We start from the raw sequence: 57,671 nt of genomic DNA, 5'->3' as shown, positions 1-57,671 counted from the left end.
AGTTTTAAGGTGGCAGCTACTTTTTTAATCGCTTTGATTTGTGCGGCGCCACCAATGCGAGATACAGAAATCCCTACATTAATAGCAGGCTTGATGCCAGCATTAAATAAATTCATTTCTAGGAAGATCTGCCCATCCGTAATGGAAATAACGTTGGTGGGAATGTAAGCAGATACATCGCCCATTTGGGTTTCTACAATAGGTAGTGCGGTAAGTGATCCGCCTCCTTTGACTTTTCCTATTAAGGAGGCTGGAATGTCATTCATAGAAGCGGCCATTGCATCACCAGTAATGATATGGGCTGCGCGTTCCAATAAACGGGCATGTAGGTAAAAAATATCACCAGGAAAGGCTTCTCGGCCTGGTGGTCTGCGCAACAATAGCGATAATTCCCTATAAGCAACTGCCTGCTTGGAAAGGTCGTCGTATATAACCAGCGCATCTCTTCCAGTATCTCTGAAAAATTCACCAATAGCTGCTCCTGCAAAGGGGGCAAAAGACTGCATAGGCGCGGAAGCAGAAGAGGGTGCGGCTACAATAGTGGTATAGGCCATCGCACCATGTTTGGTTAATGTTTCCACTACACCGGCTATAGCAGATGCTTTTTGACCAATGGCTACATAAATACAATAAATAGGCTTGCCTTGCTCAAATAACCTACGTTGATTGATAATGGTATCGAGTGCAATAGATGTTTTACCCGATTGCCTATCCCCAATAATAAGCTCCCTTTGCCCTTTGCCAATGGGAATCATTGCATCAATCGCTTTTAATCCTGTTTGGAGGGGTGTATCTACAGGTTGACGGTAAATGACACCAGGTCCATTGCGTTCTAGGGGCATCTCAAAAGTTTCTCCAACAATAGGGCCATTGCCATCTATAGGCATGCCCAGGGTGTCCACTACACGGCCTAGTAACCCTTCGCCTACTTGAATGGAAGCTACATGCTTGCTTCTCGTCACTACATCTCCCTCTTTAATGGAATTGGCGTCTCCTAAAATAACGGCCCCTACCATATGCTCTTCTAGGTTTAAGGCCAGTCCTTTGCATCCATTTGAAAAAGAAAGCAACTCGCCTGCTTGTACATGTAAGAGACCATAGATGCGTACTACACCATCACCAGACTGAATGACGATACCTGTTTCTGCTAGTTCAGTTTCCGTTTTAAAGTTGGATAATTGCGTTTTGAGTATTGCAGTAACCGCATCTGTATTTATTTGTGCCATTTGTTCAATTATAATTTCATCTGCTTTATAGCAGCCATATATTTTGCTTTTAACTTCTTTATCTATAAAACACCAGCTTAGTGTAAAGCATTTTGTAATGCCTGCAGCCCATGTTTTATACTTTTATCTAGCTTTAAATCACCAATTTGCAATATATAACCTCCAATAATGGAAGGGTCAATTTGTTGCTTTAACAAAACTTCTTTACAGGGGACCCATTGTTTTACCTCTTCTACCAATCTCTGAATCAGCGCTTCTGGTAATGCAACAGCAGTGGTTACAGTGGCAGATTGAAGTCCTATGTGACTGTGATAGGCGGTCGAAAAGGCAGTTAAAATTTCCTTTAAAAAACCGATTTGATGTTGATCTATAATTATTTCAAGAAACCTCCAGACCAGAGGATTAAGACCTTGGTTGCAAATCTTTTTAAGTAATGTTCGTTTCTCAGAATGGGGTATGGTAGGATTATTGAGTAAGCCATCTAATAAAGGATATGCCGTAAACTGATGGTGCAAAAACGAGAGGTCACTGTTGATTGGCTGAAGCCTACCACTTTGAATGGCTTGGGCCAGCAAAACGCTGGCATACCGTTCTGCTATCTTCTTTTTTTGTAACATAGATCAGCTTCTTTGTCTGCTAAGCAGATGGGCTTTCGTTTGCTATGAGTTGCGCTACTAGTTCCCATTGGGATGCATCTTGGCTTAATTCTTTAGCCAATAATTTTTCAGCAACTTGAACCACTAATGATCCCAAATGGGCCTTGACTGCTTCATGTGCACGGGCTTCTTCTCTAGTAATTTCGATTTTAGCTTGTGTGACCAACTGCTCCTTGACTGTTAAACCTTCTTGATGGGCTTGGTCAAGAATGGTGCGCTGAGTCGCCAATGCTTCACCAATGATACGCTCACGTTCTAGATGTGCCTCGCCTATTAATCTATTTCGGTCATCCTCCACTTGCTTGATTAATGCTTCTGCTTGCGCAATTTTATCTATAGCATTTGCTACCGCATGCTCTCTTGCTTGTACGATTCCTAAAATAGGCTTCCAAGCATACCTAGATAATACCAACAAAACCACTAAGAAGGTTATAGTTTGCCAAAAGATAATACCAAAATCGGGCGTTATTAAAGTCATGACAGCTATTCGTTGTGGAAAAAGGGATGATGCACGCTGATTAGCGCCATACTACTTCATAGCGATCAAAGCACAAATCACTACACCAAAAACTGCAACGCCCTCAACCAGTGCGCAAGCAATAATCATAGCAGTTTGAATCTTTGAGCTCATTTCTGGCTGTCTACTCATAGCTTCCATAGCGGCAGATCCAATTTTTCCAACGCCAATGCCTGCACCCAATGCAATGATGCCTGCACCAATGCCCGCACCAGCGTATGACAAACTTATATCTAATAAAGTCAACATAGAAATTTTTATTTAATCGTTAAAGACGTTAGGCAAATATACATAAAAACTAAGCAATATAAACATATTAATGGCCTCCTTCATCAACCGCTTGCCCAAAATAAATAGCAGAAAGCAGTGTAAAAACATATGCTTGCAAAAAAGCAACGAGCAGCTTGAGGAGAAACATAAAAGTACCAAGTGGTACACTGACTACTAAGCCTATACAGGTACTTTTCATACTAAAAACAATCCCTATAATGCTTAGTAAAATAATATGACCTGCTGTAATATTGGCAAATAACCGTACCATAAGGGAGAAAAACTTGGTTAGAATGCCCAACATTTCTACTGGAACCATAATAGGTAATAACCAGCTAGGGACCCCCTCTGGTTTAAATATATGGCGCCAATAGTGTTTATTGCCATTAAAAATAGTAATAAGAATGGTAAAAGCAGCCAGTACCAAAGTGATGGAAATATTTCCTGTTACATTGGCACCACCTGGTAGAAGCCCCAACAGGTTGTTCAGCCATATAAAGCAAAAGATGGTTAATAGGTAGGGAAGAAATCGGGCATAATGCTGCTTGCCTATATTGGGAATGGCTATTTCATTTTTAACAAAGGAGGTAATCAGATCTACAAGGGCAAGCCATCCTTTGGGTGGGGCAAGTGGGGCGCGTCGATACTTGTTGGTGATCCATAATAGTCCGCTTACAAGTAGTAGGATGCTCATTAACATGGCTGCTATATTCTTGGTAATGGATAGGTCTAAGACAGATCTGTTTTGATCTAAGCAGTAGATTTTTTGATCTACAAGGAGGTAGCCTCGGTAGGGAGTAGGTTGGTGGTGTTGGTCATACAAACGAGCAGAGGAAAAACACTCGATGCCTCTATCTGAAGAATAAAGGATAATGGGTAATGGAAGTCCAATATGTTGCTGGCCAATGGTAGCAAAATGCCAGCTATGGGCATCTGCCACATGTTCCATAATACACGATCCAGTTTCTTGTGGCGCAGAACGAGCGCTCAAAGGGGCGATACAACCCAATAGAAATACTATCCAAGAAGCCTTTATTGCCTGCATATACTGGCTGCGCATGGAATACAATAGTGGCAATAATCTAAAATGTAACATAAGCGGTTAGATGCAACTGTTTCAAATAAACATTAGACCTTTTGCGAAACTCGACTGCTAAATGGCAGCTTTGTCGCCTATGCTCCTCAAACATACCTTGAGTATGGTGTGGTGCTCGACTACGCTTCTTATAAAGATTGCCTGCCATAGGTAGGTTGCGTAAGAGGTCTGTTCACCCCACTAAGGTACGTAGTTGCAAGGAATTTTTCAAAAGGCTTATGCTTGTTCATGGTATGGTTATATGGTTATGTATATTTTCCTTTAATCAAAGAAAGACCAATGTAGGCCAATATCAGCTGCTTTTTTTAGGCCAGGGTAAAATGGTGTAGCAAAGTAGGCTGTTGGTTTGTTAAAGTATTCGTTGATATAGCTGTATTTCAGTGAAATCTTTAAATTACTGATGCGCATATTACAAAAAATGTCCACAATGGGTCTGCCCTGTACAGCGAATTTGTTTTGTCGGTAAAATTGCTGTGCAATGACATCATACCCATCTCCGTAGTAAAGCTCTTTAAAATGTATATTTAGCCCTATTTCTATATCCATCTTTTTATCGTAGGGTTGGTTTGCATAATAGTAACGGCCTGTATACATATAAGGGGGAATATAGCCTTTAAAAATTTTACCTTTTTTGTTGAGTTCTCTTACCATGGTCAGGCTATTGTCAAAATGGAAATAAGAAAAAAAGCAAAAATTTAAGTTTCCTTCTAAAGAACAAAGATAAATAGGTTTGGTTGCCTGCATGGGCTGAGCAATACAATGGTCATCTCTATCATTTAATGGTGCTTGGCTGTAGTAAATATAGTTGTTGAGCTTTTTAAAAGATAGTATAGGATGAATGGTTATATGGGGTGTGTGGTACCGTACTGCGCCATCTATTGTGCATGCAGATGGCGCTGTGAAAGCCTTGTCCCAGAGTCTGTGCCTACTATAGCCATGGGCTACTATATAAGGCGTTTTATACTTAATCGTATGTCCTGTAAGTTTAAAAAACTTGTATTGATAGATTATGTTGAGCCTATGATAGCCTCCTTGCTGCAATAGATAGGTGCCATCTATACAAAGCTTATTGTGCTGGCTAAAGTGCAAGCGTGTATGGCCACCTAGATAGTGTTCTTTTGTTGCTTTTTGACCTTTTAAAGAATGGCGGTAGGTTACCGTTTCAGGCTTAGAAAAATCGTAGTGTAAAGCAATATTGTCCAGTCTATAATGGAGTGCATAATATATATTGGGCTGTGCTATATCTCCTTTAACCCCTATTTCATTACCAAAAGATTGCATGACAACACTGGCATGCTCTTTGTCAGCTGTATCATTGAGAGGTTCAAACTGGCTGTGGAGCTCTTTAGACATAAAAGGTAGTAGTGATGTTGCATCCAGTTTGTCAATGGTGCATAGATTCTTTTTATGGCTATAATGCAGTTCATGGTATAGTTGTAGCGGTTTGCTAAACTCATAATGATGGTAGAGGTAAAAGTGGCGTCTCAGCTCTTTGTGCATTACTTTATGTACTTGGTCAATTTTGTTATGCATATATGGCTCTGCCAGTAGTGGAAAAGAAGATTTGTAACGTTTGCTGGGATTTTGCTCTTTATAGGCAAACTGATCCTTACGCGAACGTACGCCACCTGTCTCTCTGGTCAGGTATTGCATATTAGACCAGCTGGTAAATAGGTGGTAGGACTCATCTTCACTTTTGATATGGGTAAAAATGTCAAAATAGGGGAAGGCATTAACGATTTTATCATCCTTACTATGTGGCCATTCATTTTCTGTCATAGCACCATACCAATTCGTACCTATATGCCAGGTTTCAAGCAGTCGTTGGGTATAACAGCCATTAAATAAAAAGCTACCCAAGTTGGCCAGCACAATATTAAAGTATGCATATGCTTTCTCTGTATAGTAGTAACGTATATCTTGTGGTTGTTGAAAATAAAAATCATAGGCAGTAAGTCCATAGGTGGCACCTATATGTTGGGGTAATGTATAAAAGATGTGTTGCGCAGCGGTCCAGTGATTGCCCAGGTCCTGAAAGTTGTAGCCATGCTGTTCTGCCACTGTAAAACGGTCCATTTTGGTTACAGAGCGGTCTATTCGGTGATACCTTCTGTAATTGTGTTTTACTGCTCGTGGTGTTATAAAAAAGGTAGAGGTGGCTTCAACTTTTTCTTCTTGGGGTTTTTCAAAAACATCTTCTGCTTTTTCTTTGCCATAAGCGCCAAGTGGTAGGCCAAAAGCTAAAAAAAACAAACTGTGTCGCCACCAAATCGAAAAATCTACCATATAGGATGCAATACTTAAAAATGATCTATCTATTTAACCGTAAGCTTATTTATGCAATAAACAAAAAAAGAACGGCTTAGCCTTTTTTTTGCTTCTAAAAAAATCTGGGTGAGATTTTTAAAATAAAATTTGTTTTTTTGAGCGTTATTCCCAGCATCTGGCTGCTATGGCTTCTGCAATATCATCTGCCATTTTGATGGTTTTGATAACTGACGGGATAAGTATGGCCATAAAATTTTTATTTATTCCTCTCGCTTTTTGAGCCATTTTTACTTCCTTGAAGGTATCCATGATAAGTGGCATAAAACGTATGGTTAGTGCAAAAGCAAGGCTAACCTCAGCAGGCTTTACGCCAACATATGATAATGGCTTTAATAAAGCGACTAATCCTTCCATGATATCTGAATAAGATGTGGTCAATAGAAGCCATGAAGCAAATAGTACAATGTTACACAACCTTAGCATCGCCTTAATCCCATCTACCCAATCCCCTCCAATGGCATGCATAACAAAGATGATAATCAGTAGGTAAAAATGAGCCCTTATGGGCTTAAATAATTGATTATAAGCAATATGCATTAAGAAGCTTAAAGCAAAGGTTATAGATAAATTGGCTAGGTAAAAACGCCAGTCATATCCTATAAACGATAGACTAGTCACTAATATTAGCAGGATTAACTTCCATTCAGGGGCTATGCTACACCATTGTTTCCTATCTATTTTATAATTGGTCATCTATCAGCCTTTGATATGCTTTTATAGAGCGGGTAGGGATATCATCTGCAACCAAGCACCCCTGTTCAAAAACCAATACACGGTCAAAATGCATCAGTAGATCTAAATCATGCGTAACCATGATAATCGTTTGGTGCAGCCTTTCCATTAACTGAACTATTTTTTTCTTGTTTTTTAGGTCTAAAAATATTGTTGGTTCATCCAATACAATATAGGTAGGCTCCATAACCAGAACAGATAAAATGGCTAAAAGTTGTTTCTCACCTCCACTCAGCAGATGGGATTTTCTATATCTTAAGTGTGTTAAACCATAGGCAGCAAGTAGGTCATCGATCTTTTGATGGATCTCTGCTTTCTTATAACCAATGTTTTGAAGGCCAAAAGCAATGTCTTCTTCTACTATAGGGAAGATAATTTGATGATCGGGATTTTGAAAAACAAATCCTACTTTACGCCTAATGGCTTTACCATCTTTACAAGTAGATAGATGATCGATTTCTACTTTCCCTTCAGATGGAAGCTGCAATCCATTGATAAGCCTGGAAAATGTACTTTTACCGCTTCCATTTGAACCTATAACGCCAATCCTTTTTTCATGTAATGTTACATGAATATTTTTTAAAGCGTAGAGGTTGTCAAAAGAAACACTTGCATTGTCTATTCTAATCATTTCATTATATACAAGACTAACCCTTAGCGTTACATTTTTATCAAAGGATAGGATCTTTTAATGACCATTGAAGCAGTAGCTGCAATAGTAACCTTAATGATATCTCCTGGAATAAATATACAAGAAGATAAAAAAGCTTTATATAGGTCAAAGTTAAACATCATAGCAATCCATAGCAGACCACAAATATAGAGTACAATGATGCCACCCAATAGGATATAGATAAAGGCCCAAGCTAGGTTCAATCTATTCCAATTCCTTTCGAATAACCAGCCAATAATATAGGCAGCAGCTGGAAAGCCAAGTATGAAACCACCCGTTGGCCCCATGATAATGGCGATTCCACCACGACCACCTGCCATAATGGGAAGTCCAGTTGCCATGATGGCTATAAATAAAAAGATGGCTAAGGTAGCTCGTTTAGCGCCTAAAATGCTACCTGCTAGCATAGGTCCTAGAGATTGAGCGGTTAGCGGCACTGGATGGAAAGGTAAGTATATTGGAGGAATAAGGGCTAAGACTGCAGCTATTGCGGCAAATAGTGCAATGTATACGATATCCTTTGTGCCCATAAGCATTTCTATGTTTTTCGTCAGACGTTGCCTGACTGCCAAATATATAACAAATATAATAGATAAACTAGATGAGCATTAATCTGCCTAAGTTCATCTAAACTTTTTGGATTATTAGCCTAATATTCTTATTATAGCGTTTTCTGACTCTCCTAGGTAGAGGTGGTTTAATATAACAGATTGCCTTATTTTAATCCAAAGCATAGATAATGGATCTGCATCCCTTCTGCTATGAATCGTTTTTCATAAGTGGTTTGAATGCCAAAATGGTTGCTTATTAATGCAGAACCATACAAGTCTCTTGTATAATTATATGGTGCTATGCCTTGCCGTTGGAGTAAATCTAATGTATAGGCAAACAGTAAACTGCTATCTGTTTTTAAGTGCACATGTCCATCCTGTATAAGTATTGTCTTATATAGCTTTAAAAAACGCATGCTAGTGAGCCTACGTTTTATATCTCTAGTTTTAGGTCTAGGATCTGGAAAGGTAATCCAAATCTCAGCTACTTCGTTTTCTTCAAAAAACTCCAAAAGCTGTGTTGCCTGCGCGCGTAGAAAGGCAACATTTTGTAGCGCATAATCCTTGGCTTCTTGTGCACCTTTCCATAACCGATCTCCTTTGATATCAATCCCGATAAAATTTCTTTCTGGAAATAGTTTAGCCAATCCAATGGTATAAGCACCATGCCCACAACCAATTTCTAGTGTAATCGGATGGTTGTTTTGAAAATATACAAGGTTCCATTTCCCTTTGATGTTTTTATAGAGCGGTTTTTCTGGTTCTATCAGATGATCTAATGATTTATTTGCTTCAAAACGTTTGCGCTTCTGTCTCATAGCTTTAATGCAGCCTAAAAAATAATCTACAGGTGAATAGATTTAAAGAGTAGTTAAAATGGCATATCCTTCTTTTTCAACAGCAATGGTATGTTCAAAATGGGCAGAATCTTTTCCATCTTTAGTAACAATGGTCCAACCATCTTGTAAAGTTTTAATGGCTGAATGGCCAAGGTTTAAAATAGGTTCTATGGCTAGTACCATACCAGCTTTTAAAATAGGCCCCTGATTGGGCTTGCCATAGTTTTGAATCTGAGGCGGCTCGTGTAGCATAGTGCCTACACCATGCCCACCCAATTCTTTTACAATAGCAAGCTTATGTTGTGTCGCATACTGACCTATGGCATGAGAAATGGTAGAAAGGCGAATGCCTGCTTTAATGACACGTAGCCCTTCCCACAAAGCTTGCTCTGTATGTGTCAGTAAAAATTTTCTCTCCTGTGAGATGTTGCCTACAGGATAGGTCCAAGCACTGTCTCCAATGTAGCCTTTGTATTTTACACCTATATCAATAGTAACAATATCCCCTTCGTGCAACAGCTGATTGCTGGGTATCCCATGTACTACTCCATTGTTGATGGAAATACAAGTAGCATTTGGAAAGCCACGATAGCCCTTAAATACAGGATCCGCACCATTGCTTCGAATGATTTCTTCCACCATTGCGTCTAAGGCTAGACTACTCAAACCCGGCCGAATGGCATTTTTTAAAGCTTCGTGGCAAAGCGCTACAATATAACCCGCTTGCTGCAATAGCTGTAGTTCAGAATGGGTTCGTATGTTAATCATATACTTATAAGGTAAGGTAATATTTTCACAAATATAGGTTTTTATATAGAATCATCCACTGATTGTATGATTGTGTGTACCTTGTCTATTTTTTAACTTTTGTGAAATTTATACTGGACTGAAGAAATCGGACAAAAAGTTTTTATTTTATTTTCCGTATCATTTAGTTTTACAGTCATCCAATAAATTAATCAGATGGGAAGAAAAAAGATTAGCCATTTTAGTTCGGAAGAAAAGACTAAAATAGTATTAACCTGAGTTCTGGATTATATTTATTGTAAATCAGTCATATATATGTTAGTTATAGAAGGTTTTTTTTTCATCGCTGTAAATAAATTTAATGGGTAAAATATACGCTCAAGAATATAAAACCTAAAAATTATTTACACACTTTAAAAGACAGACTCGGGAAAACTTCCGCATATAATTGCCAGTTAAGATAGTCAGGCGAGTTGCTCACAAATACCTGCCTTGATTTTCGTAGGCTCTTCTAGGATATTTAATATTTCAATAGCGCAGTAAACTTTATCCCGTTTGTTATTACTCGTCTTTTTAATAATGCCGGCTGCTTCAAGTTTTTGAACACCTCTTTGTGCAGTGCTGTACGAAATCATAAGATCTTTAGCAATTTTATTGATCGTAAAATAAGGATTTACAGCCAAAAGTTGTACTATGTCTATAGGTACCTGGGAACTGCCTCTTGCGATATCAATTTTCCATTGATTTAATAATTCATTGATACGCTCAGTACGTGATAAAACATCTTCAGATTGAATAGCTACACCATTTAAAAAATAAATGAGCCATGCGTGCCAGCTACCTTTCACACTAACATTATAAAGCTGTTTATAATACTCATCGCGTGTTGCTTCAAAAAATGCAGATAAATATAATAAAGGCGAAGGGAGTATCTTTTGTTCAATCAACAGTAACGTAATCAGGAGCCTTCCTATACGCCCATTACCATCTAAAAATGGATGAATTGCTTCAAATTGATAATGGCAAAGCGCCATATGAATCAATGGTGGTAATGATCTGTCGTATAAAAAATTTTCAAATTCTCCCAGGCAATCCATTAAATGATCAGGGGGTGGCGGTACAAACTTTGCTGTATGCAGCGTACATCCTGGAATTCCAATCCAATTCTGACTCTGCCTAAATTCTCCCGGCGTGGCATGCGCCCCTCTAACACCTTGCATTAAGCGTTCATGTATTTCCTTAATCAGGCGCAGCGATAACGGAAACTCTGCTAATCGACTCAGCCCATAATCGAGTGCCTTAATATAATTCTGCACTTCTTGGAGCTCACCAGAGTTTTGTTTTACATGTGCACCAGCATCGGCAGCTAAGATTTCTCCTAAGGTTGCTTGGGTGCCTTCAATTTTACTAGATAGTACTGCTTCACGGGTGATGAATGGGCGCATTAAAAGATGAGGGTTAGGCAGCCTGTTGCCTTCTCGTGCTAATTTCCCAAGCAGAAAATCAGCACGAGACAAACTGTTAACTAGCCTATTATTCCATTCAAATTTTGGTGGCAACGCATAGGGCACAAAAGCATGATATCCTTTGATTGATTTTACAATTTTACCCGCAGGCGACTGTCGTATATCCATCTACATCACGCTTTTAATTATACCATCTTAATAATCACTATCATCACAATATCCAATTATCGATAATAACTGATTTGCTTGTCATCATTTATGAGCATAAGGCGTAGTAGTTAGTATTTAATCTGACAGGCAGTAAAAATTAGACTGTATAGATGTCAGTTAAGTTTAGTTTGTCAGGTATGCTTTTAAGATAGGCGATTTGATTATTTTTTTCAAAGACTAATTTTTTACTATCCTCCCAAGTTTGTATCGGAGTTTTACCGTAACAATATTTTCCAGAATGTGGTCGCTCATGATTATAGTAGTGTAACCAACTGTCTAAATCCTGTTGCAAGTCATCCAGATCTGTATAGATTTTTTTACGCATAGCTGTATCAAAGAATTCCTGTTTCATCGTTTTATTAAACCGTTCACAGAACCCATTGGTTTGCGGTGAATAGGCTTTAGTAACGGTATGTTCTATACCTTCTATACTTAAAAATAACTCAAAGGCATGATGCTCTATTTTACCTTTATACTCAGTACCACGATCTGTTAGAATACGTAAAATGGGTATGCTTTGTTCTTGATAAAAAGGCAATACTCTATCATTATAGTTGTTGTTATTTATAGCCAAGACAATTTAATAATTGTCAGATTAAATGCCAACTACTACAAACAGATACGCTGCCTTAGTGGCAGACTGGGTGTTTTACTTCCCTAAAGTCATTTATGCTGCTTTGTTTTATGAATTAGTTAGGCGTACTTGTTTACCACTTATTTATGATAATCTATGGGTATATGCTTTTGTATTAAATGTGGTAGGGATAGATAAACGCAAAGAACTAAGTCATCTTTCTTTACATTCGTGTGCAGAATAGATTAAAGAAAGTGATTTATATAAATCATTAGAAGCTGTGGAGAATATCGGATTCGAACCGATGACCCCTTGCTTGCAAAGCAAGTGCTCTAACCAGCTGAGCTAATCCCCCTTTTTAAAGCTAAAAAGACTCCATTCACCCCTTTAGCTTCAAAACAAATATAGTGGTGTTTATTGAATAAATCAAAATAAATTGTTTTATTTTGAGTATTTTGCAATAGATTATGGTTATATCTCTTATTGTCGCGATGTCATTAAATAGGGTCATTGGAAGGAACAATAAGCTTCCTTGGCATCTCCCAGCTGATTTACAAGAATTTAAAAAACATACACAAGGCCATCATCTGGTAATGGGTAGTCATACTTTTCGTTCTATTGGCCGTATTTTACCCAATCGGGTTAGTATAGTAGTCAGTAAAAAAATGGATCAGTCCGGTGTGGGCTATCATGTGGTAGGTAGCTTAGCATCAGCTATAAATTTAGCAAAAGCGCAAGGTGAATCAGAGTTATTTGTCATTGGAGGGGGGACAATTTACAGTCAAACCCTACCTATAGCCGATAGAATTTATCTAACAAAAATCCATGCTATTGTACCAGGGGATACCTATTTCCCTTTGCTAGGAAAAGAATGGGTGGAATGTGCTATACGGTCTTTTAAAGCAGATGAGAAAAATCCCTATGATTATGAATTTATTGTATTAGAAAAACAGTGTGCAAAATAGAAGCTTCCTTTTTGCATAAAAACTAAAGTAGCTGTATTATTATATGGGAAGCGACAACATCTTTTAAGTTTTTTCCTTAAATTGTATTCATTTATAAGCCTAATCTTGGTCAAGCAGACAGAAGTATCAGGAAGATGCATAGGGGTTCCCTTGCGTGCAGTATAGTCCCCATATTCAAATCACAAAAATAATTATGGAGTTCACCGTATCATCAGCTTTGCTGTCACAGCAGCTAACTGCCATTGGTGGGATTATCACCCGTAATCCCGTTGTGCCAATCTTAGAAAACTTTCTTTTTCACGTAGATCAGAATCATTTGGTTGTTACAGCATCAGACTTACAAACTTCTATTAGTGCTACTTTGGCGATTCAGTCAGATGCGCAAGTAAGTGTGGCCATACCTGCCCGTATGTTGTTGGATACGGTTAAGAATCTTCCAGAACAACCTATTAGATTGGAAATTAACCCCGATTCTTATACTGTTTCTATTAAATCTGATAGTGGGCAATATAAGTTGGCAGGGGAGAGCGCCAGTGATTTTCCCAGACTAGCTACTTTAGATGATGGTATTGCTTTAGAAGTAGAAGTAGAGGTATTGAAAAATATTTTACAAAAAACCATATTTGCCACTAGTAATGATGAGTTAAAACCTGCTATGTCTGGTGTATATATAGAACTAACCAATGCTATGGCTACTTTTGTGGCTACGGATGGCCATCGGTTGGTGCGCTATATTCGTGAAGATCTGGCAGCATCTACGCAAAGTCCAATTATTGTGCCTAAAAAAGCATTGATGCTTTTGAATGGTCTGTTGAGTGGTAAGGATAAGAAGGTTGGTTTTATTTTTGATCGACATAAAATCCAATTTAGCATCGATAACATCAGTGTGGTCAGTAGATTAGTGGATGAACGCTATCCAGACTACGAAAATGTGATTCCTAAAGAGCACAGCAGTAAGTTGACCATCAGTAGGCCTGCTTTGGTCAGTGCACTGAAGCGTGCTGCGATTTATGCTAATAAGGCGACCCATCAGGTAAAGTTACACCTTATGGACAATCAATTGACCATTTCAGCAGAAGACTTGGATTTTTCTAATGAAGCGCAAGAACAACTTATCTGTACCTATGAAGGATTGCCCCTAGAAATAGGATTTAATGCAAAACTTTTACTAGATATGCTTGCTAGTATCACAACAGAAGAAGTAGAATTCTTTTTTTGGGGGGCTAATAAAGCTGTTTTAATTTTTCCTAGAATACAAAATAAGCAGGAGCATTTTCTGTTGTTAATTATGCCTATTATTTTCTAGGCCAATTTACAGCTGTTTTGATTTAAATTCTATTCTATTTATAACTTGATTTTTGTACGCTTATGTCATACATTTTTTATACAGTCCAGTCAATCCTCTTTTGTTTATGGCTTTTTCCAAACTGCGTGCAAGCAAAGTCATGTAAGGATCAGCAGAAGCCAGTCATTACCTTATTTCATGGGTTAGGCAATAAAGCTGCCTCTTTTGATAGCCTGAAACAGGGGCTTGAAGAAGCTTTTCCTACTGCTTCTGTAGTGGCTTTGGCTAGTGTGGAAGGTAGGGAGAGTATTAAGCTTTCTATAGAACAACAAGCCGAAGCTTACTTTCAAGAGCTCTCTGGTAAGGTATCAGGCCTATCTGATAGACCTATGTTGCTGGTAGGGCATAGTTTGGGCGGCCTCGTTGCTTATGCTTTTTATAAGTTATATGGCCACCTTTTCAAGATAAAAGGGCTGGTTACGGCAGCTACGCCATGGAAAGGGGTGGCTGGTGCTCGGGTGGATGCTGAAATGCTCTCACAACATTTAACGGATCCTGTTTTGGAGGACCTCCGTATGCTGTCGCTTAGCCTTGGGTTTGATGAAACGCACTTTCAGAAGCAGATTGGGTTAAATGTGCAAGTCAATCAAGAGGTGTGTCGTAGCCCTGCTGGTAGAGACTTGATAGAGGGTAGCGGTTTTTTGGGAAAGGTTAAAGCATGGCTGCCTCATGAACAACTTCCTATACTAGCAATAGGAGGGGGAGGGAGTGATTTTAGAGACCTCCTACATAAGAAAAAGAAGCATCGTTTTAAGGCTTTAAATAGCATCTATACTTTTTTTGTAGTAGGTAAACCATATGGCCATCATGATATGCAAGTTTCGCTTGATAGCCAGCATGCGGTTAACCTTGTATCTGAAAGTAAGAAAAATTTTAGAAGGGAGTTTATTAAGGATGCCTTTCATAGTACCCATGTTTTGGGGCTGCCTGTGCCAAAGTCTAAAGCGATGCTTAGCCATCCTCGTGTCTTGTATAAAATTAAGAAGTTTGCTAAACGCATACGCATGTTCAAGTAAGACCATGGTGGTGTCATATAGAGCCATATAGCTATTGGAGTAGTGTCTGAGTGGTTGAAGGTATCCGTCTCGAAAACGGGTGTACCTTGAAAGAGGTACCGGGGGTTCGAATCCCTCCTACTCCGCTTGCATATCTGTTTAATCAATGGCGTGGGCTTAAGACATAAATATTATGTATCCATTCACGCCTCTGGCTGGCCGCCTAGTAAAACACTAACAGGTGAGCGATATTTGCTATCCCATCGAGCCAGACTTTTTATCGAAGGAGATAATGGGCCGATCCACAGGTGTGAATAGATAAGTATATTTGTTCAATGCATCCAATCCAACAGATGGATTCCAGTCAATTGAGTAATAATCTTGAGATGGTTTCCCTATAGCTGCTTCGCCTGGCAGTTTGTATATACGATAATCTATTGTGTTGGCATCATCAATTTTTCTGCATTCTACCATTCTATCTTTACCTTCTAATGCATTAAAGCACGGGGTCTCTATATATTCTAATAATTTTTGATATAAGTCAGGGTTGTGTTTGTTAAACAATTTCAGTACCATTATACTGTTGCTTTGCCCTACGTAATGTTTTTTTTGCGCTAAGCAAGACCTATAGGCATTGGCATCTGGATTAGACACATCATCATTACCATTATGATCAGACCAGTATGGCTGACCATAATCCAATAACAGTTCTGTGTTAGCTGGAATATCCTGCGTTGCAGAAAACAATATAAATGGTGTCACTCCATCACAACTACTCCATAAGGCTAATATATTGGGTTTATTGGCTTGATGGTCATTAGATTGAGCATCATAAGTCTGATTGGCATTAATCTTGGCTAAAATATTCCCTCTTCCGCATGCACTCAGATAGAGTGGGACAGATGTATCAAGGTCGATACCAAAACTATAACTATTTAGTTTATTTACCCCATAAATTCCTTTTGTAGCTAAATAAGCAAACTCAACTGCATGATCGATAGGATCTTCCTCACATAGCAATATACCGGTATAAATACCTAGTATAGTACCCTTGGTTATCTTTTTTTTAGCTACTACTTTATCTTGTCCATGCAAACTTTTCCTAGGGTCATCATTAGAGACTTTTTGTACTTCCAAAAGACTATCCTCTACATGGTTACCTTTAGCATAGCAATCTGTTAAAAACTTCTTGAATTGTCTATGTTCGCTTGGGTCATTAATAGATGGTTGTTTTCTCAAATCTCCTATAGCTTTTAGCAGCTTACTTGCCTTGCTACTTACCAAAATTTCATCATTTTTATTGATTACATCTGGGGTGGTATAGATAGCAGCAGAAACCTTTTTTATGGTGTCAAGATATTTGTCGTTGGTTAGTATATTGATTACATCGTTTAATGCATCAAATGCTTTCATGCCTGATCCTATTACCAGGGCAGATAAATGACCACACTGAATACCTTGTGCTTGTAATGTTTCAAGCTTAGATAAGCTCTCTTTATTGGTTAGCTTATTGATTAATTGTGCAAATGCTTCAGCGGATTTATGACCAGCGCCATTTACCATACTGGATAGATTGCTTACTTCAAACCCTAATTCTTTTAATTTTTTAAGATTGTCCAGTATATTCTCATCGCTTAGCTTATGAATTAACGCTTCAAATGCTTCAGGGGATTTGGTACCAGCCCTATGTACCATACTAGATAGATTGCTTGGTTTAAAGCCTAATGCTTTTAACTTTTTAAGATTGCTCAGTATATTCTCATCGTTTAGCTTATGAATTAACGCTTCAAACGCTTCAGCGGATTTATGACCAGCGCCACTTACCATACTGGATAGATTGCTTACTTCAAACCCTAATGCTTTTAACTTTTTAAGCTTTTCCCGATTTTCCGGACTGGTTAGCTCATTGATTAACGCTTCAAACGCTTCAGCGGATTTGTTACCAGCGCCATTTACCATACTGGATAGATTGCTTACTTCAAACCCTAATGCTTTTAACTTTTTAAGCTTTTCCCAATTTTCCGGATTGGTTAGCTTATTGATTAACTGCTCAAATGCTTCAGGGGATTTGGTACCAGCCCTATGTACCATACTGGATAGATTGCTTACTTCAAACCCTAATGCTTTTAACTTTTTAAGCTTTTCTAGCATATTCTGATCGGTTAGCTTATTCACTAACGCTTCAAATGCTTCAGCGGATTTATGACCAGCGCCATTTACCATACTGGATAGATTGTTTGGTTCAAAGCCTAATTCTTTTAACATTTCAAGCTTGTCCAGCATATTCTCATCGCTTAGCGTATTGATTAACGCTTCAAATGCTTCAGCGGATTTATGACCAGCGCCACCTAACATACTGGATATATTGCTTGGTTCAAAGCCTAATTCTTTTAACTTTTTAAGCTTTTTTCGATTTTTCGGATCGGTTAACTTATTGAGTAACGTTTCAAACGCTTCAGCGGATTTATGACCAGCGCCACTTACCATACTGGATAGATTGCTTGATTCAAAGCCTAATTCTTTTAACTTTTTAAGCTTTTTCCGATTTTTCGGATCGGTTAGCATATTGATTAACGCTTCAAATGTTTCATCGGATTTGTTACCCGCCCTACTTACTATACTAGATAGATTGCTTACTTCAAAGCCTAATGCTTTTAACTTTTTAAGCTTTTTCCGATTTTTCTGATTGGTTAGCGTATTGATTAACGCTTCAAATGCTTCAGCGGATTTATGACCAGATCCACCTAACATATTGGATATATTGCTCAGCTTAATACCATGTTGCAATATCTTCTGTAGTTCAGGTGTTAGTGCATACCCGGACGGCTCATATTTTACCAAAATTTTATTCAGGAAATCACCATAGCAGTCTAGATCCGTGCATTGTTTGCATATACTACTGGTGAACGTAGAGGGCACCTTCAATTTGCGCAAAGCAATAAGTTGGGCTACTATTTTTTTACATAATTGGCTATTTGGCGCATTATTTATTTCCAGTTTTAACCATTTAAAAAATTTTGTATTGGGAAAACTGTCTAACCACTCTTTTGTATCCTTGTCTGGAGTACTATGGAGGCTAGTATCATTGTTGATTGTATGTTTTAATCTGTTTTTTATTGTACTGTTTTGAGTAGATATATTGTTATTTTTATTCAAATTAGCTGGAGCAACCACCTCCGTACCAGTAGCGGTAACGTGACTATTGCGTATGCTTGATGATATTTGAACAGTTGCATTTTTTTTATTGAGGATTAGACTAGGCGATAGTGGATGCTCAGATGTTTTCCTTTTTTTATTTTGGCTTGATCCCTCTTCGTCCGGAGAAAAATCTTGTAGCGCTACTCTAGCTCGTTTGCCAGCAGGGAGATTTGATGCTGCCTTATTGCTTATTTGCTGATCCAATATATAACTTGTTCGGAATATGTTTAAAGTCTTTTTTGTTTGATTTCCAGTGCAAGAAAAAATAAAAACTAAGGCGGATTTATATAATATCCAAAATAGGACGATTAAGGTCATGGGTATGTAAAATGACGAAATGTGTTGTTGTAGTGTTAAAAAATTAATATATACAAGGTTTTTGAATTATACAATAGGATTCTTGCAGACTAAAATAGAAAATAGGGGGAGGAAGGGTGGTTTTACTATGCTTTCATTGACAAAAAACTTGATCTGACACAGAAAACATTTAAAGAAGCAATTAAATTAGCTAAAAAACAAGGTAAGGAGATAAGGCGGCCAGCCACAGGCGTGAGTAGATGCTTATAATCAGGTAAAAAATAAGATAAATTCCTTCCTTCACGGCTATGGTAAGTCCAGTTGTTAAAAAACGTGGGTCGTACGTTGTAGGTTGCTTCCGATATTTCGGAATAACTCTATATTTTAATAATGAATATAGTCAACACAACACATAAGCCTTTATACAACCTACACCATTACATATAATTTAGTATGTTTGTAGACGTAGCCTTATTGTTTTTAAACCTGAATGCAATTGATTATAGATAACGGATCAGATCTGTAGGTAAGCATTGCTTCTCGTAAAACATGGATATAAGAATTTTACAAGATGAAAAGCCCCGATTTAAGCAGCGTATATTCCCCTTCCCATGCTATTCAAAATAGGGCATATGTTGCATCATTAGATGAATATCTAAAAATATATAGTGGCGCTATCGAGGACCCAGTTCAGTTTTGGGAAAAAATATCCAAACAGTTTTTTTGGAAGCGGCAACCAACTGGCCCATTTCTCAACTATAATTTTGACCTACAAAAGGGGCCTATCTTCATAAAATGGATGGAGGGTGGCCTGACCAATATTTGTTACAACCTAGTGGATCGGCATGTTCAAGATGGATATGGGGATAAAATTGCTTACTACTGGGAGGGTAATGAGCCAAATGAACAAAAACAAATTACCTACCAGGCTTTGCTTAAAGATATCTGTAAATGTGCAAATGTTTTAAAATCTCTGGGCATACAAAAAGGCGATCGGGTAGCCATCTACATGCCAACCACTATAGAGGCTATAGTAGTGATGCTGAGCTGTGCACGTATTGGTGCCATTCATATGGTGGTTTTTGCAGGATTTTCAGCAGATGCACTAACAGAACGCATGATAGATGGCAAAGCAAAACTGTTGGTAACCGCTGATGGAACGTTCCGCGGCACAAAATTTGTCCCACTTAAATCAATTGCCACCCAGGCATTGCTACAGTGTAAAGCAACTGGCCATCCGATTAACCACTGTATTGTTTTCAATCGACTGCAAACCACGAAACAAACAGAACATATACCTGATATTCCTTGGGATGATGCCATAGATCACTCCTGGGATGCATTGATGGCATCTGCATCAGATCTATGTGAACCTGAGTGGGTTGATGCAGAAGATCCACTGTTTATATTGTATACAAGCGGTTCTACTGGCAAACCAAAAGGGATACTACATACAAGTGGAGGCTATCTTATCTATGCAGCAACGCTATTTAAATATGCATTTGACTACCACCTAGAAGATATATTTTTTTGCTCTGGGGATTTGGGTTGGATTACAGGCCATACCTTCAATGTATATGGCGCACTTGCCTGTAAAAGCAGCTCATTGATATTTGATGGCATTCCAACTTATCCAGATGGGGGCCGTTTCTGGGATTTGATTGATAGGTATCAAGTAACGACATTTTATACAGCACCCACCGCGATTCGAACCCTTATGCGATTAGGATCTTCCTATGTTACAAAGCATAGTAGGGCCTCGCTGCGTATACTCGGCTCGGTGGGTGAGCCTATTGATCCCTCAACCTGGAGCTGGTTTTATCAGGTAGTTGGAGCAAAGCGCTGTCCGATCATTGATACTTTTTGGCAAACAGAAACAGGTGCACCCATTATTTGCCCACTTCCTGGAGCTACACCATTGAAACCCGGATCTGCTACACTCCCCTTTTGGGGCATTGTCCCCACCATCGTTGATGATGATGGTGTTGAAATTATAGGTGAAGGGCAAGGCCATCTCGTTATCAAAAATCCTTGGCCAGGGATAGCACGGACCATTGATGGAGATCATCAGCGCTTTGAGTCGACCTATTTTAAACCATATAATGGCTACTACTATACAGGCGACGCTGCAAAACGTGATGCAGATGGTTATTTTTGGATCATAGGTAGAACAGATGACATGTTGAATAGCTCAGGCCACTTGATATCAACTGCTGAAATTGAGTCTGCATTGATGCAACACCCATCAGTGGCTGAAGCAGCTGCTGTCTCTGCACCACATGCGATAAAAGGTGAGTCGATCCATTGTTTTATTGTATTAAAGCATCAATCGGTTTATAACCAGATCATTGAAACCGAGATCAAATCACTTATTCGAAACAGGCTAGGTGCCTTTGCCGTTCCAGACCTAATATATCCACTACCCGCTCTACCTAAAGTAGGTTCTGGAAAAATAATGCGTCGACTACTCAAAAAAATAGTTCGACAAGAAATCCATTTGGGTGACACATCAACGCTAGTTGATGAAAATATTATTGAACAGCTTCGAGCCTTTACCCTAAATAAGGTTAAGATTTTTTAATTAGCGTATGGGGCAATCCCACCTATTTTGTACCTTTATAGAGTTTTTATCTAACTGCCGTCTATGCTGCTTGAAGGCCTTGTATAGACTATGTAGTAATACGATGATATCCATATGGAACAAAAAATATTTATCTCTACCGATCGTGGTGGAACAAAAAGTCTACCCAAACAGCCTAGTACGCATGGCCCTATGCGCAAACTATATATAGAAAGCTATGGTTGTCAAATGAATTTCTCTGACAGTGAAATCGTAGCTTCTATTATGGCGGGGCAAGGTTTTATTTTTACAGACCACTATCATGAGGCAGACCTCATTCTCATCAACACATGTGCCATTCGAGATAAAGCTGAACAGACCATTCGGAATAGGTTATTGGTTTTTAACCAACAAAAGCTAAAACAGCCCGATCTTATTGTAGGCATATTGGGTTGTATGGCAGAACGACTTAAAACACAATTGCTAGAGGAGGAAAAGGTTGTTGATTTGGTAGCAGGTCCGGATGCGTATAGAGACCTTCCAAGATTAATTAGTCAGGTAGATCAAGGATATAAAGCGGTCAATACCTTTTTATCCAAAGAAGAAACCTATGCTGATATTGCCCCCATTCGCTTGCATTCAAGTGGTGTAACCGCTTTTATCTCTATTATGAGGGGGTGTAATAATATGTGTTCCTTTTGTATTGTTCCTTTTACCAGAGGACGCGAACGAAGCAGAGATCCCTATTCCATTGTTCAAGAGGCCAAACAATTATTTGAAGCAGGATATAAAGAAGTTACCCTTTTAGGGCAAAATGTAGATTCATATCGCTGGCATCCATCTGAAGCAGCGACGGCTACATCACCAGATCATCTATCCAGCAAGAACGTGATTCACTTTGCCCAATTACTGGCCATGGTAGCTGAGATTGATCCGACGTTAAGGGTCCGTTTTTCCACTTCTCACCCTAAAGATATGACTGATGAGGTGTTGTATACGATGAAAGCCTATGATAACATCTGTAAGCATATCCACCTCCCTGTTCAAAGTGGCAATAGCCGTATTTTAAAGCTTATGAACCGCACCTATGATCGAGCGTGGTATGTGGAAAGAATTCATGCTATTAGAAATATTCTAGGGCCATCTTGTGCCATTTCTTCTGACATGATTGCAGGGTTTTGCTCCGAAACAGAAGCAGAACATGCCGATACGCTCTCTCTAATGGATTATGTACAATATGATTTTTCTTTTATGTTTTATTACTCTGAGCGGCCAGGTACCTTGGCTGCTAGAAAATATCCAGATGATGTGCCAGAAGCAGTAAAAAAGCGTAGGCTTAGTGAAATTATAGCCAAGCAACGTGAACATGCCTTGATGCACAATCAAAAAAGTATCAATCAGGTCTATCAGGTGCTTATTGAAAAATATTCTAAAAAATCAGAAGCATTTTTTCAAGGTAGAACCAGTCAAAATAAGATCGTTGTATTCCCAAAAGAGGGCCATAAAATAGGAGATTATGTAGATGTGCACATTACAAGTTGCAATGCAGCTACGCTATTTGGCAATACCTTAAGCATATGAAGCTATGAAAGAAGATCTTCAATATATCAAACAGCGGTTTAATATTATTGGAAATTCCCCATTATTGAATAGGGCTATTGAAATAGCTATGCAGGTAGCGTCTACCGATTTATCGGTTTTAATTATGGGTGAGAGTGGAACTGGAAAGGAATCTTTTTCAAAAATTATTCATACACTGAGTCCCTACCGCCATGGTAGCTTTATAGCTATAAATTGCGGGGCCATTCCAGAAGGTACCATAGACTCCGAACTTTTTGGCCATGAAAAAGGAGCCTTTACAGGTGCCCTAGAAAGCCGAAAAGGCTATTTTGAAGAAGCCAATGGTGGTACCATTTTTTTAGATGAAATAGGTGAAATGCCTTTGGGCACACAAACCAGACTTTTGCGTGTGTTAGAATATGGAGAATATGTAAGGGTAGGTTCCTCTAACGTACAAAAAACTAGCGTACGTGTAGTAGCAGCTACCCATGTAGACCTGCTCTATGCCATTCAACAAGGAAAATTTCGAGAAGATTTGTATTATAGACTCAATACTGTTCCGATTCATATACCCCCTCTGCGCGAACGGGGTGCAGATATTATACAATTATTTCATAAGTTTTCTAGTGATTTTGCCACTAAATACCGTGTTAAACCGTTAGAAATCAGCTCAGATGCAAAAGATATTTTGTGTGGCTATTCATTTCCAGGTAATATCCGTCAACTGAAAAATATTGTGGAGCAAATGTCATTACTCGAAGGGGTAGCGATGGCTACTCCAAAAGTAATAGAAAAATATTTACCGAAAGTGCAAAGCCATACGTTACCAGTACTTTATAAGAAATGGCAAGATAATGAGCTGATTGAGAAAGAATACATTTACCCTATCCTCTTTGACTTGAAAAGAGAGGTTACAGAATTAAAAGCATTAATGCTTAATTTTATGGAGTCTGGTTCCATGAAAAGCCCCATTATAAAAGAGCATACACGCCTTGGAGCCTACAGTGATCAAGTAAATACATCCAAAAAGATCCATTTTTTGGACACAGCACAATCCTTTAAAGAAGATGATTTAAATTGCATCAACACGCCCTATACAGCCGAAAACCTTTCTATGGAAGCCCAAGAACAAGCATTGATTCGTAGGTCTTTACAAAAAAACCATGGAAATCGTAAAAGTGCAGCTGATGATTTAGGGATCTCTGAAAGAACGCTTTATCGAAAAATTAAACAATATGAGATTGAAGAGTCCGGTTTCAAGCAATAGACCTCTTCCAAAACCTATTGGTGGCATGCAATTTTTAGGAGCATCAAGGTCATGCACCGCAACATACACAACTGTATGTGAGGAGGAGTATAGACACATCCCAAAGCTGCCAGCAGCAAACACGTTTCGAAAGAGGTCTGCTAATCGATACTTTCTTTTTTTGGTACTATGGCTGCATGGTTGTGGTATTTTTACCTTCTCAGGTGTTTCAGTCTCTCCCGATATGAAGGACTTTTCTATTCAGTTCTATACAGAAGTTTCAGATGGGCCGCCAGATATGCAGAACAAGCTTATGGACGAGCTTGCAACAAGAATAATGCGCTCAACCAGCTCTTTAGCCCAAGCAGAAAAAGATGGTGACATCCAGTATGAAGGTGTCATTAAGTCCTTTTCCTACCGTACAACCTTCAGTACAAAAGATGAAGACGACAATCCTAAAGAAGTACAACGTTTAACCATCACCATAGAAGTTTCTTATTCGAATCCTGCTGATGAGGAAGCTTCCTTTAAGAAAAAATTATTTTCGGCTAGCGCGGATATGTTGTCTACTGAAAATCAATTAGACAAAGAACCTGAGTTGATTAAAGAAATTTTTCGTCAACTAGTAGATGATGTGTATAACAAATCTATAGATAATTGGTAAGATTCAAATTATTTTTACCATGCAAGTTCAGAAACTATTAAAGCTATTGGAGCAGCCTGCAACGCTCTCACCAGCAGATGTGCCCGATTTAGAAGCACTTATACAAAGATATCCCTATTTCTACTTAGCCCATGCACTGCTTGCTAAAGCAACCTATATACAGGAAAAAGATGTGGAAAAATATACCGTTCAACGGGCTGCTACTTATGCCATTGACCGCAAACATTTGCGCGCATGGTTGGAAAACAAGCTTTCCCTACCACCCATTGCTAGAAACGCCAACATTCAATCTACGCAAAATACATCTACTACCGTTAATAATTATTTAGAAAATATTACTAAAAAGTCTCTTAAAAAGAGTACTAATGAAAACAGCATCAAGCAGTTTTCTATTATAGACACCATTTTAAATAAAAATTTACAGTTTGATCCCTGCATGGCAGCCATGCCCTTAACTGAGGAATCATCTGTAGATCTTTCTGAACAGGCCACTACTTTAGACAATCGTTTTGCAACGGAAACATTAGCTAAGTTAATGGTTCAACAAAAAAAATATAAACGTGCCATTGAAATTTATAACCACTTAATGTCCAAGCATCCTGAAAAAAAATCGTATATTGAGGGCATCATCTCTAGCTTAAATAGTGATCTTTAGTTATGTCTATATTCAACCTGCTTACTATACTTATTATTATCGTAGCCATTTTATTGATTGGCGCTATTTTACTACAAGAGCCCAAGGAACGGATCGCTCCTTCAGGTGGAGGCGCCGCTTCTGTGCAGCGTATTGGTATTAATCAAAAAGCAGATTTTTTAGAAAAAGCCACCTGGGTACTGGTAGGTTTATTGCTTTTTTTAACCCTTTTGTCCGCTCTCTTTCTTAAAGATGCACCACAATCGCATAGGAGTCCCAATTTGGCTAAAGCACAGCAAGACCAAGCATTAAACCCCATAGCCCCTTCAAATACTACGGATGATGCACCTAAAGAGGATCAGCACGCTCCATCTCATGCAACAAATAGTGTTGCTAAAAATCAACTTGCAAGATAAAATCAGGTGGTAATTTTTGCTACATATAAAAGATTATGTATATGAAAGTAATCAATATAAAAAAATGCATGCTGCCATTTTTAGGCTATTTCCTGGTTCTAGATGCATCACATGCCATTGGGCTAGCCACAGGTCCATCTTTGGGGATAGCAGGGTTCCATACTAGTTTTAACTCAAAACAGCAACTCCAAAAAACTTCTATTAACAATTTGGCACTGCAAATCGGAGGCTTTGCCAAGCTGGATGTTTGGCTTGTATATGCTAAGTTAGATGCCTTCTTTGTATTAGATTGGCGTAAATTGCCTCATAAACTAAACCGTGACCATTTTCAATACATTACCCTACCTTTGACGCTTGGCGTTCCGCTTTTTAGTCTGTTTCGTCCTCATGTTGGTCTTATCTTTCGCGTACCCTTGAGTGGACTAGATGATTCAAGTTTTACAGGGAACAAACTTATAGCAAGCTATAAAGAAAAAATCAATGGTTATATATTAGGTTTGGGTATAGATCTGGGAAATATTGTAATGGATATCTGTTGGGAGTTTGCGCGGTTATCTATAGATAGAAGTTCTATAAGTGCTGATCTAATGGATGGCAATAAAGCCTATAGACCCAAGCAACTTACGCTAAGGGTTGGTTATGATTTACTCGGTTAATAAGGAAGTATCGGTATCCATTCAGAGGGCCTATACCCATAAGGTCTAGTTGTTTTTATTTAGTATTTATTCACCACTGTGGCAGAAAATACGTTTTTTCTAGCTTTTCGTGAATATCCATTCATCACTGTGATTACGTTTTTCTGAAAAAGAAAATAGCTGACCAAGTACCCGTCCCGCGTCTCCTTCGATAAAAAATGGCGCTCTAGTAAAACACTAACAGCTGAGCGATATCTTTTTTAGCGGATTAGAAAATCGTCTGTTTGAAGCCCGCTTGCGGGCTGAGTTTACGATTTTCCCACTGAAAAACATATCGATTCATCTATTTACTATCGGGCCAGGCTTTTTATCGAAGGAGATAAGGGGCCCAGCCACAGGCGTGAATAGATACGAATTTTTAGATCGGCATATCGGGTGAATATAAAGTCTTTTTGATTTATATGGGGAGTCTTTTGGAGGTATATACTCAATAACGTAATCATTTTCTTTCTTTTCTAAACGTTTTTTTTCTAAAATACGATAACCGTTATCTTTGTCCTTAATAAGAGTCATTTCCTTATTTTTGTTTTTGTTTTTGTTGCTCTTGGGATGTTGTCCATTAAACCTTTGTTTAGGCCTTTTTGTATTTTCATGAAACATCATATGGTAGATGGTGATTTTGTTAGGATTATTGGTATTGGTGTTCATTATGATTTTCAGCCTTCCATTAGGGTGTAGCTCTCTTGGAAGGTATAACTTTTCTTGAGGGGATAATCCTTCTTGTTTGTCGGTATTTTTCAATACCAATACTAGGCTAGCATTAGCCTGTATGCCTCGGCCGTTTTTTAAGTTGGTGAAATACTTATCCTGATCTCCTGTTTTTACTACATATTTTAGAAAATCAATTACACCCTCCATATCATGGGTTGCTTGGAGGTGCCATAACGTATCATCTTGTAAGTCTTTGTAGGGCATTTCACCTTTGTCTTTAAATTTTCTTATTGTATCGCTATCCTTGATATTTCTTGGACGCCATCGTGTTAGTCTGCTCGTTGGTTTCAGGCAGTTTTGGTAATTATTTTGCAGGTAGGTATTGGTGACTCTATCTAGCCACTGTTCGTCCTTGATAGTAGTTAGAGCTGGTGGAGTGTCGTTTCGGTTAACTTTGCTAGAGACAACATCGGAATAGAGTCTCTTATTATTAGGGTAGGAGAAATAAGGCGTACTGCAGGAGGTAATTAAAGTAGCTAAAATAATTCCTATAAGCATATTAATTAAGAAGTTAAGAGATCCCTTTAGGGGATAGTTGGTTGATGATTATATTTATATTTTTTATTGAGTATGAACACTTTGCAGGTATTGTGTAAAATTTTGCATACCACCGCGTACAGCTTAATATCCATTTAAAAATAATTATTTTATTAAAATTTCTAAAATTTTGCAAGCGATTTATTAAATCGGATCAATATCTAATACTATTTTTATATTTCTATGTGGTCCTTTACCCAGTGTATGTTTACAAGCGCTCTTTAAGGCTGCTTTGGTGTTTTGTAAACTATTTGCATTTTTACTGGTTATTTTTAAAAATAGATCTAGTAAAAAATGATTTCTAACCTTATCAACCAATGGTTTTTGAGGGCCTAGTACCATGCTCCCAAACTGTTGTTCTAATATGGTTTTTAGTGCAATGGCTCCTGATTGCAGCGTGGAGGCGTTGGTACAACTTAGGCTTAGTTTAATCAGCCTAATATAGGGGGGGTATAGAAATCGCTTTCTTTCTGCTAATTCAGATTTATACATTCCTTCGTAGTCACCATTGGCTAGGTATGCAAACAAAGGATGATGGGTCTGACTGGTTTGAATAAACACACTGCCTTGTTGGTTGCGTCTACCTGCTCTTCCTGCTAACTGTGTAATCAGTTGAAAACATTTTTCGTTGGATCGAAAATCAGGAAAGTAAAGCAGCCCATCTATGTCTAGTATGCCTATTAGGCGTATATTGGCCAAATCCAACCCTTTCGCCATCATCTGCGTGCCTACTAAAATATCTATTGACCCTGAGGTGACTGCTTTTAAAATGGATTGGTAGCTGCTTTTCCCTTTTGTGCTATCTAAATCCATACGACCAATCTTTTGTTCCGGAAAAATAAGTTGTAAGCTCTCTTCTAGTTTTTCTGTACCAAACCCTATGCTATGTAGTTGGTGTGATCCACAATGGTTACATGACCCAAAAGGAGGCGTAGCATAGTCGCAATAATGACAGCGTAGTTGATGCACTTCTTGGTGGTAGGTAAGGCTTACTGCGCAAGTAAGACAGCGGGGAATCCATCCACAAGCGGCACATAAAAAATAGCGGGCATACCCTCTTCTGTTTTGAAAAATCATCGCTTGGCCACCTTCTATATTATTAGTTTGGAGCTTAGATAGCAGCGTAAGCGAGAAATTCTCGCGCATCGCTTTACGCTTTTTTTCTATATTTAAGTCAATAAAAAATAATTTAGGAGGGCTTGCGGAGCCAAATCTATGGCCTAGTGTTACTAGACCATACTTTCCAGATTGGGCATTATAATAGCTTTCTACCGAAGGTGTGCCCGAACCTAGTAAAACGTTTGCTTGATGCTGTTGGGCCAATAGAATGCTGCTCTCTCGTGCATGATAGGTAGGCATTGCATCCTGTTGTTTATAGGCAGGGTCGTGCTCTTCATCGACAATAATGAGTTGTAGCGCCTTAAAAGGTAGTAAAACGGCAGAGCGTGTGCCTATTACCAATAAAGGGGGGTGGTGTAACACACGTGACCATGTCTTTAAACGTTCTTTATGTGATTGTTTCGAATGGTGCACCACCAACCAGTCTCCTAAGAAAGGTCTGATGCGTTCTACTATATGTGTTACCAAACCTATTTCTGGCACTAAAAGCAATACTTGTTTTTGCTGGCGCAAGGTGGATGCAATCAAATGCATATACAACTCTGTTTTGCCGCTGCCTATTGCACCGTGTAGGAGTACAACTGCTTTTTTAGCAAACGCTGTTTGTATATCTATGAATGCTTTGTTTTGAAATGTGGTTAAGGTAGCTAATGGTGCTAAGGGTTCTGTAAAAGTTGATACGGGTAACTGGTTTAGATTGGCTTTTATTAAAATACCTTTCTTTAACAGCGTGTGAAAGGCAGACTTGGAATAAGCTACAAGCTCTTGTTTAGAAGCATATTGGATGAACTTACCTTTGTTGGATAATAAATAAGCTAGAAGGGCTTGTTGTTGGGCAGATCGTGGTGCTAGCTGAGTGATGGTAAGGCGCTTTAGATCGAGGGTAGGAGAGAGGGTAAAATAGGGATTGTCCTCATCGGTCGGATCGATGGCGACTGTGGCAGTTGCCCGGATCCAGTTTTTAGATAGTAAGGAGATAAGCGCCTTATTGGCTTCTTTTGGCACCATGAGTTGAATAATGGATTTATAAGATAAGGGTTGGTATTGTAGCGCATTGATAATAGCCCGCTCTCCAAATTCCATTTCTAAGGGCAATTTTGTTGTTGAAGCTTTCGAAAAAGGGCTAATGGCTTGTTCGTTGGTTGATGTTTCATTTTGGTTAGTAGGCCTATTGACTTGAAAGACTACATGGTTAGGGAGGTTGAGGAATTTGGGCCATGCCATGGATAAGGTTTCCCCTAGGGTGGATAGGTAATAATCCGCCATCCATTCTAGGAATGCCAATTGTTTGTGTGTAAATAGGGGTGTTGAGTAGATTACTCCTAATACATCCTTGGTGGGGTAGGTGGGGGCTGTGCAATGGCATTTCAAAACAACAGCCAACAATAGCTTACCGTTACGTAATGGTACGAGTACACTGCTGCCTATAGCTACCATACTTTGGTATAGTAGGGGAATATGGTAGGTTAAAGGCTTAATGGGAAGCGGTAGTATAACATCTGCAAATTTTTTCAAGTGGAATGCAAGTTTTTAAAAAGGAAATGATATGCTTTTTTCTTGAAAAAAGCAGCGTATCTATTCACGTCACTGGTTAATAATGAATTGTATTCCACTTTTTTCTTGATAAAAAAGTGGGTAAAAAATCAAGCCCTCGGCAAAAAGTTCCGGAACCCATCCCTTACAGATGGAAAAACAGAAGTCGACCGCTGCGCGGGCTTCAAAGGAAGCTGTTTTTCCCAATCATCTGCAAGGGGTGGGTTCTATTTCGAAACTTTTTACAGGGGCATTTTATCACTATGGCCATAGTGTTGGACAGATACAAAGCAGTATATTACATGATCCCCATTTTAATTTGTGTTAGTTTACGTTTGGTATCCAAAGGAAAATCTCCTTGAATCATCCAATTATAGTAAGAGGGTTCTAGTTTGAGCACTTCGGCTACTGTTTTTCCTTTGTGTTTGCCAAAGTTAAAGGTAGGGATATGTTGCTCGTTGTAAACAATTCTGCCTGCAAAATCAACCATATTGGTATTGGTTAAATCATGTAAGGTAGCTACATCATTTTTTATAATCCCTAATGTATTGCCTAAAGCATCTACTACAGACTGATTTTCATATCTTTTTACTTGCTCTACCAATATCTCTAGTGTGGCTTCTATATCTACCATGGCATTATGGGCCCCTTCTAGCTCCTTTTGACAATAGAATAGATAGGCTGCTTTTAATGTTCTTTTTTCCATTAGGTGAAACAGTTTTTGCACATCTACAATCTTGCGATTTTCTACTTTAAAGTCTAAATCTGCACGCAAAAAGCTTTCTGCTAATATGGGTATATCAAAACGAAGTAGATTAAAACCAGCTAGATCAGCGCCCTTTAGAAAAGCAATCAATTCTTTACCGATTTGTTTAAAAGTTGGTTTGCCTTTTAGATCCTCTGCATAAATACCATGAATTAAACTGGCTTCAATAGGAATGGTTTGTTCTGGATCGACTCTTTTATAAAAGGTTAAGCGCTTCCCATCTGGCATCAACTTAATCATTGCAATTTCTACGATGCGATCATGTACTACGTTGGTACCCGTAGTCTCTAAGTCTAAAAAAATAAGTGGGTTGGTTAATTTTAAGCTCATAGTATCTTTTGCCCTTCTGATGCTTGGATGTTTATCTATAGCGAAAAAATGGCTGCTATACTTAAATTTTTGTATTTTCAGCCATTTATACATAATACCTATCCTACTATCTACTGAGGTATGTAGCAATAGGTTTTCCAAATATAATAAAATATGTATTACGCTGTTAGTTATTCTATTGCCTATGGTCATTAGTACGCTTACCCATGTTACCTTTCGTAAATTGTTGCTTGCTTGGTATGCCTCACATCAGCGTTCTTTACCCTGGCGTTTTACTAAGGATCCATATAAGATATGGTTATCAGAAATTATTTTACAACAAACAAGAGTAGCTCAGGGGTTGCCTTATTATGAGCGGTTTATAGCTAAATATCCTTCCGTAACCGCTCTAGCCAGTGCTACAGAGCAGGAGGTGCTACGTTTGTGGCAGGGATTGGGGTACTATAGTAGAGCACGGAACCTACACCATTGTGCGCAAACCATTGTTGCGCAACATAATGGCTTTTTTCCCACTAGTTATCAAGCATTACGAATGCTTAAGGGCATTGGACCTTATACAGCTGCAGCCATTGCTGCGGTTGCTTTTAAAGAAGTAGTTGCTGCGGTAGATGGAAATGTTTACCGTGTATTGGCACGTATTTTTGGCCTAACCTATGATGTGGGTACATCGCAAGGAAGGAAACAAATGCATCAATTTGCTACTCTATTGGTAGATCATTTGCAACCTGATACCTATAGTCAAGCTATTATGGATTTTGGTGCGCTCCAATGTACACCAGCATCTCCTTGTTGTGCTACCTGTATTTTTAAAAACTATTGTATTGCTTTTTATACTGATAGGCAGAAAGTATTGCCTGTTAAAAGTAATAAGCTACATAAAAGGATCCGTTATTTTGACTATTTCATTTTGACATATGGGGATGTTATATATATGAAAAAACGTATAAAAAGTGATATTTGGAAAGGGATGTATGATTTCTATTTATTAGAAAATGAGCAGCGTTTGGTTGTAAATCAGATGAATGATCCTTTGTTTTGTCTGGCCCAAAAACATCACTTACCTGTTGTTACTTTTGAAAAAGAGGAGCGCCATTTGTTGACCCATCAGAAGTTGTTGGTAAAATTTCATAAAATAGAGGTTACGTCAGCTTTCTTGCAAGAAGCAAACCATCTATTCAATCAATTTTCTTTGGTATCATTTAATCGCGCAGAGATTGAAACTTTACCCAAACCTATATTGATTCAAAATTTTTTAAAAAAGTTGAACGATTGCACAGTATTTGAATAGCCCTTTAGGCCACAAGCAGATGGGTATACTAATGATGTTATTCATTTTTTCAATAACTTGCTGTTATGCAAAAGTTATTGGTAACGGGTGGAGCTGGTTTTATAGGCTCCCACTGTATTGAGTTGTTGTTGAAGAAGTATCCTGATTATTATATTGTTAACTTAGATAAGCTCACCTATGCTGCTCGTCTATCTTTTGCGCTTCAGGAGCGGCCCAATTATTATTTTGTAGAAGGAGATGTTGCCAACTTTGTATTGGTCGGGGAATTGTTTCAAACATTTAACTTTGATGGCGTCATTCATTTGGCTGCTGAATCGCACGTAGATAGGTCAATTGTTGATCCCCTGCTTTTTATCAAGACCAATGTAGAAGGAACGGGTGTGTTGTTGCATGCAGCTTATAACCATTGGTTTAAAGCACCAGGTCAGCCACGCCATGCGCACCATAGGTTTTTGTATGTTTCTACCGATGAGGTCTATGGTGCATTGGATGGGCGCAGTAAACCATTTACAGAAACCGCTCCCCTTGCACCAACTAATCCCTACAGTGCTAGCAAAGCCGCAGGAGAATGTCTAGTCAAGGGTTATGCCCATACTTATGGACTCCATACGGTTACTACCCGCTCAACCAATAATTATGGACGTTATCAATATCCAGAAAAGCTGATTCCTATGGTGGTAAAAAATGCATTACAGGAACAGTCTATTGCATTACATGGAGATGGAAGTAGTATTCGAGACTGGTTGCATGTGGAAGACCATTCTAGAGCTATTGATTGTGTTTTTCATAAAGGACAAAGTGGCCAATCTTATAATATTGGTGCCAATGAAGAACGGACCAATCTTGAAATCGCATTGATGATTTGCCAAATACTGGATCGTGTAAAGCCACTAAGTGGAAAATCTTATACTTCCTTGATTGGGTTCACTGCCCAAAGAGCTGGCCAAGATAGACGATATGCGCTTGACTGCACAAAAATTAAAGCAACACTGGGATGGGTACCATCTATTAGGCTGCAAGAGGGCATAGAGGCGCTTGTACGTAGTCAACTATTCAGCGATTAATTCAGCTATTGTTTTCACAAACTTGTAGTGCCTGTTCCACTGCATTTTCCAATGCTTCTACAATTTTAGCATTTAAATATTTTTTGGCCAGTTCAATATCTATCGTAAGGGTTTCTTGGGCCATATACCTTAGCTCATCTAGCTGGGTATAGCTTTTCGCATGCCGTAGGTCATAAAGCCGTTCAGCTAGTTTAATGCAAAGCACAAAAAGTTGCTCCCGGTTGATTACCTGTTTAAGCGCATTTCCAATATACAGCCCACATGGCTCCATGCTTTGACGGTCATGTACTGCTAAAATGCTCTCTATAAAAGAGTAGATACTCAGATCATAATTGGCCTTAATATAAGCAAGTGGTAAATCTGCATAATGGACTAAGTCATAAAGTAAAACAACGTAAATGGGCTCTGGATAAAATCGTATCCATTCTGCAACCAATTGTGCAATACCTATTGCGCGAATGTACAAGAGTTGCCCTGATGGGTGACGTCTAAAACCATAGCATCTTCTGGTCAATAGCAATATTTCATCTAATACAGCTTTACGTGCTTCGGATATTTCTAAAAGGTGATTATAAGATCTCACAAATACTTCCATCGATTGATCAATTTCTTTTTGGGTAATAGGAACATGTAAAGAGGGTATTTGGGCGATCATTGCATCTCGAATTTGCACTACATCACAAGGCAATACCATTAACATAGCCCTTTTTTGAGAAATAGGAAAGCGTAGGTAACCATAGTGGGCACGAACTGCTCGTTCTATGATATGCTTTTCAGCTTGTATCCGCTCTAAGTTTGTCTGACTGCTATGCCATTTAAGCGCCCTACCCTCTGTAATATCCTCATAATCATTTTTAATTTGTGGTAGTATCGTGGCAGGGGTAGTAGTGTTGCTGATTACCAGTGCTATAGCTGGAAAGCGCATTTCTGGGTGGACTTTTGGACTATGCTTTTGGGTATACTTTAAGTGAGTGGGATGTAATTGAATGTTTACAGAATCACCTTTTGAAATAGCTGGATTAGCGGTACGTAAAACAATAGGCACCAATGCTTGGATCATATGATTGATATCACATGTGATTTTTTTAGGAATAGCATTGTTTTTTATTTCTACCACCAGTTTTGGAGTTGATGAGGCCCTACCTTCTAGTGTGGTCTCTAGCTTGGAGATCAATTCAGCTATAGTAATCTCATTTGGTGCTAATGGTATATGGTCTATCGATCTGGCGCGCTGCTTTAAAAAAGTAGTAAAAGTGATAAAGTTGTTGATAATACTTTCAATGTCTTGCTGGTAAAGCGGTTTATTATCTAAATATGACATAAAGTCAGTAACGCCCTGCATCGTTTTTTCTACAGAAGGCCCACTGTCTGATGGGTTTTGACTTGCATTGTCCAAATGGGCGTTGGCATGCGTTTGTATAGGTTTATGGTTTTTGTTTTCTGTTAGGTTTACTTGATTTTTTAAGTAGCGATTGTACAGCGTATAGGCAGTTATTTTGCGTTTATTGTAAATAATAATGGCAAAAACGATTAAGCCAAATCCTAGTAGAGAGAGTAAAGAATCACTTGAAGCCAATAGCTGATCTACACCTATGTTGTAGATCGCATACAAAATTACTACTAGTGTAGTCACAACCAGTTTTATGCTAATATACAGTGGTAAAACAAATAAAGTGGCAGATAAATGCCCCACAGATAAAGTTAGGGCAAATTGAGGATCATGGAGATGAAACCAGTGCCAAAATATATTTACAGGAAGGCAAAGAATGGTGCATATGAGCCAAGACCGACCAATTTTCCAAGATGGGACATTTTTTTTTGCTGCAATTCCATAACCTATTAGCCAAATGCCTATAAAAAATTGGAATATATACCAGTAAATGGTCAGTCCTCCACTTATATAGTCCAATATTGTGGTAAGCAGAACGTAACATCCTGTACATCCAATTATCGCATCACTGGGCCGTAGTTTAGCCAATCTTTCTTGTATAGAAGTGGCTTGCAACGATTGTTTGATGCGACGTTTTGTACGCCTAATGGCGTGTTGAATGGCTTTGATTTCATAAGCAAATTGTTTGTGGTTTAGACTATGCTCTCCAGATGGAGCCGCACTTTGCTTAAGGTAATAAGCCACTATCAGGACCAATAGCAAAAAGGGTAATGCCATGAGGAAAGGTATATGGGATGACATCGTCAAACAAATTACGAGTTACTTAAACGCATTATAAAATATGATGCAACATAATAAAATTATAAGAATAAATTCAAGTATTTTAGTTGGATTGTTTCAAAAATTTAGTATCTGTATTGGATAATTTACTACTGGGGGAGGGATTTTCAATATTGAATGATTGGCAATTCTTCCAAGGTTCGTTTTTTCTGAGGAGGTTGGATGAGACAGCGTGCGTAAAATTAGCGTCAATTAGATATTGAGCAACCACATCGACTTGTAACAACTTGTTACTTAGTCACTATCTGATCTTTTCGACCAGGTCTGTGCCTATAGTCAAAATCGTGAGGCGCTAGCGCTTGGTAATATTCCTCTTCTGAAGATTGTTCCTTTCCTTTTCCAGCATCAAAGCCATAATGGTGCTTTATAAATTGTTCGAAAGTATAGTTGACTGCTTCTGGTAGGCTGCTTACCGCACTATTTTGAATACCATCAATTACGTAATCGACCCATTTAAGCTTTTTAGCTTTGTTACCATACTCCATCCAGTCCCCATACATAGACTTCTCGTAGAGCTTTTTATCAAATGCTGCAAGCGATATACCCATTTTTTTAGCTACCCTACTTCCTAAACGTTTCCAGATTTCATTAAGCTGCTCATAATGCTCTTTGGTTTCTCTGAGATTACCCCAAACGCAGGAAAAGGGCTGATGATGTAGGATTTTAGCATTTGGATAAGCATAAGATTTAGTGGCCAATGTGGTAATCATAGCTGCCATAGAAGCGGCGCATGTTTTTACAACCACGTAAACAGGTGCTTTGCTATGTTCTATTGCTTGTAAAATATTCCACCCTGCACTTATATACCCGCCTGGGGAATCACCAATGACCAAAAATATAGGGTATTCATTACTTTTATTATTAAAATAGTGAATTTGATCTACAATGTAATTTGCCTTCCAAGGTGTAATCGCCCCATTTAAGTCAATGCATCGATCCGAAAGGACTAAGGTATTGCTTTTCTTGATCAATGGGTCTTTTAGGTAAATAGGCTTTTTTTGAATATGCTTGTCTCGCGCTGCTTGGGCCTGTAAGGTTTCCATTTCTGCTTGTAATCGATGGGCAGCTTCTTGTAGTAGTTGTGTTTCTCCTTTTTCTAATTCTATTTTTTTCCCAATTTTAAGCAATTGACTGTCATACTGTTCCATTTGCATCATTAACTTAACTTTTGCTAGTTCTAGTTTGATGGCCAGTTTTTCCCTTTTCATGTTGAGCAAACGCATCTCTTTGTCATGCTCCCTGCGTACATTTTCATCCTCTATCTCCTTGTCTAGGCGTTGACGTTCTTTTTCAAGGCGAAGCTGCTCAATTTGAGCAATGATGGTGGAGAGTTGTTTTTCCAAACGTGCTCGATTGAGTGCATTTTCAGCTTCTAGATCACTTTGCAGCTTGTTTTTATTAGCAATGTTAGCTTTGTCGACATCAGGTACTACTTTTTGTATTGTAGGCGCTACAACAGCCGTTTGCTTATTTTTTTCCTGTTTTGCCAATCCTACATGAGCAGCCGTTAGTAACGTAAAACAAGGAAAGCCTACTCTTATTGCCCTGCGTATATGGTACAAACCTAACATCTTGATGATTTATTATGCTTTAAGGGGTTGCTTAAAAGTTGTCCGGCTAGGGGTCGAACCTAGAGTCTTCTGGACCAAAACCAGACGTGTTGCCATTACACTACCGGACAGTAATTAACTGTATGTAATTACAAATCTAATAATTTAATTGGAAAAAAGTAAGTAACCTCCTGTTTTTTATGGCTCAACTTTTATTTTATTATATTGGAGTAGATGGGATTTTATTCAAAAAAGTTGAGTTGGAGCATATAATATCCTATACTTGGGGCTTGGTGTTGTAACTTGGAGTGGCTTATTGACCATTTAAGCTTCTGTTTGTTCTTCTGATCATTTTTTAGTTACTGATTATGTTTTAACTTAAAGTGTTATAATGTCGTTTAGTATGCTACCTTTTGCAATAATATTAATATTGTTGCTGCTAAAGTCTTCCTCTACAAAAGAAAGATTGGCTAAGCTTAAGTCAAGCGATGCTATTATGGGATTTGTAGGGTGTTACGTTATATCCACTACTATATTAGATTATGCAAGCGAAGGTTTTGTCTATTGGTACTTACTGCAATTTATTACGGCTATTTCGCTCATAGGTTATGCAATAGATTCTAAGAAGGCAACTCCATCTTGGAAGATTGGTCGACGTTGGTTGATAAGTGTGGTTTTTTGTCTGCCTATCCATCTACTTTGGAATTGGTCAGGTGTAGTGCATCTTCCATCTGCTTTTACATTGGCTTTATCTGTAGCCCATTTATCTGTAACCTTATCCGTATTACCCTTATACATAAGCATAAAGTTGGTAGCCTTGACATTATTAGCAATTTCTTACGCAATCTATAACATCGATACAGCAGAACTGTTGGCATCAGCTGGCTTGTTAATCTCTCTGCTGGGATTAGGCCTAATGATTTTTTTTATTATTGTTTATAACAAGCGTAAACTAGCTGGTTATAAATATTATGGCCATTATTTAAGCAATAAAATACAAGAACAACAAACAAAAGAGCAGGAGCAAAGGCAAGCAGGGGCTGGACTATACTCGGATCTGGGAACGATTCGCAATAATCCGCAGGAAGCACATGCTTTTATAGATCAAATCATGAAAGAGGTTACAAAATTTATCTCCTATGTAGATACTAGACCGCTTTATAAGGAAGATTTAGATCTTATTACTAAAAATTTTGTGATTTGGGACATTTTTCTAAAGCAACGGGCTAGGTCTAGGAACCATATTATTTTAATACCAACTGAAGTGCACCTTGATGAGCTGATTCGAAAGGTAGAAGCTGCATTAGACTTGGAAAATAAGGGGCGTTCTGTTCCCAAGTTGTTTATAGAGCCTAAGGGCGATCAGTTTCCCGAGAAGATTATATGTGATGTGAATCAGATGATTGCCTTGCTGACTCCTATTATTTTAAGTATGGCCAGCCTAGATGGTTCAAAAGATGGCTTTGTACGTATTCGATTACATATTACCTCTCTAAGGTATAGTGCACGGGCCTCTGCTAAAGGAAGCACTACTACAGATGTCTGTTTTCCTGCTATAGCACTGCTGATTAGCCATGCTGCTATGTCTGAATCGTTATTACCTACGGTTAAGTCTGTTTATCAAGATGTTACAGTAGGTAGTGCGTTGAATTGGCACAATATGTCGCAGCAAGCATCAGAGTGGACAAATGTAGAAAAACGAAATATAGAACGAATTGTCCGTATCCACTATGGTTATGTACAATTCCCAACCTCTCATAAGAGGCCTATGCTTATTGTGGTGCCTTGTAATGTAGCGGCTGTACGGGATGAAATGATTTCCAGGATACTACCCTCAGATCCTGCTATTGCCTATAGGGAGTTTAAGGAGTCTATGGTAACATTAACGCAGGCCTATCACAATCTTTGTACAACGGCTGATATGCGCACGATTGTATTGGATGAGCTTTTCTTGCTGATCAGGCGTTGTTATGGTTTTAGGCGGCATGCATCAGGACAATTGTTTTATATCCGTGCGTTAGGTATTGCCCAGCTGGTAGCAGAATGGGTACCTTACCAACCAAGGCCAGTTTATTTCAGTGTGTTGTATGGTTTGGTGCGTTATGCAGGTTTACCGCTTGCTTATGTGAAAGCCAATTATAGCGTGGATGTTTATTCTTTTGTAGAAAGCATTGTCGCAGTGAATAAACGTGAAGAGATGGAGCCATGTGGGCTTTATGTTGGTAATCGCCTTAAACGCATCATCAACCGAGAACAGCTTTTTATACTTTGCATTAAATTTGCTGAAAGGCTTTATGATTTACGTCATGCCAAAGATTATATCTACCTGGAAGAGGTGAAATATATGGCCCAAGAAACCCTTACGATAGATGTTGAACTTGGGAAAAAATATTTGAATGCTAAAATCGTAGAAGAATTGGTGCAGGCAGCAAACCAGGCACTACAGGTTTGTGAGGGGATCTGTTAAGCTATTTAGTGTAGTAGTTGATATTTAATCTGACAATTGTTAAATTGTCTTGGCTATAAATAACAACAACTATTATGAATAAGGCACTTAAATGGTTGCATTTCTATATTGACAAAGATAAAAAACGCACTAGACATTTGGACTGCTTTTCTTACCCGCAACGATCTCCTCAACAAAGATAACTTACCTCAACCCTTGGATAACGACAGCCTAAAAAAGGCATTGCATGTTTTAGAGACGATGAACTTTACCGATGAAGAAAGAATGGCTTATGAAGATCACTTGAAATGGCTAAGAATAGAAGCCAATACAATAGAGAAAGCTGAAAAGAAAGCGCGACTAGCAGGAAAGCTAGAGGGCAAGCTAGAGGGTGAAAAAATAGGAAGACAAGAGGGTATCCGTATAGGGGAAGAGAAAGGGAAGCTAGAGATAGCTAAGGCTATGCTTCTCAAGGGCTACCCTTTGGAAGATATTATGTGTAGTAGTTGATATTTAATCTGACAGGCAGTAAAAATTAGACTGTATAGATGTCAGTTAAGTTTAGTTTGTCAGGTATGCTCTTAAGATACGCGATTTGATTATTTTTTTCAAAGGCTAGAGGCCGTTGTGATAGGTTGAAGGTATAATTTTGATTAATCTTCCAGGGTTATTTCCTTGCCATATTTGATGTTATAGTGGTATAAAACTATTTATTTACTGATTTTTTAGTCATTTTCAATCTATTTTGGACACACCATTCCCCTAGATACCTCTTAATATGATGTTTGGGGACCTATATAAGTTATAGGCTATTGCCTCCATAACATGTTGCGTATGGGTTTTAGCAAGGCCTATATATCTGGCTCCTGAGCTACGGAACCAACTTTTAATACTTCCAAATACCCGTTCTACTTTATAGCGCGTTTTAGATACTAATTTATTAAACCGTTTAGCAGTGGGTGATAAAGGATTGTTTCTAGCCCCTTTTTTCTGAATAGCTGATTTTAACTTCTTTTTCTTTAGTAAATTTTCGTTGGGCGACCCGCTATAGCCTTTATCTGCATAGAGTCTGCTGCCTGATTTTAGCCTTACTTTATCCAATAATACCTGTAAATGCCCACTATCATGACTAGATGCTTTTGTGGTACCTACGGCTAGCACCAACCCCTCTTTGCTTTCCACAAGAACATGCCGCTTATAGCCATAGTAGAGATGATGGCCTTTTTTTATCCAACTTGCTTCTGGATCTACTCCTTTTTGATAACTTTCAGCTGTGGTTATGGTTCCATCTTCATGCAGATCGTAGCTTTTTTTACCTTTAGGGCGTCTAGGGGTAGGGGTAATAGAAGCATCTACAGCTGCTGAACCGTTTTGAACCAATACACCATGATCAGATAGCTGATTATTAATGATATGCAATAACTTTTCTAAAGCATTCTTCTCTGTAAGGGTAGTTCTAAATCTACTTAGTACACTATGATCTGGAACAGAACTATCCATCGAAATACCACAAAATCTGCTAAAAGTGATACGATCATTCACTTCTTCTTCGACTGCATAGTCGCTCAAGCCATACCACGTCTGTAGCAATAGCATTTTGAATAGAAGCAGAGGACTATAGGCCGGTTTGCCTGATAAACGTAAACCTTTAGGATAATGTAATCGGAGTGCTTTTTCTACTACTGACCAATTAACTAGCTTGTTGATTTGATCAAAGAAAGTGTGTTTGCACTTACGCTTATTGGCGGAAATATCTGAAAAACTTAATTGCTTAGTTTGCTTGAGCGACATACACAATATTATTAAAAGTTTTAAGCATCAATACCTAAAAAAATCAATAGAATTTAACCTTTTTTTACCTTCTTCTAAAAAATAAAAAGATACTTTTTATGGCAAATCGTAAAGGTCTATTGCAACGGCCTCGGCTAGTTTTTTACTATCTTCCCAAGTTTGTATAGGCGTTTTACCGTAACAGTACTTTCCAGAATGTGGTCGCTCATGATTATAATAATGTAACCAGCTATCTAAATCTTGTTTCAAGACATCCAGGTCTGTATAGATCTTCTTACGCATAGCTGTATCAAAGAATTCCTGTTTCATCGTTTTATTAAACCGCTCACAGAACCCGTTGGTTTGCGGTGAATAGGCTTTAGTAACAGTATGTTCTATGCCTTCTATGCTTAAAAACAACTCAAAGGCATGATGCTCTATTTTACCTTTATACTCAGTACCACGATCTGTTAGAATGCGCAAGAGGGGTATGCTTTGTTCTTGATACCAAGGCAATACTCTATCATTTAACATATCAGCAGCTGTCAAGGCTGTCTTATCAGTATAGAGTTTTGCATGAGCTACCCGAGAATAACTATCTATAAATACTTGCGTATAAACCTTACCTATCCCTTTAAAGTTACCAACGTAATAAGTATCTTGACAGCCTAAATAACCAGGGTGTTCTGTATCTATTTCTCCACATGCTTCTTGTTCATGCTTACGTTTTTCTAATGCGGATAGCTGAGATTCCGTTAAAACAAGGCCATCTTGAGCCATTTTAGCTTCTAAGGCTTTAAGACGTTTTTTTATATTATTTAAGTCATTACGTAACCAGATAGACCTGACACCGCCAGGAGAGACCAGGATACCTTGTTGCTTTAGTTCATTAGATACTCTAAGCTGGCCATAGGCTGGATAATCTATCGCCATATCTACTACTGCTTTTTCTATACTAGGATCTACTCTATTAGCCATAATCGGCTTCCTACGGCTTATCTCTTGTAAAGCCTCTTGACCGCCTGTTTCATACAAGGCTTTGAAGCGATAATAGCTATCTCTACTATAACCCATAGTTTTACACGCCGATGAAATGTTCCCCAACGTTTTTGCTAGCTCCAATAAGCCTACTTTCGGCTTGATGATTTTTTGATGTAAATTCATAATAGTAGTCGGTATTTATATCAACACAAATTAATAAATGTCAGATTAAATATCAACTACTACAAGTATTTCAGGTATATAAAACCTATAACGGTGTATCCATCTTGTCTGTTGAACAGATAGAGACCAATCTAATGGACTACCCTTATGAAGTAGTAGCCTTTTACACGACTACTTTGCGGTTCTTGGGGTTAGAAGGCAAAAAGCTTAGTGGACTAGATCATAAAGAACTACCCGGAGGGGTCTATTTTAAACTAAAAACAACGCACAGAAGCAAAGAAAACCCTTACGGCTTGCTGATTACTGATTTTACTTTTGTTGACCCTAAAAATAAAGATGCCTATGTCCAAAATAATGCGTAGCCTAATGATCTGTTGTTTTTTTTATTGTACAGTTCAAGCAGCAGAAAAAATAACCCATTATAGCCCTTTAGAGCAGATACAAGTTGCGCATCGATTTTCATCGATGTACAGCCCCTACCTCTATAGTGGTTACTTTTAAAAAGGGGCATAAGGTCTTTAACGGTCTATTGCGATCTACCCATAAACCACAAGAAGTCTATGATTTTACAACCAAAGGAGGAGAGGAGGCTAGCTTAAAACCTACATTAGACCATCAGGTAGTACAAAAAATACAACACATTCGATCAATGGATCAGGTCTATTTTAATGTAGGGAAGCATACTAGGTATTATGACCTTATCCTTACCAATCTATTTCATGATGAGGAGCATACCTACCTAAAAATATACTTGGAAAATAAAACAGGTCTAACCTTTGAACTCTTTGAAACAAACTTCCAGCACTACAACAGTAAAAAAAGTAGAAAACTCGTCTTTCCTATATATGGCTTAGAAGATCGAGTGATACCCGCTTATAGCAGTAAAATGTTTGTATACGTCTTACCACGCTATACCACATCTATTAATGGAAAACTCTTAGTAGGTTTTATTGAACAATCTGGTAGTCGCTTGGTAAACTTATCTATACCTGCGCGTCTTTCTTACCTGGTCTCTTTTGTGAAGGCGTAAACCCCATTATTGAAAACAGCAGTCATAAAGTATTGGATATGATCACCGATCAAGCCGACTCGGGCTTAGCCAGTGAGATAAGTAAAATGGCCACCCAGTTTATGAAAGACATAACCAAAACTAAGTCCTTTAAACTGCATAAAGGTAGAGAGGTATATGTCTGTGCAGGAAAAACAATCAAAAAATAGATGAGTTATAAAAGATATTTATGGCTACTGTTTCTATCAACCGCTACTGTAGCTTATGCAGGAGATAAGTGGGATAAGGCTGGAGAAACCCTCAAAGATGTGGTTAACAGTGCGTTAGATTATATACCATTTGGTAGTACGGTCAAAAAACTATTTGGTAAGCAAGACAAACAGGTAGATCTTCTAAAAACGATTGCCCAAACAGAAAAAAGTACTTTTGATAAAATCAGAGATAGTGCCAGGACAGCTATGGAAACCAAACGAGCCATAGAAAAAGCGAATAGGACGGTCAGAGATGCCATTAACCTAGGTAAAAAACTCAAAAATATGAGCTTTAAAAAAATGATCTTAGGCCAAACAGAAGATGTACTCGGTATCAGCTTAAACCCATCTAGGTATATACCGGAAACCAAATATACCAGTAAGCTTAAAAAAAACATGAAATATAGTTCTGCAAGGGAAAAACAAACCATTCATTCAGTGAATAGATTTCTGAAAAATACGGGTAAATTAGTGGGTATCAAAGCAGCAAATGGAAAATATACTGATTTGCGAAAACTCAATAAGGACATTGAAAAGTCGATTCAATATGATCGTACGGTCGGGGAATACAGTCATACCAAACAGTTACTCCTAGCCGACGCTTACCAAAGAGAAGCCGATGAATTGCTAGCTAGTAATAAAGAGATTCAACAGCTATTAGATGATGATGCAGCGGGGCTTAAGGTCAATGAGCGGCTAGCAGCTTACAACTTGTTACAAAACAATATCATTGTATCTACAAAACTTAAAGAAAAAGCTGTTAAATTACGACACAAGGCCTCTACTTTAACTAAAACCAGCCAGCTCTCTATCGCAGCTGAGCAAGACAGGCTTGCTTGGAAAAGTATCATAGCATACGAAATCAACGAAAGGGAAAGAAAAAGATCTTTAAAAAAATAAAATCATGCGTAAAATAAATGCACTGCCTATTGGCTATTCAGATGTTAAATCAGTCATTGAAACAGGCTATTATGTAGATAAAACAAGATATGCACAAGAATTGATTGAAAAAAGAAATCCTATCTTTATAGCTAGACCTAGGCGATTTGGAAAGTCTCTATTTATCGATACACTGGCTACCATATGCAATGACGAGCAAGAAGTTTTTAAAGATTACCATATAGGTAAACCGGAAAATGGATATGACTGGAAGAAATATCCGGTGATTAATTTGGACTTTTCAGGGGTATCGAATAACACACCCGAAGAGCTAAGCGCATCTATTAAAATGGTATTAAAAGAAATAGCCTTTTCGTATAAAGTAAAAATAGAAGATGTTACTGTTAAAGATGCACTGCGTAGTCTAGTGTTACAACTGATACATCTAGAAGATACTATAGACAACAAGGAAAATATACAATCTGTTTATGAACCTAGAATAGTAGTCCTTATAGATGAATACGATGCACCTATTGTTCATCTAACAAAAGGCTCAGATCTAGAGAAAGCTAACATCAAGGTCATGAAAGATTTCTTTATGACTTTGAAATCCCTCAACAAACATTTTCAATTTACTTTTATCACTGGGGTAAGCAAATTTAGTTTATCTGATGTGTTTTCAGGCGCTAATCATTTGAAAGATATTACCATTGATGCATCTGCTGATGCCATGTTTGGTTATACGCAACAAGAAATCCTAACTATATTCTCAAAAAAATTAGAAGATATTGCTGAGCAATGGAGCAAAAAAGAAAATAAAAAAATAACTGAATCAGAAGTAATGCAGCGTATTGCGGCTTATTACAATGGATATAGATTCCATCAGAATGGCCTAAGTGTGTATAATCCATGGTCTACACTACGATTTTTAGACTCTGGCGAACTAGCCAACTACTGGTACGAGTCAGGTAGTCCAAGCTTACTCATTAACCAAATGCTAGCAGATCCTGATAGGTTTGATATTAACATGGGCAACCTCCAAATAGAGGCCGTCAGAGAAGACTTAATGTATACAGAAAGTAGAAATGAGATTAGTTTAAAGTCTCTAATGTTTCAAACCGGCTATCTCACCATTGACCATTATGATGAACCTAGTGGTCTATATAGATTAAAATTTCCCAATAAAGAAATAGAAGCGTCTTTTCAGAAAAGTATACAGTCTAGTCTGGAAAAAAGCGTAAAAGATTACTTTATACACGAGCGCGATACCATCAGACAAGCATTATCTGATAAAAAAGTTGAAACCTTTATAGATCACATCAATACGGTATTTTCAACCCTTCCTTATTACTTAGATACGAAACAAGAAAAGCAGTACCACAGCAATTTACATATGCTACTGCAAGGGTTGGGATTTCTAGGAGGTAGGAGAATGCAAATGTATAGTGAATCTGCTTCCAGTCAAGGCAGATCAGATATCGTTTTAGAATTAGAAACAGCCATTTACATTATAGAAATAAAGTACAAATCCAGCGGCAAAATAGCCTTAGACCAAATCAAAGCAAACGGGTATTATAAGCCTTACTTACTTAGACAAAAAGCCATTATACTACTAGGCATTAACTTCAATGAGGAAACCAGAATGATAGACGACTGGGCGTATGAAATACAAGTAAAAGATCTAAAAAAATAAGCTCATCCACTGTATAGAATTTTATTAAAACAACGCAACACTACTTCGGAGCATACAACTATTTTTTCCCTTACAGTTTATATTAAAAACGTCGGTACTTTTTTAAAAGTATAGCACACTATACTTTACTACGTAAAGTGTATCTACGCATATTTCATATGCTACAATTGCGTTAAGATCAAATCAACAAGCACAGGGGAAAGAAATTTCCCATGATTAATATGCAGCAATATACGATACAACCCATACAGTATGCCGTACTACACATCACTAAATATAAAGAAACAGGCAGATCATACATGATTGTTTAACACCACTGCCTCTAACGGCCACTTTTTTCTATTTAACATAATATAACTTATATAACAAATCGGGAATTTAGAATAGATATGTGAAATACAAAAAATACTCATTTGTAGTAGTTGATATTTAATCTGACAGGCAGTAAAAATTAGACTGTATAGATGTCAGTTAAGTTTAGTTTGTCAGGTATGCTCTTAAGATACGCGATTTGATTATTTTTTTCAAAGGCTAGTTTTTTACTATCTTCCCAAGTTTGTATAGGCGTTTTACCGTAACAGTACTTTCCAGAATGTGGTCGCTCATGATTATAATAATGTAACCAGCTATCTAAATCTTGTTTCAAGACATCCAGGTCTGTATAGATCTTCTTACGCATAGCTGTATCAAAGAATTCCTGTTTCATCGTTTTATTAAACCGCTCACAGAACCCGTTGGTTTGCGGTGAATAGGCTTTAGTAACAGTATGTTCTATGCCTTCTATGCTTAAAAACAACTCAAAGGCATGATGCTCTATTTTACCTTTATACTCAGTACCACGATCTGTTAGAATGCGCAAGAGGGGTATGCTTTGTTCTTGATACCAAGGCAATACTCTATCATTTAACATATCAGCAGCTGTCAAGGCTGTCTTATCAGTATAGAGTTTTGCATGAGCTACCCGAGAATAACTATCTATAAATACTTGCGTATAAACCTTACCTATCCCTTTAAAGTTACCAACGTAATAAGTATCTTGACAGCCTAAATAACCAGGGTGTTCTGTATCTATTTCTCCACATGCTTCTTGTTCATGCTTACGTTTTTCTAATGCGGATAGCTGAGATTCCGTTAAAACAAGGCCATCTTGAGCCATTTTAGCTTCTAAGGCTTTAAGACGTTTTTTTATATTATTTAAGTCATTACGTAACCAGATAGACCTGACACCGCCAGGAGAGACCAGGATACCTTGTTGCTTTAGTTCATTAGATACTCTAAGCTGGCCATAGGCTGGATAATCTATCGCCATATCTACTACTGCTTTTTCTATACTAGGATCTACTCTATTAGCCATAATCGGCTTCCTACGGCTTATCTCTTGTAAAGCCTCTTGACCGCCTGTTTCATACAAGGCTTTGAAGCGATAATAGCTATCTCTACTATAACCCATAGTTTTACACGCCGATGAAATGTTCCCCAACGTTTTTGCTAGCTCCAATAAGCCTACTTTCGGCTTGATGATTTTTTGATGTAAATTCATAATAGTAGTCGGTATTTATATCAACACAAATTAATAAATGTCAGATTAAATATCAACTACTACAACTCATTACCATCGTGTTTATAAATCTGATAAAGAACTGTCGAAGGCAGAGTTTATTTAACAATAGAGGATGGTTTTTGCTAAACTTTTTTTGATTGGCTATAATTATCTTTATACTGGACTGGGCTCTGTCCAGTTAAGTGTGTAAATAATTTTTTAGTGTTTTTAGATTCTGTTTTCGAATTTAATTAAAAAATGAGCCATAGCCTCACTCCAATTTTGAACCGAGCTGGTCCATTTTCTAGTCATGTAGTTAATAGTTAAATATAATGTTTTAAACACAGCTATATCGTTAGGAAAGACCCTTTTATTTTTGGTAACTCTACGAAATTGGCTATTTACAGATTCGACGGCATTGGTTGTGTAAATGACCCTACGTATGGCACTAGGATATTGTAAAAACACGATCAGATTATTCCAATTAGCATACCAAGACTTGGCTATTTGTGGGTATTGTTTGTCCCACTTAGTAGCAAAAGTTTCTAATGCCATCAGGGCTTCTTCTTCCGTAACTGCCGTATAAATTGGCTTTAAATCAGCAGCTAATGTCTTTCTATGTTTATAAGAAACATATTGTAAACTATTCCTAATGGCATGAACAATACAGAGTTGGTGATCTGTTTTAGGGTATACAGCAGCGATTGCCTCAGACATACCTGGCAGGTTATCTGTACATGCAATGAGCATATCGTTCATACCCCGATTTTTGAGTTCTGTTAAATTGCCTAACCAAAATTTAGCTCCTTCATTTTCACTCATCCACAGACCTAAAACATCCTTTATGCCAGATCTATCTATACCTAAAGCAACATAGACTGCCTTGTTGATGATACGTTTATCTTGTCTAACTTTAACTACAAAACAATCAAAAAAAACAATAGGATAGACTGATTCTAATGGGCGATTTTGCCATATCTTAACATCTTCAATAACAGAATCTGTGATGTTACTTATGAGGCTTTCACTAACTTCTGCACCATATAATTCCTGTATTTGAATCTGAATATCTGATAGGCTCATACCTTTAGCATACAGAGATAAGATCTTGTCATCTAGACCAGGAATTCTTGTTTGACGTTTAGGTAATAAAACAGGTTCAAAAGTAGAGGATCTATCTCTTGGAACTTCAACCGATATAACCCCATTATCAGTGACAACTTGCTTGCTGGATAATCCATTACGTGCATTCTCTGAATCACTACGAGCATGCTTGTTATAGCCTAAATGGCTATCCATTTCTGACTCTAATGCTTTTTCTACAAGACGCTTACTTAATTGTTTGAGTAAACCGTCTTGATCAAATAGGGTCGAGAGGTCTACGCCTGAGTCTACAAGTACATCTATAGCCTTGCTTATGCCGTCTTTGGGTGTCTCTTTTCTTTTCATCGGTGTAAATAAATTTAATGGGTAAAATATACGCTCAAGAATATACAACCTAAAAATTATTTACACACTTTAAAAGACAGACTCCTGGACTGGTTTTTTAGGACACCTTTTTCTTCATTTTATTTTCTATTTTTTCCCATTTGCTAGCCTACCATTTTTAAATGGTTAAGATATACGTTCATAGGTTTTTGATAGTTAATGCTAGAATATACTGGACTGGTTGCTTAGGACAACTTTTCCTTCATTTTATTTTCTATTTTTTCCCATTGCTTCAGTCCAGTATATTTAAAATTTTTATACTTAAGTAAAGGTGATTCAATAGTAGAGACTGTAGCCCCCTATCCTTGCTTATTTAAAAAATTGATTTATTAAACTTAAGTGTCATGAAAATTAATATGCGATTTGTCTGTCTATCTGGCCTTACCAGTTTGTTATCCTTTATATCATGCAATCGTTTCAATTTGGGTCAACGCAATATGGATGGTAATGCTCATGGAAAAAACACAGGTTGTTCTTCTGATGATACCTCCAATCAACCTATTGCTAAGTTCATAAATGATTTTACGGAAAATATAGGGAAACATTTTAAGGAGCTGATTCGACTTAATAAGGAACAAGCCAGTAATGATAATCATTTGGTCCGTCAACTATACCATCTGTTTTCTAGTAATTATTTAAACTATATTTTTAAACAGGATAAAACTATCCAATCTTCGGGTCGGGACGATAATCAGGAGACATATAATTCATTACGCGATAAGCTCTGTGATAAAGTTAACCCTAACTTGGAGGCTAAACATGTTGTACCTAAGCAATATTGGGAAGCTACTTACCAGCATCCTTATGATGCTGAGCCACCTAATAATCATAATGAGTTAATAAAGGAATTGGGTAAGGTGGTGCTTAACAGCATTAAGGAGCAGATTATAGATCAAAGCCCCTATGTTATGAAGAAAAGTAAAAAAGCTATAGAGAAATTTATAGCTTTAAGGTTCAAATACAATAAAAAATATCTAAAAAAAAACAATATAAGGGCTGGTGAAACTTCTATAGGTGAATGCCTGCAAGGTTTTTATAGATTAAAATCTAAATATTATGATTCTATTCAAATAAAAGGTGATGAGTTGCTTACTTGTATGGAACAAGAAATTAGATCGCTTATAGAAAAAGGCCCGGCTCAAAAAAAATGTAATAGAGGTCTTACGTTTATTCAAAATAAGCTTGCATCCTTGAGAAAAAAGGATCCTATACAAAAAAAAAATGATCTAGCTGTTCAATCTGTTGAAAAAGATATTAATCCAATAAAAAAGAATATCAATAAGTTGATTCATACTATGTACATTTACAATGGCTGTAGACTACTTTTTTACTTTGACTTATGTTACAAGGGCATCACGCTTCCTAAAACAGATATCAAAGTATCTAGGCTAAAAGGCAAATTAAGAAGTTACATCAGCATGATGCTCCCGCACAACAGCAAGATCATTAGGTCAACAAGCAACTTAAAGGATATAAAAGCTTATGCAGATATGGCAATACATAGAATTGATCTGTATACAGCATTGATTAATATAGGTATAGAAAAGGATACTGTGCTTCGAGAATATACCAGACTACTGGAAGACTTCAAAAATAATTTGAAGTTTTAGCTATAATCCAATCTTAGCAGTGGTAATGGATTGAGTGGAAAACTCAGTTTCCCACTCAATCCACATATTTTATATTAATGGAGCATTGCATTCAGTGTTATTTCTACTTAAGCTCTATACTTACTGGCTCGCTCCATATAATCTGATCTTTGTATTGCGCCCAATAACCAATCACCAAAGTATATTTACCTTTCTTCTCACTATTGTATGCATCATACAAAATTTCCTTTAGATCATTTTGATTATCTTCTCTAAAGATCACAGTTTGGTTAGACTTATCATGGTCTACCCCTTTGCTATCATCAATAAATTTTTGAATCTTATCACTAAAGTTAGCTATTGTTGGTGCAGCTCCTCCTTCCAAGTTTTTAGTTATTAAAAAGCCACGTTGTGGAATGTTATTTGTATCAAAGTCACTAGGTTCTAGATTAACCTTAGGCAGTGTATAGGTAGCCCCACTTGATCCGAATATAACTAAGGTTTTATACTTCACAGTAATATTCGCCCCTGTATTATCTAACGTTATCTTTAACTTATCAACTTTGGACTCTTCCTTTGGTTGAGCCGTTTTACCTACTTCAGTTGTTTCTATATCAACTTGCTGTTTTTGTGTATAGAACTTAAGCTTATAATCGTCTGTAGAAAATAAGCAGGCAAAATATTGATAATCTGTTCCTTTGCTAAAGAAATCGATACAAGATTGATCTAACGGCTTATTCACATCTGCAATAAGGCAAATGGTTCTATCATCTGTTATACTGACATTGCTATTGGATTCAAGCGATTTTTTACGCAGATCTACAAGTGTAGAACTTCTCCAAACAGCATCGTCTTTAACAACGACTAAAGCAGGTTGTTGACCAGCAGGAATTTCTGCTGCTTGACCATTAACGGAATATTCAACTGCACCACCAGATAGTTTAACATTTTGAACCTGACCCGATAGTTGCTCACGGACAAGCTTTAGAGCTGATACTTTTAAACTATGTTTACTGCCCGTAAATGTAATTGAAGGAGGGGAAGTGTCTTCAACTTGACTCAAATAATAATGTCCATTTCGAGTCCAATAACAATGTAGATTAAATTTTCCACCTTGAATAGGCGCTTCGTTTTGTGGAAAATCCATTATTATAGGAGGATCCAGATCTCTCAATTTATCGACTGGAATCATAATCATATCACCACTAAACGATGTAATGCCAGTAGGCCACTTATTTTCAGAGGCTATTACTTGCTGAACCAAACCATAAGGGTTAACCCCATCTTTGACTAAGATAAACCCTACTTGCGCACCAGCTTTGAAGGACTCACCTATTGCACCTTTTAAGGCCCAACCTTGATCATCGTTTAATTGCTTTTCAGTAGGATCTAGAGCTTTCAGACCAATACCTCGATATACTGGTAGCGATGAATCCCTTCCTGTAAGATCCATTGGGATAGTAGCAACTACCTCATTTATGCCAGCTGCACCGCTTGGTGCATATACCATACATAACTGATATTTTTTTGAAGTTAGTTTTTTATATGCCGCTTCTTCTAGTCGAATAATGTGGTTTACTGTACCAGCGGTAATTTTACCTATCTTATCCCAATAAACAAAAACGCCCTCCCCTTGAGGTATTAACTTTTTATTCTGATCTTTGACCTTTATGGCATTTTTCATTATGGGCGAATCATCCTTCAACGCACCACTGCTTGGAAGCAATACAAAACCCACTTGGCCTGTTAATTGATGATTTTTACTAGATATGCGGCCCTTAACTTGAAGTAGAAAAGATGATTGCTTACCCTCTTCATAACTGAGACTTCCTAATGCTTTATAAGCATCAAGCGATCCCTGTAGCTCCTTACGGCTATTACTATCTTTATGATTATCTGGAATGACCGAAACAGAAGCCTGATTACCATTGTCACAACTCGAGACTATGAGCAACCCGGCAAATGGCAAAAGCGGCAAGGTTATTTTTTTATACAACATGACAAAAATGAATTAATTTAATGAGTTAATATCTACAATAAAGATAATATTTTTATAAAAATAGCCTACTGGCCTACACCAGGCTATACAATGTGATATTACAAAACGATTTTAATAATTACAAGTATAAGACGCATTTTTAATGCTTAATAAAAGTATATATTGTATATAAAATCACTACATGGGGTTTGATCCTACCCGGGCATCCAAAATACAATCATTGCTTCTTGCATCCAAGGTAGTTTAATATTGGTCATAGACCAAGGGGGGAGTACATTGTCTGTATCGTCGTCCTGATACATAATCGTTAGATGCCAAAATTTGCTTTCGGTAGCATCATTGGCTTCCTGTCTAGTTAAAATACCTAGCCGGTTCAAAAAATAACTTTGCAATATATCTTGAGTGGTACAATTTTGGTATAGAGCTATTTCTTTGAGTTTTGTTAAGCTTTTCCAACGTTTGATTACTTTTTCCATAAACAGTTGGTTATTTAGGGCTATAGCTTCTATGGCACTGCTAGATATGGATGCATCTGCTGCTGTTTGTTCTGTGGGTGGCTGTTTAGGCTGTTTTGCTGACGCTCGTCCTGTTGTTTCTAGCGCTTCTTGATCATATGTATCGCAATCTGCATCTATGGGTGTATAGGGTAGCAATACTTCATCGTAGGATAATCCGCACAGTAGTTTGGGCAGGGTAAGTTGCCATTCTGGGCTTTTTAGTTTGCCCGTAACTAAGTATTGTAAGAGATAAACGGCATTATGGGCTGCTTGGTCACAGAAGAATTGGTTGCCAACCATAAGGTGGTGTCCCTTAAAAAAATCATACAAAAAGGGCCATAAAAAAACCAACCCACTATTTTTGGTATAGACTCGCACTTCTTTCTCTAGTGGACTAACTTTTGGGAGTGGGGCTTGTTGCTTGGTTGCCAATGGCGATGCTAATGGATGATTGACTGAAACCTGCTGAGGCATAGTAGGTTGATTGATGTGCTGTACCAGGGGCTTAAGCAAAGTGATTATCTTGTCTCTGTCCTGGTTAGTGGCTTTTGTAGCTACAATTGAAGACAGGATTTTATACATCGCTTCTTTGGGATAGCGGGTGGTCACTAGGGTGCTATGTATAAATTTTGTTGCTTCAAATGGCTGTTGGGTAATAAAATAATCTATCGTAGCAATGTATAGTTCTTTGTTCCAGGTTGAAGAGGGATCTGGTTGTATAGCTATATGTGCCAATGGATCGGTCAGTAGGTCTAGATAATGCATAACAAACTGAGATTGTTCTTTTGCCAAGCAGGCTATAATTTTTCTGGCAACTTCTTGGCTAAAGTAGTGTACCAGCCGTCTGGCTACCAATTGAGGATTGTCTTGTTCTTCTAGAAGCTTTGATACAGCAGATGGTTGATCCGCCATAAACTGCACCAATTCGTTGCCTAATGTAGCCATGGATAGATGATACTCCTGGGTAAAAAGTGATAGATTACTATTGAGCAGTAGATAAAGCTTGGCTAACGTAGCCGCTTTGTAGCCACGTTGTATGGCTTGCCGCTGGATCTCTTGTCGGTATTTGTCTTGTAACTTATGTAATGAGGTGGATATCTCTTTTGGTTTGGTCTCCACAAGTTGGAAGGTTTCAAGTAGTGTGGTGGGTGTGATTTCTACCATATTACTCAATTCGGTGATGAATTGTGCAAGCCAATGATCTTGATCCATAGATGTCTGCGGTAAGGTTTTGAGTACACTATTCCAAAATAGCTGTTTGGCGGTATTGAATTGACTCAATGAGCCTTGTGTGGCACACCACAATTGATAGCTTCCCTGTATACAGCTTGCTAATGATTTTCCAGCCTCACTGTGGTGCTGAACCAATAACATAAGCTGCGTATGGGTAAAATTTGTAATGAGACGTTGACGTACATGTATTTTATCTTGTGCTAATGCAAAAGTGGGAAGATGGGTAATAACATCCTCCAACAAGGCTTTACTGTCTAGATAATCCCCCAACTTACCAGTATGTAAAAAGAGGTGCCATCTTTGTGCCACCCGTTCTTGTTTGCTTTGTATCACATTGGCAAGTTGCTTGTAGCATGCAAAACTTATGGTTTCCTGTAGAGGGGGGGGAATGGTTGGCAAGTGTTGTGCAACGAGTTGGTCGATCGCTGATTGGGATAGATCAAGGGATTGGCGTACCATATGTTTAATAGCTGGCAATAGGCTACTATAGTAAAGTGGTAAAAGTCCTTTGTCCAAAGTAAATGTTTCGTGTGTGGATAGAAAAATAAGATCCGTTTCGTCTATTTCATCTAGGTTCAATGGGGCTAACTTTTCCTTAATCAAAGAAAAGGCCTCTGCTAAGTGATGATCGCTTGATTGTTTGGCTGCATCTATCAATTGCTCACATAAAATGGTGGGATTAGATGCAGTTGCTCTGCTAAGATGGAGTACAATGCATTCTATATATTGCTGTTCGGATGGTCTATGGATAATGGCTGCTGTAATAAAAATTTCTTTGAGCAAACGGATATTGTCCTGCTGTTGGGTGCCTTGGAATACGCCTGATTGTATAATGACCTGTTCTAATCCATCTAGTATCTGCTGGGGAAAAGTAGTAAAGGCCTGTAATAGTTTGGATAAGGCTGCCTCTGTGGCATGTTGCATTAACTTTTTTAGAATAGTCGGCTCTTGGCATAAGGGTACCAACTGATCTCGTATTGCTTGGCATGTTGCCTTTCCCAAACATTTGGCTATGAAATAAGCTGGTACCAACTGACCTGTTGGCAATTCATTATAAGCAAGAAAATCCACTACATCAGATAATGGGTTTTCTGAATCTCCACCTAATTGGGTGATCTCATGGTTAGTTTGTAATGGTGCCATACTAGAAAAGCAGGCTGCTAGCTGTTGATATTCTTCTGTTGCACCTAATATGTCAGCAGCAAATGGCGCATATGGGGTAAGGTAGTCTATAACACGATCTATATATTTTTTTTCCGTGCTAAGTGGGTCTGCAATGGCGGCTTGCACCAATATATTTTTGACTGCATCCACACTTATTTGGCATGGAGTAGGCTCCAACAATCTAATAATCAGCTTTTCTAGTCTATTGAGGAGCTCTGTTGAAAGCAGTATGGGTTGGGCAGGACTATGCTGTATGGTGGGCTGATGGATTGGCATCTTGCTAGCTGCTACATCAGGCAGGTATGTGCTAGGTGGACGATGGCGTAATGTTTTTTTTGCAAATCGAGACGTCAATGGTACTAGGGTGGATTTTATGACTGGGTGATAGGGTTGCGTGGCAAGGAGTGTGGCGAGTTGTTCCTTACTAATGATGTTATTGGCAATATACTTTCTAAACAATGATTTCATCTCTTTCAGATAATCTGTTTTAGAATGCCTAAAAGCACAGTAGGCTAACGTATTGGTTTTAATCACGCAAGCAGGCACGTTGGTAGCAGTAGTAACTGTTGCGATTTGGGCAAAATCAGAAAATATAGCTATAATAGAGGGATCTATAGAGGCTAAGAATGGAGCAAAGAGCGCATCAGGTAAATGTTTAGCCAATTTTGTTCTGTTTTTTTCTTCTTGCAGCCAGCTTTTTACCAGAGGGCGTATACCAGCTTGGTCCATTGCTACTCCAATCCGATGCATAACTGCTGATAATTGATGGTCCTCTACCCTACCATTGCCTATTTTGTCCAATTCTTTTAATACATTTTCCTGATTTTTAAGATCCTGATACCATAACTTTGGTGGCGTTATAACTAGGTCACGCAACTGAAGGAGCAATGCTTTAGTGGTTGTGTGACATGAGGCCTTTCCCTCATTTTGCGCATAGTGAGCGTGTAATTTTTCTAGAACTGTGTCGTAATGAGTAGAGGTTTGTAGGGCGACTTGCTTGAGGAGTATACTCAATAAACCCATCTGGTCTATTTTAGTCTTTTGTTGGGTGATGATGCCTAATAAGGCCATTGCAAGCAACTGTTGTTTCGGTGGGTAGGATAAATTGGTCAAAACCTTGGTTTGATGTAGTAATAATCCTGTTTCAGCTAAGATGGGTCTAAAGTATGTTATAGGCTGTTTTAATAAGCAAGAAAGGGTATGTTCTAGGGTAGTATGAGAAAAAAGCGTCATACAACGTTGAACGGCTTTTTCTTTCTTGTTCAGATTATACCAGAGTTGTTCTATAAGCAGAGGGGTATGATGGAGTAATGCTAGATATATTTTTTCAATCTGATTTTCAGAATTTTCTGACATCCACC

44 protein-coding genes, 3 tRNA genes and 2 pseudogenes (2 of these 49 cut by a window edge) are annotated in these 57,671 nt (G+C 38.0%); 22 read left to right on the top strand and 27 right to left on the bottom strand.

The features are described 5' to 3' along the window. The 13 genes and pseudogenes from atpA to AAHM81_RS00430 form a co-directional block, all read right to left on the bottom strand. Positions 1 to 1,226, bottom strand: partial view of a F0F1 ATP synthase subunit alpha gene (atpA, locus tag AAHM81_RS00490; RefSeq protein ID WP_342265418.1) — the 5' portion only. It extends 361 nt beyond the left edge of the window; only the first 1,226 of its 1,587 coding nucleotides appear in the window; its start codon is at positions 1,224 to 1,226; its stop codon lies beyond the left edge, outside the window. A gap of 77 nt (positions 1,227 to 1,303) precedes the next feature. After that, entirely contained in the window at positions 1,304 to 1,843 is a 540-nt protein-coding gene (atpH, locus tag AAHM81_RS00485) for an ATP synthase F1 subunit delta (RefSeq protein ID WP_342265417.1), read from the bottom strand. 19 nt (positions 1,844 to 1,862) lie between these two features. Beyond that, a complete protein-coding gene (gene atpF / locus AAHM81_RS00480) occupies positions 1,863 to 2,360 on the bottom strand; it encodes a F0F1 ATP synthase subunit B (RefSeq protein WP_342265416.1) in 498 nt (165 codons plus the stop codon). 51 nt (positions 2,361 to 2,411) lie between these two features. After that, positions 2,412 to 2,648: an ATP synthase F0 subunit C gene (gene atpE, locus AAHM81_RS00475; RefSeq protein ID WP_342265415.1), complete on the bottom strand. Its 237-nt coding sequence runs from the start codon at positions 2,646 to 2,648 to the stop codon at positions 2,412 to 2,414. A gap of 67 nt (positions 2,649 to 2,715) precedes the next feature. After that, positions 2,716 to 3,765 carry a F0F1 ATP synthase subunit A gene (gene atpB, locus AAHM81_RS00470; protein WP_342265414.1) on the bottom strand — a complete coding sequence of 350 codons (1,050 nt, stop codon included), beginning with the start codon at positions 3,763 to 3,765 and terminating at the stop codon, positions 2,716 to 2,718. A 261-nt stretch (positions 3,766 to 4,026) separates the two neighbouring features. Then, positions 4,027 to 6,051, bottom strand: a complete 2,025-nt coding sequence (locus tag AAHM81_RS00465) for a putative porin (protein ID WP_342265413.1) — start codon at positions 6,049 to 6,051, stop codon at positions 4,027 to 4,029. A gap of 144 nt (positions 6,052 to 6,195) precedes the next feature. Next, positions 6,196 to 6,786, bottom strand: a complete 591-nt coding sequence (locus AAHM81_RS00460) for an energy-coupling factor transporter transmembrane component T (RefSeq protein ID WP_342265412.1) — start codon at positions 6,784 to 6,786, stop codon at positions 6,196 to 6,198. After that, positions 6,773 to 7,456, bottom strand: a complete 684-nt coding sequence (locus AAHM81_RS00455) for an energy-coupling factor ABC transporter ATP-binding protein (RefSeq protein WP_342265411.1) — start codon at positions 7,454 to 7,456, stop codon at positions 6,773 to 6,775. Before AAHM81_RS00455 ends, AAHM81_RS00460 begins: the two co-directional genes overlap by 14 nt. 29 nt (positions 7,457 to 7,485) lie before the next feature. Beyond that, positions 7,486 to 8,028 carry a biotin transporter BioY gene (locus AAHM81_RS00450; protein ID WP_342265410.1) on the bottom strand — a complete coding sequence of 181 codons (543 nt, stop codon included), beginning with the start codon at positions 8,026 to 8,028 and terminating at the stop codon, positions 7,486 to 7,488. A 185-nt stretch (positions 8,029 to 8,213) separates the two neighbouring features. Further along, a complete protein-coding gene (gene trmB / locus AAHM81_RS00445; protein WP_342265409.1) occupies positions 8,214 to 8,867 on the bottom strand; it encodes a tRNA (guanosine(46)-N7)-methyltransferase TrmB in 654 nt (217 codons plus the stop codon). 42 nt (positions 8,868 to 8,909) lie between these two features. Then, a complete protein-coding gene (map, locus tag AAHM81_RS00440) occupies positions 8,910 to 9,656 on the bottom strand; it encodes a type I methionyl aminopeptidase (RefSeq protein WP_342265408.1) in 747 nt (248 codons plus the stop codon). A gap of 443 nt (positions 9,657 to 10,099) precedes the next feature. After that, positions 10,100 to 11,152: a Fic family protein gene (locus AAHM81_RS00435; RefSeq protein ID WP_342265407.1), complete on the bottom strand. Its 1,053-nt coding sequence runs from the start codon at positions 11,150 to 11,152 to the stop codon at positions 10,100 to 10,102. A 256-nt stretch (positions 11,153 to 11,408) separates the two neighbouring features. Next, positions 11,409 to 11,861: pseudogene (locus AAHM81_RS00430) on the bottom strand (integrase core domain-containing protein); the annotation flags it as partial. A gap of 49 nt (positions 11,862 to 11,910) precedes the next feature. On the opposite strand from AAHM81_RS00430, the gene AAHM81_RS00425 reads away from it, so the two are divergent. Further along, positions 11,911 to 12,129 (top strand): hypothetical protein, encoded by a 219-nt coding sequence (locus AAHM81_RS00425; protein WP_342265406.1) that lies wholly within the window; start codon positions 11,911 to 11,913, stop codon positions 12,127 to 12,129. Positions 12,130 to 12,166: 37 nt separating this feature from the next. Here the strand turns inward: AAHM81_RS00425 and AAHM81_RS00420 are convergent. Further along, positions 12,167 to 12,240, bottom strand: a tRNA-Ala gene (locus AAHM81_RS00420). Positions 12,241 to 12,352: 112 nt separating this feature from the next. On the opposite strand from AAHM81_RS00420, the gene AAHM81_RS00415 reads away from it, so the two are divergent. The 4 genes from AAHM81_RS00415 to AAHM81_RS00400 all read left to right on the top strand — a co-directional run bounded on the left by AAHM81_RS00415 (position 12,353) and on the right by AAHM81_RS00400 (position 15,336). Then, positions 12,353 to 12,850, top strand: a complete 498-nt coding sequence (locus AAHM81_RS00415; protein ID WP_342265405.1) for a dihydrofolate reductase — start codon at positions 12,353 to 12,355, stop codon at positions 12,848 to 12,850. 193 nt (positions 12,851 to 13,043) lie between these two features. Further along, positions 13,044 to 14,156 carry a DNA polymerase III subunit beta gene (gene dnaN / locus AAHM81_RS00410; protein ID WP_342265404.1) on the top strand — a complete coding sequence of 371 codons (1,113 nt, stop codon included), beginning with the start codon at positions 13,044 to 13,046 and terminating at the stop codon, positions 14,154 to 14,156. 62 nt (positions 14,157 to 14,218) lie between these two features. Continuing rightward, positions 14,219 to 15,211, top strand: a complete 993-nt coding sequence (locus AAHM81_RS00405) for an alpha/beta hydrolase (protein WP_342265403.1) — start codon at positions 14,219 to 14,221, stop codon at positions 15,209 to 15,211. A 36-nt stretch (positions 15,212 to 15,247) separates the two neighbouring features. Next, a tRNA-Ser gene (locus AAHM81_RS00400) sits at positions 15,248 to 15,336 on the top strand. A 109-nt stretch (positions 15,337 to 15,445) separates the two neighbouring features. Here AAHM81_RS00400 and AAHM81_RS00395 read toward each other — a convergent pair. After that, positions 15,446 to 18,706, bottom strand: coding sequence for a hypothetical protein (locus tag AAHM81_RS00395; protein WP_342265402.1), 3,261 nt, complete (start codon positions 18,704 to 18,706; stop codon positions 15,446 to 15,448). A 550-nt stretch (positions 18,707 to 19,256) separates the two neighbouring features. Here AAHM81_RS00395 and acs point away from each other — a divergent pair. The 7 genes from acs to AAHM81_RS00360 all read left to right on the top strand — a co-directional run bounded on the left by acs (position 19,257) and on the right by AAHM81_RS00360 (position 26,421). After that, complete coding sequence (gene acs / locus AAHM81_RS00390; RefSeq protein WP_342265401.1) at positions 19,257 to 21,266, top strand: acetate--CoA ligase; 2,010 nt, start codon at positions 19,257 to 19,259, stop codon at positions 21,264 to 21,266. A 114-nt stretch (positions 21,267 to 21,380) separates the two neighbouring features. Beyond that, positions 21,381 to 22,826, top strand: coding sequence for a tRNA (N6-isopentenyl adenosine(37)-C2)-methylthiotransferase MiaB (gene miaB, locus AAHM81_RS00385; RefSeq protein ID WP_425286263.1), 1,446 nt, complete (start codon positions 21,381 to 21,383; stop codon positions 22,824 to 22,826). A 4-nt stretch (positions 22,827 to 22,830) separates the two neighbouring features. Beyond that, complete coding sequence (locus AAHM81_RS00380; RefSeq protein WP_342265400.1) at positions 22,831 to 24,072, top strand: sigma-54 dependent transcriptional regulator; 1,242 nt, start codon at positions 22,831 to 22,833, stop codon at positions 24,070 to 24,072. Further along, positions 24,041 to 24,715 (top strand): LPS assembly lipoprotein LptE, encoded by a 675-nt coding sequence (lptE, locus tag AAHM81_RS00375; RefSeq protein ID WP_342265399.1) that lies wholly within the window; start codon positions 24,041 to 24,043, stop codon positions 24,713 to 24,715. Before AAHM81_RS00380 ends, lptE begins: the two co-directional genes overlap by 32 nt. Before the next feature lie 19 nt (positions 24,716 to 24,734). Then, positions 24,735 to 25,370 (top strand): hypothetical protein, encoded by a 636-nt coding sequence (locus tag AAHM81_RS00370; RefSeq protein ID WP_342265398.1) that lies wholly within the window; start codon positions 24,735 to 24,737, stop codon positions 25,368 to 25,370. Positions 25,371 to 25,372: 2 nt separating this feature from the next. Then, positions 25,373 to 25,765, top strand: coding sequence for a preprotein translocase subunit SecG (gene secG, locus AAHM81_RS00365; protein WP_342265397.1), 393 nt, complete (start codon positions 25,373 to 25,375; stop codon positions 25,763 to 25,765). 41 nt (positions 25,766 to 25,806) lie between these two features. After that, positions 25,807 to 26,421, top strand: a complete 615-nt coding sequence (locus AAHM81_RS00360) for a hypothetical protein (RefSeq protein ID WP_342265396.1) — start codon at positions 25,807 to 25,809, stop codon at positions 26,419 to 26,421. Between the two features lie 318 nt (positions 26,422 to 26,739). Here AAHM81_RS00360 and AAHM81_RS00355 read toward each other — a convergent pair whose 3' ends face one another. Together AAHM81_RS00355 and priA are read right to left on the bottom strand one after the other, a co-directional pair. Beyond that, positions 26,740 to 27,669 (bottom strand): hypothetical protein, encoded by a 930-nt coding sequence (locus AAHM81_RS00355; protein ID WP_342265395.1) that lies wholly within the window; start codon positions 27,667 to 27,669, stop codon positions 26,740 to 26,742. Positions 27,670 to 27,852: 183 nt separating this feature from the next. After that, on the bottom strand, positions 27,853 to 30,342 hold the full coding sequence (priA, locus tag AAHM81_RS00350) for a replication restart helicase PriA (protein WP_342265394.1): 2,490 nt from the start codon (positions 30,340 to 30,342) through the stop codon (positions 27,853 to 27,855). A gap of 169 nt (positions 30,343 to 30,511) precedes the next feature. On the opposite strand from priA, the gene AAHM81_RS00345 reads away from it, so the two are divergent. Beyond that, positions 30,512 to 30,688: a hypothetical protein gene (locus AAHM81_RS00345; protein WP_342265393.1), complete on the top strand. Its 177-nt coding sequence runs from the start codon at positions 30,512 to 30,514 to the stop codon at positions 30,686 to 30,688. Here the strand turns inward: AAHM81_RS00345 and AAHM81_RS00340 are convergent. Continuing rightward, positions 30,659 to 31,456 (bottom strand): exonuclease domain-containing protein, encoded by a 798-nt coding sequence (locus AAHM81_RS00340; protein ID WP_342265392.1) that lies wholly within the window; start codon positions 31,454 to 31,456, stop codon positions 30,659 to 30,661. The genes AAHM81_RS00345 and AAHM81_RS00340 overlap by 30 nt on opposite strands. Positions 31,457 to 31,640: 184 nt before the next feature. On the opposite strand from AAHM81_RS00340, the gene mutY reads away from it, so the two are divergent. Then, the gene (gene mutY, locus AAHM81_RS00335) at positions 31,641 to 32,744 is read left to right on the top strand and encodes an A/G-specific adenine glycosylase (protein ID WP_342265391.1); all 1,104 of its coding nucleotides are present in this window, start codon (positions 31,641 to 31,643) and stop codon (positions 32,742 to 32,744) included. A gap of 65 nt (positions 32,745 to 32,809) precedes the next feature. Next, a complete protein-coding gene (gene rfbB / locus AAHM81_RS00330) occupies positions 32,810 to 33,808 on the top strand; it encodes a dTDP-glucose 4,6-dehydratase (RefSeq protein ID WP_342265390.1) in 999 nt (332 codons plus the stop codon). Between the two features lies 1 nt (position 33,809). Here the strand turns inward: rfbB and AAHM81_RS00325 are convergent, their stop codons facing one another. The 3 genes from AAHM81_RS00325 to AAHM81_RS00315 form a co-directional block, all read right to left on the bottom strand. Next, positions 33,810 to 35,975, bottom strand: coding sequence for a hypothetical protein (locus AAHM81_RS00325; protein WP_342265389.1), 2,166 nt, complete (start codon positions 35,973 to 35,975; stop codon positions 33,810 to 33,812). A 293-nt stretch (positions 35,976 to 36,268) separates the two neighbouring features. Beyond that, positions 36,269 to 37,609, bottom strand: coding sequence for an ATP-dependent Clp protease proteolytic subunit (locus AAHM81_RS00320; RefSeq protein ID WP_342265388.1), 1,341 nt, complete (start codon positions 37,607 to 37,609; stop codon positions 36,269 to 36,271). Between the two features lie 38 nt (positions 37,610 to 37,647). Next, positions 37,648 to 37,719, bottom strand: a tRNA-Gln gene (locus AAHM81_RS00315). Between the two features lie 272 nt (positions 37,720 to 37,991). Between AAHM81_RS00315 and AAHM81_RS00310 the strand changes: the two genes are divergently transcribed. Then, positions 37,992 to 40,055, top strand: coding sequence for a hypothetical protein (locus tag AAHM81_RS00310; RefSeq protein ID WP_342265387.1), 2,064 nt, complete (start codon positions 37,992 to 37,994; stop codon positions 40,053 to 40,055). A 102-nt stretch (positions 40,056 to 40,157) separates the two neighbouring features. After that, a pseudogene (locus AAHM81_RS00305) lies at positions 40,158 to 40,544 on the top strand (PD-(D/E)XK nuclease family transposase); the annotation flags it as partial. 252 nt (positions 40,545 to 40,796) lie between these two features. Here AAHM81_RS00305 and AAHM81_RS00300 read toward each other — a convergent pair. Further along, positions 40,797 to 41,825 carry an IS5 family transposase gene (locus tag AAHM81_RS00300; RefSeq protein WP_342264943.1) on the bottom strand — a complete coding sequence of 343 codons (1,029 nt, stop codon included), beginning with the start codon at positions 41,823 to 41,825 and terminating at the stop codon, positions 40,797 to 40,799. A gap of 96 nt (positions 41,826 to 41,921) precedes the next feature. Next, positions 41,922 to 42,968 (bottom strand): IS481 family transposase, encoded by a 1,047-nt coding sequence (locus AAHM81_RS00295; protein ID WP_342265385.1) that lies wholly within the window; start codon positions 42,966 to 42,968, stop codon positions 41,922 to 41,924. Between the two features lie 104 nt (positions 42,969 to 43,072). Here AAHM81_RS00295 and AAHM81_RS00290 point away from each other — a divergent pair, with 104 nt between their 5' ends. The 4 genes from AAHM81_RS00290 (at position 43,073) to AAHM81_RS00275 (ending at position 46,800) form a co-directional block, all read left to right on the top strand. Further along, complete coding sequence (locus AAHM81_RS00290; protein ID WP_342265384.1) at positions 43,073 to 43,330, top strand: hypothetical protein; 258 nt, start codon at positions 43,073 to 43,075, stop codon at positions 43,328 to 43,330. 83 nt (positions 43,331 to 43,413) lie between these two features. Then, the gene (locus AAHM81_RS00285; protein ID WP_342265383.1) at positions 43,414 to 43,998 is read left to right on the top strand and encodes a hypothetical protein; all 585 of its coding nucleotides are present in this window, start codon (positions 43,414 to 43,416) and stop codon (positions 43,996 to 43,998) included. 188 nt (positions 43,999 to 44,186) lie between these two features. Continuing rightward, positions 44,187 to 45,128, top strand: a complete 942-nt coding sequence (locus AAHM81_RS00280) for a hypothetical protein (RefSeq protein ID WP_342265382.1) — start codon at positions 44,187 to 44,189, stop codon at positions 45,126 to 45,128. Positions 45,129 to 45,132: 4 nt separating this feature from the next. Then, the gene (locus tag AAHM81_RS00275; protein ID WP_342265381.1) at positions 45,133 to 46,800 is read left to right on the top strand and encodes an AAA family ATPase; all 1,668 of its coding nucleotides are present in this window, start codon (positions 45,133 to 45,135) and stop codon (positions 46,798 to 46,800) included. Positions 46,801 to 47,251: 451 nt separating this feature from the next. On the opposite strand, the gene AAHM81_RS00270 is transcribed toward AAHM81_RS00275, so the two are convergent. Next, entirely contained in the window at positions 47,252 to 48,340 is a 1,089-nt protein-coding gene (locus tag AAHM81_RS00270; RefSeq protein WP_342265051.1) for an IS481 family transposase, read from the bottom strand. A gap of 228 nt (positions 48,341 to 48,568) precedes the next feature. Then, positions 48,569 to 49,789 (bottom strand): IS256 family transposase, encoded by a 1,221-nt coding sequence (locus AAHM81_RS00265; RefSeq protein ID WP_342265380.1) that lies wholly within the window; start codon positions 49,787 to 49,789, stop codon positions 48,569 to 48,571. 383 nt (positions 49,790 to 50,172) lie between these two features. On the opposite strand from AAHM81_RS00265, the gene AAHM81_RS00260 reads away from it, so the two are divergent. Next, a complete protein-coding gene (locus AAHM81_RS00260; protein WP_342265379.1) occupies positions 50,173 to 51,438 on the top strand; it encodes a hypothetical protein in 1,266 nt (421 codons plus the stop codon). 103 nt (positions 51,439 to 51,541) lie between these two features. Here AAHM81_RS00260 and AAHM81_RS00255 read toward each other — a convergent pair whose 3' ends face one another. Next, positions 51,542 to 53,416 (bottom strand): hypothetical protein, encoded by a 1,875-nt coding sequence (locus AAHM81_RS00255; protein ID WP_342265378.1) that lies wholly within the window; start codon positions 53,414 to 53,416, stop codon positions 51,542 to 51,544. 194 nt (positions 53,417 to 53,610) lie between these two features. Beyond that, on the bottom strand, positions 53,611 to 57,671 hold the 3' portion of the coding sequence (locus AAHM81_RS00250; RefSeq protein ID WP_342265377.1) for a contractile injection system tape measure protein. 382 nt of this gene lie beyond the right edge of the window; the window shows 4,061 of its 4,443 coding nt (coding positions 383-4,443); the start codon falls outside the window, past its right edge — the gene reads right to left on this strand; the stop codon is at positions 53,611 to 53,613.

This window comes from Cardinium endosymbiont of Philonthus spinipes, assembly GCF_964030745.1.
Classification (GTDB): domain Bacteria; phylum Bacteroidota; class Bacteroidia; order Cytophagales; family Amoebophilaceae; genus Cardinium.
The sequence above is the reverse complement of the archived record's forward strand: the minus strand, read 5'-3'. Positions and strand labels throughout refer to the sequence as shown.

Coding starts and splice junctions, on each gene's coding strand:
- acs (WP_342265401.1), top strand. CDS start 19,257: ATGAAAAGCCCCGATTTAAGCAGCGTATATTCCCCTTCCCATGCTATT.
- dnaN (WP_342265404.1), top strand. CDS start 13,044: ATGGAGTTCACCGTATCATCAGCTTTGCTGTCACAGCAGCTAACTGCC.
- trmB (WP_342265409.1), bottom strand. CDS start 8,867: ATGAGACAGAAGCGCAAACGTTTTGAAGCAAATAAATCATTAGATCAT.
- AAHM81_RS00370 (WP_342265398.1), top strand. CDS start 24,735: ATGCAAGTTCAGAAACTATTAAAGCTATTGGAGCAGCCTGCAACGCTC.
- AAHM81_RS00460 (WP_342265412.1), bottom strand. CDS start 6,786: ATGACCAATTATAAAATAGATAGGAAACAATGGTGTAGCATAGCCCCT.
- AAHM81_RS00355 (WP_342265395.1), bottom strand. CDS start 27,669: ATGCTTATAGGAATTATTTTAGCTACTTTAATTACCTCCTGCAGTACG.
- atpB (WP_342265414.1), bottom strand. CDS start 3,765: ATGTTACATTTTAGATTATTGCCACTATTGTATTCCATGCGCAGCCAG.
- AAHM81_RS00345 (WP_342265393.1), top strand. CDS start 30,512: ATGGAAAAACAGAAGTCGACCGCTGCGCGGGCTTCAAAGGAAGCTGTT.
- AAHM81_RS00455 (WP_342265411.1), bottom strand. CDS start 7,456: ATGATTAGAATAGACAATGCAAGTGTTTCTTTTGACAACCTCTACGCT.
- AAHM81_RS00265 (WP_342265380.1), bottom strand. CDS start 49,789: ATGAAAAGAAAAGAGACACCCAAAGACGGCATAAGCAAGGCTATAGAT.
- secG (WP_342265397.1), top strand. CDS start 25,373: ATGTCTATATTCAACCTGCTTACTATACTTATTATTATCGTAGCCATT.
- AAHM81_RS00465 (WP_342265413.1), bottom strand. CDS start 6,051: ATGGTAGATTTTTCGATTTGGTGGCGACACAGTTTGTTTTTTTTAGCT.
- AAHM81_RS00295 (WP_342265385.1), bottom strand. CDS start 42,968: ATGAATTTACATCAAAAAATCATCAAGCCGAAAGTAGGCTTATTGGAG.
- AAHM81_RS00255 (WP_342265378.1), bottom strand. CDS start 53,416: ATGTTGTATAAAAAAATAACCTTGCCGCTTTTGCCATTTGCCGGGTTG.
- AAHM81_RS00310 (WP_342265387.1), top strand. CDS start 37,992: ATGCTACCTTTTGCAATAATATTAATATTGTTGCTGCTAAAGTCTTCC.
- lptE (WP_342265399.1), top strand. CDS start 24,041: ATGAGATTGAAGAGTCCGGTTTCAAGCAATAGACCTCTTCCAAAACCT.
- atpE (WP_342265415.1), bottom strand. CDS start 2,648: ATGTTGACTTTATTAGATATAAGTTTGTCATACGCTGGTGCGGGCATT.
- AAHM81_RS00395 (WP_342265402.1), bottom strand. CDS start 18,706: ATGACCTTAATCGTCCTATTTTGGATATTATATAAATCCGCCTTAGTT.
- atpF (WP_342265416.1), bottom strand. CDS start 2,360: ATGACTTTAATAACGCCCGATTTTGGTATTATCTTTTGGCAAACTATA.
- AAHM81_RS00415 (WP_342265405.1), top strand. CDS start 12,353: ATGGTTATATCTCTTATTGTCGCGATGTCATTAAATAGGGTCATTGGA.
- AAHM81_RS00360 (WP_342265396.1), top strand. CDS start 25,807: ATGAAAGTAATCAATATAAAAAAATGCATGCTGCCATTTTTAGGCTAT.
- AAHM81_RS00425 (WP_342265406.1), top strand. CDS start 11,911: ATGCCAACTACTACAAACAGATACGCTGCCTTAGTGGCAGACTGGGTG.
- AAHM81_RS00275 (WP_342265381.1), top strand. CDS start 45,133: ATGCGTAAAATAAATGCACTGCCTATTGGCTATTCAGATGTTAAATCA.
- AAHM81_RS00280 (WP_342265382.1), top strand. CDS start 44,187: ATGAGTTATAAAAGATATTTATGGCTACTGTTTCTATCAACCGCTACT.
- AAHM81_RS00260 (WP_342265379.1), top strand. CDS start 50,173: ATGAAAATTAATATGCGATTTGTCTGTCTATCTGGCCTTACCAGTTTG.
- mutY (WP_342265391.1), top strand. CDS start 31,641: ATGGTCATTAGTACGCTTACCCATGTTACCTTTCGTAAATTGTTGCTT.
- AAHM81_RS00320 (WP_342265388.1), bottom strand. CDS start 37,609: ATGTTAGGTTTGTACCATATACGCAGGGCAATAAGAGTAGGCTTTCCT.
- AAHM81_RS00340 (WP_342265392.1), bottom strand. CDS start 31,456: ATGAGCTTAAAATTAACCAACCCACTTATTTTTTTAGACTTAGAGACT.
- AAHM81_RS00405 (WP_342265403.1), top strand. CDS start 14,219: ATGTCATACATTTTTTATACAGTCCAGTCAATCCTCTTTTGTTTATGG.
- atpH (WP_342265417.1), bottom strand. CDS start 1,843: ATGTTACAAAAAAAGAAGATAGCAGAACGGTATGCCAGCGTTTTGCTG.
- miaB (WP_425286263.1), top strand. CDS start 21,381: ATGGAACAAAAAATATTTATCTCTACCGATCGTGGTGGAACAAAAAGT.
- AAHM81_RS00300 (WP_342264943.1), bottom strand. CDS start 41,825: ATGTCGCTCAAGCAAACTAAGCAATTAAGTTTTTCAGATATTTCCGCC.
- AAHM81_RS00380 (WP_342265400.1), top strand. CDS start 22,831: ATGAAAGAAGATCTTCAATATATCAAACAGCGGTTTAATATTATTGGA.
- rfbB (WP_342265390.1), top strand. CDS start 32,810: ATGCAAAAGTTATTGGTAACGGGTGGAGCTGGTTTTATAGGCTCCCAC.
- AAHM81_RS00450 (WP_342265410.1), bottom strand. CDS start 8,028: ATGGGCACAAAGGATATCGTATACATTGCACTATTTGCCGCAATAGCT.
- map (WP_342265408.1), bottom strand. CDS start 9,656: ATGATTAACATACGAACCCATTCTGAACTACAGCTATTGCAGCAAGCG.
- AAHM81_RS00325 (WP_342265389.1), bottom strand. CDS start 35,975: ATGGCATTACCCTTTTTGCTATTGGTCCTGATAGTGGCTTATTACCTT.
- AAHM81_RS00270 (WP_342265051.1), bottom strand. CDS start 48,340: ATGAATTTACATCAAAAAATCATCAAGCCGAAAGTAGGCTTATTGGAG.